At 70.4% G+C, this 56254-nt stretch carries 48 protein-coding genes (1 of these 48 cut by a window edge); 27 read left to right on the forward strand and 21 right to left on the reverse strand.

Annotation, left to right across the window (positions count from 1 at the left end; translation table 11 throughout):
- The first annotated feature begins 160 nt into the window (after positions 1-160).
- Positions 161-670, forward strand: a complete 510-nt coding sequence (locus tag K8625_RS21615; protein ID WP_223750897.1) for a metal-dependent hydrolase — start codon at positions 161-163, stop codon at positions 668-670.
- Positions 671-677: 7 nt separating this feature from the next.
- On the opposite strand, the gene K8625_RS21620 is transcribed toward K8625_RS21615, so the two are convergent.
- Positions 678-1265: a GAF domain-containing protein gene (locus tag K8625_RS21620; RefSeq protein WP_223783755.1), complete on the reverse strand. Its 588-nt coding sequence runs from the start codon at positions 1263-1265 to the stop codon at positions 678-680.
- Positions 1266-1525: 260 nt separating this feature from the next.
- On the opposite strand from K8625_RS21620, the gene K8625_RS21625 reads away from it, so the two are divergent.
- Both K8625_RS21625 and K8625_RS21630 read left to right on the forward strand, forming a co-directional pair.
- Positions 1526-2218 carry a DUF2490 domain-containing protein gene (locus tag K8625_RS21625; RefSeq protein WP_223783756.1) on the forward strand — a complete coding sequence of 231 codons (693 nt, stop codon included), beginning with the start codon at positions 1526-1528 and terminating at the stop codon, positions 2216-2218.
- Between the two features lie 158 nt (positions 2219-2376).
- The gene (locus K8625_RS21630) at positions 2377-4557 is read left to right on the forward strand and encodes a M4 family metallopeptidase (protein ID WP_223783757.1); all 2181 of its coding nucleotides are present in this window, start codon (positions 2377-2379) and stop codon (positions 4555-4557) included.
- A 238-nt stretch (positions 4558-4795) separates the two neighbouring features.
- On the opposite strand, the gene K8625_RS21635 is transcribed toward K8625_RS21630, so the two are convergent.
- Both K8625_RS21635 and K8625_RS21640 read right to left on the reverse strand, forming a co-directional pair.
- On the reverse strand, positions 4796-5065 hold the full coding sequence (locus K8625_RS21635; RefSeq protein WP_223783758.1) for a hypothetical protein: 270 nt from the start codon (positions 5063-5065) through the stop codon (positions 4796-4798).
- A 154-nt stretch (positions 5066-5219) separates the two neighbouring features.
- Positions 5220-6806: a hypothetical protein gene (locus tag K8625_RS21640; RefSeq protein WP_223783759.1), complete on the reverse strand. Its 1587-nt coding sequence runs from the start codon at positions 6804-6806 to the stop codon at positions 5220-5222.
- A gap of 533 nt (positions 6807-7339) precedes the next feature.
- On the opposite strand from K8625_RS21640, the gene K8625_RS21645 reads away from it, so the two are divergent.
- From K8625_RS21645 to K8625_RS21660, 4 genes are all read left to right on the forward strand, one after another.
- The gene (locus K8625_RS21645; RefSeq protein ID WP_223750902.1) at positions 7340-8512 is read left to right on the forward strand and encodes an FAD-binding oxidoreductase; all 1173 of its coding nucleotides are present in this window, start codon (positions 7340-7342) and stop codon (positions 8510-8512) included.
- A complete protein-coding gene (locus K8625_RS21650; RefSeq protein WP_223750903.1) occupies positions 8502-9128 on the forward strand; it encodes a hypothetical protein in 627 nt (208 codons plus the stop codon). The genes K8625_RS21645 and K8625_RS21650 overlap by 11 nt, the downstream gene beginning before the upstream one ends.
- Positions 9125-9886 (forward strand): aldo/keto reductase, encoded by a 762-nt coding sequence (locus K8625_RS21655; RefSeq protein WP_223750904.1) that lies wholly within the window; start codon positions 9125-9127, stop codon positions 9884-9886. The genes K8625_RS21650 and K8625_RS21655 overlap by 4 nt, the downstream gene beginning before the upstream one ends.
- A 215-nt stretch (positions 9887-10101) precedes the next feature.
- On the forward strand, positions 10102-10986 hold the full coding sequence (locus tag K8625_RS21660; protein WP_074959133.1) for a DMT family transporter: 885 nt from the start codon (positions 10102-10104) through the stop codon (positions 10984-10986).
- On the opposite strand, the gene K8625_RS21665 is transcribed toward K8625_RS21660, so the two are convergent.
- Entirely contained in the window at positions 10970-12325 is a 1356-nt protein-coding gene (locus tag K8625_RS21665; RefSeq protein ID WP_223783760.1) for a lysine 2,3-aminomutase, read from the reverse strand. The genes K8625_RS21660 and K8625_RS21665 overlap by 17 nt on opposite strands.
- A 394-nt stretch (positions 12326-12719) precedes the next feature.
- On the opposite strand from K8625_RS21665, the gene K8625_RS21670 reads away from it, so the two are divergent.
- The 3 genes from K8625_RS21670 to K8625_RS21680 all read left to right on the forward strand — a co-directional run bounded on the left by K8625_RS21670 (position 12720) and on the right by K8625_RS21680 (position 16282).
- The gene (locus K8625_RS21670) at positions 12720-13337 is read left to right on the forward strand and encodes a hypothetical protein (protein ID WP_223750906.1); all 618 of its coding nucleotides are present in this window, start codon (positions 12720-12722) and stop codon (positions 13335-13337) included.
- A gap of 93 nt (positions 13338-13430) precedes the next feature.
- Positions 13431-14861: a pitrilysin family protein gene (locus K8625_RS21675; protein WP_223783761.1), complete on the forward strand. Its 1431-nt coding sequence runs from the start codon at positions 13431-13433 to the stop codon at positions 14859-14861.
- 11 nt (positions 14862-14872) lie between these two features.
- A complete protein-coding gene (locus tag K8625_RS21680) occupies positions 14873-16282 on the forward strand; it encodes a pitrilysin family protein (protein WP_223783762.1) in 1410 nt (469 codons plus the stop codon).
- Between the two features lie 67 nt (positions 16283-16349).
- Here K8625_RS21680 and K8625_RS21685 read toward each other — a convergent pair whose 3' ends face one another.
- The 3 genes from K8625_RS21685 to K8625_RS21695 all read right to left on the reverse strand — a co-directional run bounded on the left by K8625_RS21685 (position 16350) and on the right by K8625_RS21695 (position 20276).
- A complete protein-coding gene (locus K8625_RS21685; RefSeq protein WP_223783763.1) occupies positions 16350-17102 on the reverse strand; it encodes a DUF5953 family protein in 753 nt (250 codons plus the stop codon).
- Positions 17099-18010: a DUF6310 domain-containing protein gene (locus tag K8625_RS21690; RefSeq protein WP_223783764.1), complete on the reverse strand. Its 912-nt coding sequence runs from the start codon at positions 18008-18010 to the stop codon at positions 17099-17101. The genes K8625_RS21685 and K8625_RS21690 overlap by 4 nt, the downstream gene beginning before the upstream one ends.
- A 76-nt stretch (positions 18011-18086) precedes the next feature.
- Complete coding sequence (locus K8625_RS21695; protein ID WP_223783765.1) at positions 18087-20276, reverse strand: DPP IV N-terminal domain-containing protein; 2190 nt, start codon at positions 20274-20276, stop codon at positions 18087-18089.
- 179 nt (positions 20277-20455) lie between these two features.
- Here K8625_RS21695 and K8625_RS21700 point away from each other — a divergent pair, with 179 nt between their 5' ends.
- Together K8625_RS21700 and K8625_RS21705 are read left to right on the forward strand one after the other, a co-directional pair.
- Positions 20456-20989, forward strand: coding sequence for an ureidoglycolate lyase (locus K8625_RS21700; RefSeq protein ID WP_223783766.1), 534 nt, complete (start codon positions 20456-20458; stop codon positions 20987-20989).
- 76 nt (positions 20990-21065) lie between these two features.
- Complete coding sequence (locus K8625_RS21705) at positions 21066-22721, forward strand: FAD-binding dehydrogenase (protein WP_223750505.1); 1656 nt, start codon at positions 21066-21068, stop codon at positions 22719-22721.
- 12 nt (positions 22722-22733) lie between these two features.
- Here the strand turns inward: K8625_RS21705 and K8625_RS21710 are convergent, their stop codons facing one another.
- From K8625_RS21710 to K8625_RS21725, 4 genes are all read right to left on the reverse strand, one after another.
- Positions 22734-23075, reverse strand: coding sequence for a DUF2845 domain-containing protein (locus K8625_RS21710; RefSeq protein ID WP_223750504.1), 342 nt, complete (start codon positions 23073-23075; stop codon positions 22734-22736).
- A 75-nt stretch (positions 23076-23150) separates the two neighbouring features.
- On the reverse strand, positions 23151-23543 hold the full coding sequence (locus tag K8625_RS21715; protein ID WP_223783767.1) for a hypothetical protein: 393 nt from the start codon (positions 23541-23543) through the stop codon (positions 23151-23153).
- A complete protein-coding gene (locus K8625_RS21720) occupies positions 23540-24526 on the reverse strand; it encodes a C2 family cysteine protease (protein ID WP_223750502.1) in 987 nt (328 codons plus the stop codon). Before K8625_RS21720 ends, K8625_RS21715 begins: the two co-directional genes overlap by 4 nt.
- A gap of 132 nt (positions 24527-24658) precedes the next feature.
- Positions 24659-24949: a hypothetical protein gene (locus K8625_RS21725; protein ID WP_046717013.1), complete on the reverse strand. Its 291-nt coding sequence runs from the start codon at positions 24947-24949 to the stop codon at positions 24659-24661.
- 287 nt (positions 24950-25236) lie between these two features.
- On the opposite strand from K8625_RS21725, the gene K8625_RS21730 reads away from it, so the two are divergent.
- Positions 25237-26259, forward strand: coding sequence for an ABC transporter ATP-binding protein (locus K8625_RS21730; RefSeq protein WP_223783768.1), 1023 nt, complete (start codon positions 25237-25239; stop codon positions 26257-26259).
- On the opposite strand, the gene K8625_RS21735 is transcribed toward K8625_RS21730, so the two are convergent.
- Together K8625_RS21735 and K8625_RS21740 are read right to left on the reverse strand one after the other, a co-directional pair.
- A complete protein-coding gene (locus K8625_RS21735) occupies positions 26253-26774 on the reverse strand; it encodes an aminoacyl-tRNA deacylase (RefSeq protein ID WP_223750498.1) in 522 nt (173 codons plus the stop codon). The two genes, K8625_RS21730 and K8625_RS21735, sit on opposite strands and share 7 nt — an antisense overlap.
- A 113-nt stretch (positions 26775-26887) precedes the next feature.
- Entirely contained in the window at positions 26888-27085 is a 198-nt protein-coding gene (locus tag K8625_RS21740; RefSeq protein WP_223750497.1) for a hypothetical protein, read from the reverse strand.
- A gap of 363 nt (positions 27086-27448) precedes the next feature.
- On the opposite strand from K8625_RS21740, the gene K8625_RS21745 reads away from it, so the two are divergent.
- The 4 genes from K8625_RS21745 to K8625_RS21760 all read left to right on the forward strand — a co-directional run bounded on the left by K8625_RS21745 (position 27449) and on the right by K8625_RS21760 (position 31160).
- Complete coding sequence (locus tag K8625_RS21745) at positions 27449-27775, forward strand: DUF2171 domain-containing protein (protein WP_141332421.1); 327 nt, start codon at positions 27449-27451, stop codon at positions 27773-27775.
- A 147-nt stretch (positions 27776-27922) separates the two neighbouring features.
- On the forward strand, positions 27923-29173 hold the full coding sequence (locus tag K8625_RS21750; RefSeq protein ID WP_223783769.1) for a kelch repeat-containing protein: 1251 nt from the start codon (positions 27923-27925) through the stop codon (positions 29171-29173).
- A gap of 84 nt (positions 29174-29257) precedes the next feature.
- Positions 29258-29641: a hypothetical protein gene (locus tag K8625_RS21755; protein ID WP_223783770.1), complete on the forward strand. Its 384-nt coding sequence runs from the start codon at positions 29258-29260 to the stop codon at positions 29639-29641.
- Positions 29642-29756: 115 nt separating this feature from the next.
- Positions 29757-31160 (forward strand): M24 family metallopeptidase, encoded by a 1404-nt coding sequence (locus K8625_RS21760; RefSeq protein WP_370640418.1) that lies wholly within the window; start codon positions 29757-29759, stop codon positions 31158-31160.
- A 61-nt stretch (positions 31161-31221) separates the two neighbouring features.
- Here the strand turns inward: K8625_RS21760 and K8625_RS21765 are convergent, their stop codons facing one another.
- On the reverse strand, positions 31222-32406 hold the full coding sequence (locus K8625_RS21765) for a cytochrome-c peroxidase (RefSeq protein WP_223783771.1): 1185 nt from the start codon (positions 32404-32406) through the stop codon (positions 31222-31224).
- A gap of 177 nt (positions 32407-32583) precedes the next feature.
- A complete protein-coding gene (locus K8625_RS21770; RefSeq protein ID WP_223750493.1) occupies positions 32584-32997 on the reverse strand; it encodes a hypothetical protein in 414 nt (137 codons plus the stop codon).
- 413 nt (positions 32998-33410) lie between these two features.
- Here K8625_RS21770 and K8625_RS21775 point away from each other — a divergent pair, with 413 nt between their 5' ends.
- The gene (locus K8625_RS21775; RefSeq protein ID WP_223750492.1) at positions 33411-33866 is read left to right on the forward strand and encodes a DUF2267 domain-containing protein; all 456 of its coding nucleotides are present in this window, start codon (positions 33411-33413) and stop codon (positions 33864-33866) included.
- 78 nt (positions 33867-33944) lie between these two features.
- On the opposite strand, the gene K8625_RS21780 is transcribed toward K8625_RS21775, so the two are convergent.
- Both K8625_RS21780 and K8625_RS21785 read right to left on the reverse strand, forming a co-directional pair.
- A complete protein-coding gene (locus K8625_RS21780) occupies positions 33945-34637 on the reverse strand; it encodes a hypothetical protein (protein WP_223750491.1) in 693 nt (230 codons plus the stop codon).
- A gap of 147 nt (positions 34638-34784) precedes the next feature.
- Entirely contained in the window at positions 34785-36515 is a 1731-nt protein-coding gene (locus K8625_RS21785) for a S8 family serine peptidase (protein WP_223750490.1), read from the reverse strand.
- A 468-nt stretch (positions 36516-36983) separates the two neighbouring features.
- On the opposite strand from K8625_RS21785, the gene K8625_RS44205 reads away from it, so the two are divergent.
- Positions 36984-39464, forward strand: a complete 2481-nt coding sequence (locus K8625_RS44205; protein WP_305070700.1) for a serine/threonine-protein kinase — start codon at positions 36984-36986, stop codon at positions 39462-39464.
- Between the two features lie 13 nt (positions 39465-39477).
- On the opposite strand, the gene K8625_RS21800 is transcribed toward K8625_RS44205, so the two are convergent.
- On the reverse strand, positions 39478-40152 hold the full coding sequence (locus tag K8625_RS21800; protein WP_223750489.1) for a hypothetical protein: 675 nt from the start codon (positions 40150-40152) through the stop codon (positions 39478-39480).
- A 494-nt stretch (positions 40153-40646) separates the two neighbouring features.
- Between K8625_RS21800 and K8625_RS21805 the strand changes: the two genes are divergently transcribed.
- Positions 40647-45266 (forward strand): two-component regulator propeller domain-containing protein, encoded by a 4620-nt coding sequence (locus K8625_RS21805; protein ID WP_370641939.1) that lies wholly within the window; start codon positions 40647-40649, stop codon positions 45264-45266.
- 9 nt (positions 45267-45275) lie between these two features.
- On the opposite strand, the gene K8625_RS21810 is transcribed toward K8625_RS21805, so the two are convergent.
- A complete protein-coding gene (locus tag K8625_RS21810) occupies positions 45276-46259 on the reverse strand; it encodes a PDR/VanB family oxidoreductase (RefSeq protein ID WP_223783773.1) in 984 nt (327 codons plus the stop codon).
- A 427-nt stretch (positions 46260-46686) separates the two neighbouring features.
- Between K8625_RS21810 and K8625_RS21815 the strand changes: the two genes are divergently transcribed.
- From K8625_RS21815 to K8625_RS21835, 5 genes are all read left to right on the forward strand, one after another.
- Positions 46687-47331 carry a hemerythrin domain-containing protein gene (locus K8625_RS21815; RefSeq protein ID WP_223750486.1) on the forward strand — a complete coding sequence of 215 codons (645 nt, stop codon included), beginning with the start codon at positions 46687-46689 and terminating at the stop codon, positions 47329-47331.
- 154 nt (positions 47332-47485) lie between these two features.
- A complete protein-coding gene (locus K8625_RS21820) occupies positions 47486-48244 on the forward strand; it encodes an SIMPL domain-containing protein (protein ID WP_223783774.1) in 759 nt (252 codons plus the stop codon).
- A 193-nt stretch (positions 48245-48437) separates the two neighbouring features.
- Positions 48438-48800, forward strand: a complete 363-nt coding sequence (locus K8625_RS21825; RefSeq protein ID WP_223783775.1) for a helix-turn-helix transcriptional regulator — start codon at positions 48438-48440, stop codon at positions 48798-48800.
- Positions 48801-48831: 31 nt separating this feature from the next.
- Positions 48832-49953, forward strand: coding sequence for an ACR3 family arsenite efflux transporter (arsB, locus tag K8625_RS21830; protein WP_223783776.1), 1122 nt, complete (start codon positions 48832-48834; stop codon positions 49951-49953).
- Positions 49950-50393, forward strand: coding sequence for an arsenate reductase ArsC (locus K8625_RS21835; RefSeq protein ID WP_223783777.1), 444 nt, complete (start codon positions 49950-49952; stop codon positions 50391-50393). The genes arsB and K8625_RS21835 overlap by 4 nt, the downstream gene beginning before the upstream one ends.
- Before the next feature lies 1 nt (position 50394).
- Here the strand turns inward: K8625_RS21835 and K8625_RS21840 are convergent, their stop codons facing one another.
- A complete protein-coding gene (locus tag K8625_RS21840) occupies positions 50395-51012 on the reverse strand; it encodes a TetR/AcrR family transcriptional regulator (protein ID WP_223783778.1) in 618 nt (205 codons plus the stop codon).
- A gap of 127 nt (positions 51013-51139) precedes the next feature.
- On the opposite strand from K8625_RS21840, the gene K8625_RS21845 reads away from it, so the two are divergent.
- The gene (locus tag K8625_RS21845) at positions 51140-52144 is read left to right on the forward strand and encodes an NADP-dependent oxidoreductase (RefSeq protein WP_223783779.1); all 1005 of its coding nucleotides are present in this window, start codon (positions 51140-51142) and stop codon (positions 52142-52144) included.
- A gap of 153 nt (positions 52145-52297) precedes the next feature.
- Here K8625_RS21845 and K8625_RS21850 read toward each other — a convergent pair whose 3' ends face one another.
- Complete coding sequence (locus K8625_RS21850) at positions 52298-54166, reverse strand: PAS domain-containing protein (protein ID WP_223783780.1); 1869 nt, start codon at positions 54164-54166, stop codon at positions 52298-52300.
- Between the two features lie 1134 nt (positions 54167-55300).
- Between K8625_RS21850 and K8625_RS21855 the strand changes: the two genes are divergently transcribed.
- Positions 55301-56254, forward strand: the 5' portion of a protein-coding gene (locus tag K8625_RS21855) for a hypothetical protein (protein WP_223750475.1). It continues 885 nt past the right edge of the window; only the first 954 of its 1839 coding nucleotides appear in the window; its start codon is at positions 55301-55303; its stop codon lies beyond the right edge, outside the window.

A 56254-nucleotide genomic window follows, 5' to 3' on the forward strand; every position in this document is an offset into this window, starting at 1 on the left:
AAAACCGCACGTACGGTTTGAAAGGAGGCGGGTGGAAACGGGCCGCTGACCGGTACCGCGCCACCCATCTACCAATGGCCTCGTGGCTCCTGCTGGTCGGCTTCGGCGTCCCCATCGGCGTGGTGGTGCTGCTCGACTTCCTCGCGCGGCGAGGACGCTGATGTACCTGGGCCACGTGGGGCTCGCGCTCGCCGCGCGTCGCGTCCCCTCGGGGGCTCCGCTCGCCGCGTTATGCGGGGCCGCCGTGTTCCTCGATGTCGTGGATGTGCTCGTCGACGTCGCTGGCCTCGACAACACCCACACCGCCTGGAGTCACACGCTCCTGTCGGCGAGCGGGTGGTCCGTGCTCGTGGGCCTGCTGGGGTGGCGCTGGCGAGGTGTCACCGCGGGCCTCGTCCTGGCCTCGCTGGTGCTCTCCCATCTGCTCACGGACTGGCTCACCAGCCACCTGTGGCTATGGCCCGGAGGCCCTCGCGTGGGCTTGCGTCTCTATGACGACCGCGTGTTGGACTTCACCGTCGAGGCCGCCGTCATCCTCGCGGGAATCTGGCTGTACCGGGGCTCACTGCCGGACGGGGCCCGGAGGGGCCCCTATCCGTGGCTCATCGCCGGCGTGCTGCTCGTGCTGCAGGCGGTCTTCGACGGGCTCGGCCTCGCCCGGACGGACTGACGGCGTCTCAGGACGCGGTGGAGGCGCAGCGCTCGATGATGGAGCGCAACTGCGTCTGCACGCTGTGGAGCGTGTTGCGCAGGCGCGCGTGGCGCAGCGAGCCCGCCAGCGCGTTGGACAGGGCCTGGAGCACGTGGCTCTCCTCGCCCGGCCAGGTGCGCTCGGTGCGACAGTCATCGAAGCCCACGAAGCCCCACCACTCGCCGCCCAGCACGATGGGACAGACGAGCAGCGAGCGGATGTCCTGGCTCTCCAACAGCTCCCTCGCGGGCGAGGGGAAGTCGCGCGGCGCGCCCTTGAGCACCCGCCCCGAGGACAGGGGCTCCACCCACGACGGCATCACCGCGTCATAGGGCACGTTCTGCAACTCGGGGTTGTCCTGCTGCGCGGAGGCGCTCGCCGCGGTCCACTCGTAGCGCTGGCTGCACAACAGCTTCCCGTCGGGCGCGCTGCTGTTCTCGAAGATGTAGACCCGGTCCACATCCAACGCCGCGCCCACCTGGCCGAGCGCGGACGTGACGTTGCCGGGCTCGAAGCCCTTCTCCAACAGCAGCTGCGAGACATTCATGAGGGCTGAGAAAGCACTCGTGGCCATGAGGGGGACTCCAGGAGGGGGACGGGCCAGACGCGCGTGGGGGGACGACGCGAGCAACCCGAAGCGTCGCACGCCTCCGCGCCCTCGGGTCAAGCCACGCGCCCCGCGCGTCCGCCCCTCACACGCACGGAGTTGCTTTCGCCCGGGCCCGGGCCTCTTTGAGAGGCCTGACACCCCCCGCGTCCGCCCTTCGTTGTCCGGGCCACGTTCGCTGGCACGGACGGATTGAGCGGGTGCTGTTCATGCTCTAGGCACACACCATGCGTTCGCACCTCCCCCGCCTCCTCGTCCTCCTGCTCTGCGTCGTCGCTTCCCCGGCCGCCCTCGCCCGACCCATCAGCTCCGAGGCGCAGTTCTGGTACACCGTCAGCGCGCAGGGCCCCATCGCCGAGCCGTTCCTCTATTACCTGGAGGCCCAGCCCCGCTTCGGCGAGGACGACGCCCGCGCCATCCTCCGCGCCGCCAGCGGCACCCGTGTCACCCAGGACCTCTCCCTGTGGCTGGGCTACGGCTGGATTCCCGTCTGGGTCTGGGATGGAGACCCCGCCCTCCGCCAGAACGAGAGCCGCCTGTACCAGCAACTCCTGTTCACTCCGAGGCTGGGCGAGGTGCGGACGGTGGTGCGGGCGCGCCTGGAGCAGCGGTTCCTGCCGGGCACCACGGAGGTGTCCCATCGCGCCCGCGTGATGCTGCGCGGCGCGCTGCCCGTGGCCGCCGAGGGGCGGCTGTCGCTCATCGTCTGGGACGAGGCCTTCGTCCACCTCAACTCCGTGGACAGCGGCCCCCGCCGGGGCTTCGACATGAACCGCGCCTTCGTGGGCGTCGGCTGGAAGCTGGGCGACCACTCCGCCGTGGAGGTCGGCTACCTCAACGTCTTCACCCGCCGCCCCACCGCCGAGACGGACCAGCTCATCCACACACTCTCCGTCTCCACGCCCTTCAACTTCATGTGAGCTGAAGCGCGCCCGAGGCGGCTTCTCGAAAAGCAAGAAGGCTCGTGCGCACCGGCGGCTCCCGGTGCGTGCGGGCCTTCGTTTCGCGATGAGCGCAACTTCTTGATACATTCTCGCGATAACTCTTCAGCCACCTCGTATGGAGTCCTGAGACCCCCATGAGCATTCGCCGCACTGAAGGTTCGAAGCCGACGGTCCTCCCCACCATCTCCTCCGAGGCTCGGCCCAAGAGCGCGGCGAAGACCCCGACGGCCGCGAACGTCATCAAGGACGGGTTCGGCCCGGCCGCGAAGACGTCCGACCTGGCCCGCGCGGAGAGCACGCTCAAGCCGCTGCCGCCCCCCGTTGGCCGCCTGGCGCTGGACAGCAAGGAGGCGCAGAGCGCCATCCAGACCGCGCTGCAGCACCTGGACGTGGGCACCAAGCTCCCCTCGCAGGGCCTGCGCGGCGGCATCCAGTACCCCTCCTTCGTCCCCAAGAACGTGGAGCGGGACGAGCTGGGCATGACGCACGTGCGCCTGGACCGGCAGCACGAGGGCGTGAAGGTCTACGGCGAGCAGGTCGTCGCGCACCTGGCCAAGGACGGCAAGGTCGACAGCGTCACGGGTGACCAGTCCAAGATTCCCTCGGGCCTGGGCACGCAGAAGCCCGCGCTGTCCAACGCGCAGGTGCTGGACATCGCGCTCAAGGAGTTCAACGGCACGCCGGACCGCCAGCCGCACTCCGAGCGCATCATCTACAAGGACCCCTCGGGCGAGTACCGCTCCGCGTACCGCGTGGAGGTCGCCGACACCACGGCCACCGAGAACCCGCGCAAGATGAACTACTTCATCGACGCGAACAGCGGGAAGGTCTACGAGAAGTTCAACACCATCGACGGCTTCAAGAACTGCCCCTGCGCCACGCACGGCACGGGTGACGCGGCCGCCACCAAGGGCGCCGCCGGGACGAAGGGCGCTGCCGCGGCCCCCTCGGACGTGAAGGTCTCCACGACGCCCAACGCGCAGATCAAGGACAAGGGCTCGGTCACCTCCAAGGTGACGGTCGCCGACGACGTCACGGTGGACAAGCTCAAGCTGTCCCTGGACATCACCCACTCGTACAAGGGGGACCTGAAGGTCACGCTGACCAGCCCCTCGGGCAAGACGTTCGACGTGCACAACCGCACGGGCGGCAGCGCGGACAACATCAAGCAGGACTTCGACCTGAGCGCCTTCGCGGGCGAGTCCGCCAAGGGCGAGTGGACGCTGAAGGTGAGCGACCACGCCGCGGGCGACAAGGGCAAGCTGGTCAAGTGGGGCCTGTCCATCACCCCCAAGGCGACGCAGCAGCCGCCCACGGACCCGACCACCCCCACGACCCCTGGCGCCGCGGACGACACGTCCATCTACAGCGGCAAGGTGGCCCTGGAGACGAAGAAGCAGGCGGACGGCACGTACACGCTCGAGGACGGCACGCGCGGCAAGGGCGTGGCCACGTACGACGCGCGCAACCAGGAAGAGGCCAGCGGCCAGACGCAGATCAAGGACGACAACAACGTCTGGGGCGAGGCCACGGACCCGGAGCGCAACCGCGCCGCCGTCGACGCGCACTACGGCGCGGCGATGACGTACGACTTCCTGAAGAACATCCTCGGCCGCGACTCCATCGACGGCAAGGGTGAGAAGCTCGTCTCCTACGTCCACGTCAGCGAGAACTTCGTCAACGCGTACTGGGACGGCGAGAAGATGAGCTACGGCGACGGCGACGGCGTGGACTCCGGTCCGCTCACCGCGCTGGACATCGCGGGCCACGAAATCGCCCACGGCCTGACGGAGCGCACCGCCGGCCTCATCTACCGCGGCGAGTCGGGCGGCCTGAACGAGGCCTTCAGCGACATCATGGGCGCGGGCGTGGAGTGGTACGCGTCCACGCAGAACCCGGCCGTGAAGTTCAACTGGACCATCGGCGAGACGGCGTGGACGCCGACCAACGGCGATGACACGGACGGCCTGCGGTACATGGACGACCCGAAGAAGGACAACTACTCCATCGACAACTACAAGGACTACCCGAAGCAGACGGAGGTCCACGGCTCCAGCGGCATCGCGAACAACGCGTTCTACCTGCTGGCCAACGGTGGCACCAACCGCACGTCCAAGATCGAGGTGAAGGACGGCATCGGGATGGAGAAGGGCCTGAAGATCTACTACCGCGCCCTGGCCCACTACATGACGCCCAGCACCACGTTCGCCCAGGCGCGCACGGCCACCATCAAGGCGGCCACGGACCTGTACGGCGCGGACTCGGCCGAGGTGGCGAAGGTGAAGGAGAGCTGGACCGCCGTCGGCGTGAACTAGCTCGCGACTGTCGTTGCAGGACCCGGGCACGTCGAAGGTGCCCGGGGGCTCGACGTGACGGGGTGGCCTTCGCCCGTCGGGCCCTGTGATTCGGGACGCTCCGGGAGCCTCAGCGGGTTCCTGAGCGGGAAGGGGGGGCGTTCCGAGTCCTTCACCGCGCGGCGGCTGTCACTCCCGGGAGTCCTCCCGAGGTGACGGCTGACCGCGCGGTTGTTTTTTGGGGCGGTGCGCGCGTCGCTCAGGACTCGGGCGGCGGGCAGGTGATGGGGCAGGTCTGGCTGGTGGGCAGGCACAGGCCGCCGCAGCAGCCGGCGTTCCACGAGCACCCGGCCTCCATCCGGCACGCCGTCTGGGTGGTGCTGGTGCAGGAGGCCAGGGCGGACTCGGAGGACGTCGCCTCGGAGGCGGGGTCAGCGCTGACGGTGGCCTCGTCGGGCCCGGAACAGCCCGTGAGCAGCGAGGCGATGGCGGCACATGCGAGGAACAGCGCTCGACCGGGGAGAGTCATTGCAGGCTCCGATGGGACGGCGAGGTGTGCCCGCAATCATGTCATCGACAGACGGCGCCCGGAATCTGGATTGTCTTCCAGGCCCATATGTCAGGCTTTGTTCCAGCGCCACGGCAGGAGTGTGTTGGCGCTGATGTGATTGGCCCCTGCGCGCCTACAGCCGGCTCGGGTCGTCCACGCGGTAGTGGCCCAGCCAGTAGTCGTCGTCGAAGCCGGGCAGGTCGATGTTGATCTTCTGCATGTGTATCTGGCCGCGCGCGCCCATGCGCGGGTCCGCGTCCAAATCCCAGAGGTCCAGGCCCTCGAACTCGTCGGTGGAGCCGTAGGGGACGTAGTAGTAGCCCTGCACGTACCCGTTGACGACGTCCACCATGTAGATGCCGGACGTCTGGCCTCCGCCGCCCACGCTCACGTAGAGGTTGCCACGCGCGGAGATCTTGCCGCCTTGAATCCAGGTGCCCTGCGGGATGTTGCTGGAGAAGGACAGCGTGCGCTTGTGCGTGATGGACACCGTCGTGCCGGACAGCGTGATTTGATAGCCGCGCAGCACCGTGTAGCCCGGGTGGTTCGTCACCGCGTAGAACAGGCCGTCACGCGGGTTGTGCGCGATGAAGGCCACGCCGCCCTCCCACTGCGGCAGGGACGCATAGCCGATGTACTGCATGCTCGTGTTGAACACGCCCACCGCGCCGCTGCGCCCCGGACCGTCCATGGCGATGTAGAGGTAGCCGTTGACGTGCACCAGGTCGCCGTAGTGCCGGAAGCCCGCGTTGTACCAGGGCGAGGGCATGCGGTAGGTGCCGCCGGGGTTGTTGTTCAGCCCCGCCATCGGCCACCAGGCGATGAGTCCCTCGGTGGACTCGTCCTTCCAGAAGTTCGTCGCGTTGCGCGTCTGGTACCAGTAGTGGGCGTCGTGGGTGAGGCCCTGGAGGTTGTCGGAGAAGCCCGTGTAGCTGCGGTCGCTCGGGAAGTCCGACAGGTTGGCGACGATGTTGGGGATGGCGTAGCGGTAGCGCTCGACGTAGAGCGCGTTCGCGGTGGCGTCGATGCCGGAGCGGTACTGCGCCGCGCCCACCGCCCACGTGCACGTCCACCACCACCTGGGCAGGCTGGCCGTCTGCAGGCGCTGCCACGCGCCGCTGCCCCAGCGCTCCAGCCACAGCGTGCCCGTGGCCTCACCCGTGGTGGCGCAGGCCTGGTAGTACTTCTGCACCGGGCCCCAGCCGGAGTGCGCCCAGCTGTACACGTTCGTCGGGCACCAGATGGCGTCGTATTCCTGGTTGAGCCCCTGGCAGAAGTTGGCTGACCACCACGCGGTGTCCGGCAGGGCCTGCTGGCTGACGCCGCCGGGCCCCACGTCGGCGGAGCTGCGGGCCGGCCCCTCGGGCGCCAGGGCCTCGCGGGTGGGCGTCAGGTGCAGCATGGACGGCGCGCGGCTGGCGGCCTCCACCAGCTTCGCGGGCGGCTCCTGCCCGCCGGACAGCTTGCGGTAGACCTCCGTGATGGGCATCCCGTCGAACGCCGCCGCGTCCGGCATGGGCGTGCCGCGCGGGCCCTTCACCACGGTGACGATGCCGTAGTCGGGCACCTCGTGGAACGAGATGGACTGGCCCTCGGGGAGCGTCACGCTCGCCAGCCGCGTGCCCGGGTCGTCGCCGGCCTCCAGCGCCTCGTCCGTCTCCGGACCGCCACACGCCACCAGCATCGCCGCACAGCCAGCCCACTTGAACAGACCTCGCACGCGCTCACGCCTCCTGAAGGATTTCAAGGTGAACGCAGCCGGTGTGTTTGCTTCGGTCCGCCTGGGGCTCGTCGCGCCGTGCGCGCTCCCGTCAGGCGTGTGGGGGACTTGTGGGCAAGCGCCGCGTGAGCGCGGCGGCGCTGGTCGTTCGGGCGCGGCGTGGCCCTCTTCGCCCGCTCGGGCGTGGAACCTCGGATGTCCGAGCGCCGTTGCTTGGCGTTCCCACGGACGCGGGTGGACCCCTCCCGTCACGGAGGGCGTGCGCCACGGGGCTTCGGGAGGGCTCCTGGCGGCGATGCCAGCGGCGCCGTCGCGCGGAGCGTGACAGCCCGTTGTCTCCGGGCTGCCTCGCGCCACCGACTCCGGACGATGTCTGACATGAGGCCGGACGCCGCACCCGGCGCGTCCTTCCGAAGTCAGACGCGAACCGTCAATAGTTGCAAATCAAGTTAATCGTGCAAGTCACGATTATGAAAACTCTCCGTCATGAACACTGTCTGACGGGGGGCCGCGAGCCTTTTGGGGAGACCTCCGTGACGCGAAACCTGCAGCGATATGACGTGGTGTTGGTGGGGGGCGGGGTGACGGGATTGATGGCGAGCCACAAGCTGGCGCGGCTCGGCCTGCGGTTGTTGTTGTTGGAGAAGCAGCCGACGTTGGCGAGCGGGCCGTCCACGCGCAACGAGGGCTGGCTGCACCGGGGCAGCTATCACGCGGGCTCGGTGAAGGACCGGCAGGCGGCGGTGCAGGTGGCGCGGCGCTGCATCTACGGCCACGAGCAGATTCGCGCGTTCGCGCCGGAGGCGGTGGAGGACGCGGACCGTCCGCCGATGGTGCTGGTGCGGGACGCGGACCGGCTCCAGGAGCTGGTGTCGCGTTGGGACGAAGCGGGCGTGTCCTATCGGCCGCTGACGAAGGCGCAGGCCTCCGCGCGCTTCCCGTCGGCGGACCTGACGCGGGCCTCGGAGGTGTTCGAGGTGGCGGACGTGAGCATCAACACGCGGATGCTGTACCGCAAGCTGCTCACCTCCGCGCAGCAGGGCGGCGCCGAGGTGCTCACCGGCGCCCGGCTGGAGCACGTGCGCGGCTCGGAGGCCACCGTCGTCATGGCGGACGGCTCGACGCTGCAGCTGGAGTCGCGGCTGTTCGTCTACTCGACGGGCTTCGGCGCGCGGGACTTGTTCCGCCAGTTCTTCGAGCTGGAGCTGCCCATCCGCTACTGGAAGAGCCACCTGGTGGTGGTGCCTCGGCTGGGCGGCCACGGGCTGTTCTACGTGGACCCGCACGAGGCGGCGATGATGCATCACGGGGACTACAGCGTCGTGGGGCTCAACGAGGACGCGCTCCTGTGCGCGAACCCCGACTACCTCGTCGTGCCCGAGCGCGCCGACAACCTCCACCGCGCGCTGGAGCGCCTGGTGCCGGGCTGGAAGAACGCGGGCACGTACAGCGACGTCGCCTGCACCAAGGTGGACTTCGCGCCGGATGCCACGTCCGCGCGCTCGCTCAACATCGCCATCCACGAGCCGGTGCCGGGCCACATCTGCATCCTGCCGGGGAAGATGACCGAGGCGCCGTTCCTCACCGACGTGCTCACGGCGCGGCTCTACGAGCGGCTGGAGGACGGGCTCATCGCGAAGCGGCCGTGTGACGTGCTCCACGCCAGCCTCGCCTCCGTCGCGCGGGAGGCCCACCATGCGGCTTGAGCTGCTCGCGGCCCTGGACGCGCCCCGGCGCTCGGCGGGCTTGCTGACGGTGACGGAGGTGCTCGCGCTCGCGGACACCGGCAACGTCATCTACGACCCGTTCTCCGTCCTCATCTCGCGGCACCTGAAGCTGGGCGAGGGCAACGTCCTCTACCCGTGTGTCACGCTCACCTGCGCGCCCACGGCGGAGCTGCGGCTGGGGAATCGCAATGTGTTGCACACCGGCACGCTGCTGGCCGCGGAGACGGGCGCCATCCTCGTGGGCGATGGGAACCAGTTCGGCGAGGGCGGATTCACCGCGAAGGCCAACCGTCCCGGCGCGTGCATCCGCATCGGCGATGGGGGCCGCTATCTCGGCGGGGCGTCGGTGTTCGGCGAGTGCTCGCTCGGCTCTGGCACACAGCTGCTCGGGGCCATCACGGTGGACAGCTGCAAGCTGGCGGCGGGCGCGCCCTTCAGTGACGCGGACCCGGACGCGCGCGCGGCGGTACTGAAGGGCTCGGGGACGGCGCGGGGGCTCGTGCTCGAGGTGGGGCAGGTCATCCTGGGCAACGGCGTGTTCCGCGCCGAGGACGTGAAGCCGCAGGCCTTCTATCACCCGAAGGTGAAGTCATGAGCGCGGTGGGACTGGGGCTCGGGCTGCTCTCGCTCGGGCGCGCGTGGGGCTATCGCTCCGAGCCACCTCCGACCGAGGCGGATGGACAACACCTGCTCGACACCGCGTTCGAGCTGGGGGTGCGCTGCTACGACACCGCGCCCGCGTATGGGTCGAGCGAGCAGCGCTTCGGCGCCTTCCTGTCGCGGCTCGGCGCCGAGCGCAGCTCCGTCTTCGTCGCCACCAAGCTGGGGGAGCACTGGGACGCGGGGAAGCAGGCGTCGTTCACGGACCACTCGTACGACGCGCTTCGCAGGAGCCTGGACGAGAGCGTGCGGCTGCTCGGGCGCATCGACCTGCTCCAGGTGCACAAGGCCACGGCGGCCAACGTGAGCTCGCCCGAGGTGCTGCGCGTGCTCGAGTACGCGGGGACGCTCGGGGTGCGTCACGTGGGCGTCAGCGTGAGCGACGTGGCCGCGGCCGAGGCCGCGTGTGACGTGGGCGTGTATTCGTTCCTCCAGTTCCCGTTCAACGCGCTGAACACCACGCTCGCGCCCGCGTTCGAGCTGGCCGCGCGCCACGGGCTGCAGGTCCTGGTCAACCGTCCCTTCGCCATGGGGCAGCTCGTCCAGGAGGAGGGGCGGGAGCCCACGCGGTCCGCGAGGGAGTCGCTCCAGCACATCCTCCGGCAGCGCTTCTCCGGCTACGTGCTCACGGGCACCAAGTCCGCGAAGCACCTGCTCGAAACCCACGCCGTCTTCCGCTCACTCCAGGGCTGACGGCGCGGCTCGAACCGCGCTGGCGGGGCGCCGGAAGGGCTCCCTGCTGTCGCACCCGACAGCGCGCGTCGCTCGCGAGACCCACGCTGGCCTCCGCTCGCTCCAGGGCTGACGGCGCATCCCCTGTTCGCTGGCGGCCGGAAGGCCGCGGCCAGCACCCCACCCGGGCGACGTGAGCGCCCGGGCGGCCCACTCTTGTCTCGGAAAGCCCCACCATGTGGATTGCGTATGGCCTGGGCGCGGGCGTGATGCTCGGCCTGTATGACGTCTGGACGAAGAAGGCGATGACGGGCAACAGCGTCATCCCCGTCGTCATGTGGTCCTCCCTCTTCGGCGCGCTGTGCTGGGTGCCCGCGCTGATTCCGGGCGCGCTGCCCGTGCCCATCGACCCCTTCGGCCTGACGTGGCGCGAGCAGGCGTGGCTGCTCCCCAAGGGCGTGGCGATGACGGCCTCTTGGATTCTCGCGTACTACGCCGTGCGCGAGCTGCCCATCTCCATCGCGGGAGCGGTGCGAGCGTCCGGCCCGCTGTGGACGCTCGCGGGCGGGTTCCTGATGTTCCGCGAGCTGCTCACGCCCCTCCAGTTCCTCGGGCTGATGCTCACCGTCTGCTCGTACTACGTGCTGTCCATCGTGGGCCGGAAGGAGGGCCTCGCGCTGTCGAAGAGCCGCTCCTTCTGGTGGATGCTCGCCGCCACCGCGCTGTCGGCGGCGACCACCGTCTACGACAAGTTCCTCGTCGCGCGGCTGGCGCTGCCGGTGCTGGAGCTGCAGGCCAGCTCCGCGTTCCAGCGCTGCCTGCTGTCCGCGCTCGTCTTCGTGCCGTACATGTGGCGACGGGGCGCGTGGGGCCTGGGGCTCACGTGGAGCTGGGGCATCCCCCTGGTGGGGTGCTCTTGGGTGGCGGCTGAGCTCATCTACTTCGTCGCCATCTCCGAGCCCCAGGCGCTCGTCACGCACCTGTCCGTGCTGCGCAGGACGAGCCTCATCGTCGGCTTCGTGCTGTCGGCGCTCTTCTTCCGCGAGGCCAACATCGCGCTGAAGTCCGGGATGATTGCCGTGCTCATCCTGGGCATGGCCATCCTCATCCTGGGAGGTTAGCGGCCTCCCCCAGGGACAGGTCCGCTTCCCACGGGAAGCGCGAGGCACCCAGCGCGGGCTTCAAGTCATGCAGCCACGTGGCGTGCTCGTCGTAGCGCGCGAAGAAGGGCTTGCCCACCAGCGCCGCGTCGCGCGCCTGGATGAAGTGCAGCAGGAACACCTTCTCACCGCCCAGCTCCATCACGCCGTCCACGCACACCTTGCCCGGCGTGGCGGACATGGAGGGCCCGCGCACCGTGCGCGCCAGCCCCGACACGCGGCGGTACGCCTGCTGGAAGATGTCGTACGCGGACGCGAGCGGCACGGCGAAGTAGTCCTGCGGCCCCGTGTCCCGCTCGACGAACATGTAATACGGCACCATGCCGTGGCGCAGGTGCGTGCGCCACATGCGCTCCCACGTGGCCGCGTCGTCGTTGATGCCGCGGATGAGCGGCGCCTGGGTGCGGATGACCGCGCCGGTGGAGCGGATGCGGCGCACCGCCTCCTGGACGATGTCCGGCTCCATCTCCCGCGGATGGGAGAAGTGCGCCATGAAGGCCAGGCTCTTGCCGGAGGCCACCACCTTCTCGAACAGGCGCAGCGTGTCGTCCGCGTCCGGGTCCGTCACGAAGCGCTGCGGCCAGTACGCCAGCGACTTGGTGCCGATGCGGATGGCCTCCAGGTGCTCGATGCCCAGGAGCGGCTCGATGTAGCGCGACAGCACCGCCTCGCCCATCACCATGGGGTCGCCCCCGGTGAAGAGCACGTTGGTGACCTCCTCGTGCTCGCGCACGTAGTCCACCATGGGCGCGATGTCCTTCGACGCGAACTTCAGGTCCGCGTCCCCCACGAACTGCGCCCAGCGGAAGCAGTACGTGCAGTAGGCGTGACACGTCTGCCCTTGCTTCGGGAAGAACAGCACCGTCTCCTGGTACTTGTGCTGGAGCCCCGGGATGGCCTCCTCGTTCGCCTGCCGGGGCACGTTCAGCTCCATCTGCCCCGCCGGATGCGGATTGAGCCGCGCGCGCACCTCGCGCACGTACGCCGCCAGCTCCAGGCTGCCCGTGCCCTCGCGCATCAGGTCGACCAGGCGCGACACGTCCTCGGCCGGCAGCATGTCCGCCTGCGGGAACACCAGCCGGTAGAGGGGGTCGTCCGGCGCGGCCGACCAGTCGATGAGCTCCTCGACGACGTAGCTGTTGACCCGGAAGGGCAGCACCTGGGCCACCGCCTGCACGGCCAGCCGCTCTTCCACGGAGAGCCCCGCCCGGGTGGTCAGCTCGTCCAGGTTCCTGTGGGTGAAGGCACGGTACCGCTGTCCCACGGACAGAGACCGCACCGCGTTGGATGAAGCGCTCACGCGGTTCCTCGCTTTGCATGACAGGGTCCTCCGCGAGGCTCCGCGGAAACGGCCCTGGGATGAGAGGTGAGTCGATGGTCAGACGTGCCTTTTGACCACCAACGAGGTGGAGGTTCCGGTTACCATGGGCTCCTGGATGTGTCACCCCTCCGAGGCTGAAATCCGCTCGGAAAATGACGGGGTGGGCGTGGACCCTCGGGCGGATTGATACTTCCCGTCCGTGCGGGCCGAGCGCATGGCGTGTGACGCCGCGCGCAACGCGGTTGCACGTCTGTCATTGAATGCGGGCAGGGTGGAGAGGGGGCCTGGGCGGGCGCGGAATTTCCGTGCGCCAGGGGAGGCGGCGCGGACCCTAGGATGGCGGCCCTGGTCTTCCGCTGGACTCCGAGACGCCATGACTGCTCCGCGCCGTTCCGATGATGCCCCGCCGTCCCCCGCACCTGCGCTCCACCTGGTGGTGCACCCTCGTCCCGAGGGCCTCGCCGATGGGCTCAAGAAGCTCCTGGGAGGGGTGGGGGTGGTGGTGGGGGCGCCGCTCGTCGTGTTCGGGCTGTTGATGGGCGTGGTGGGGGTATCGGGGATTTTTTCTCCGGGTGAGGGGAAGAAGGCCTTGGACGGCGTGTTGCTGCTGCTGGTGTCGGGCGTGTTCGTCGGGGTGGGGCGCTTCGCGTGGAAGAAGGGCATGGTGCCGTTCCGCGACGCACGGCGCAGGGAGCTGCTGTTTGGATTCGTCCGAGCACAGATGCGCATCCGCGAAAGCGACGTGGCCGGGCTCCTCAAGGTGTCGGAGCCCGAGGCGCGGGAGCTGCTCTCGAGGAGCATCGCCCGGCAGGAGGTGGATCTGGTCTACCTGTCTGAGTCGCGCGAGTACGTGCACCGGAGCGTCTTCGCCCACTCGCAGAGCGTGGCGCGCAGGTGCCCCGCGTGCGACGCGCCCGTGGGCGCCACGGGCGTGCTGCCGGGGGACAAGGTGGTGTGCTCCTACTGTCAGTCCCCGTTCGTGGTGGCCTGAGCGGGTCGTTTCACCTGCCGGGGCAATCACGTCCCGCGCAGGCTCGTAGTGGCCTCGTCGTTTCGACAGATGGCCAGGTTCCAGGGAGGGTCGATGAAGAGAGTCCTCGGAGCGGTTACCGCCGCCGCGTTCCTCGGGTGCGCGGCGTCACGAGAAGTAGCGCAGCCCACGCCGCCGCCGCCCACGCCCGAGGCGGCGAAGGTGGAGGCCGCCCCCCAGGCGCCGAAGCTCCAGGTGCCGGTGGAGTACTACAAGCTCGACAACGGCCTGCGGGTGGTGCTCTCGCGCGACACGACCGTGCCCAAGGCGGTGGTCGGCGTCTATTACAACATCGGCTTCCGCATCGAGCCGAGGAACCGCACGGGCTTCGCCCACCTGTTCGAGCACATGATGTTCCAGGGCTCGACGAACCTGGGGAAGATGGAGCTGGCGCGCCTCATCCAGAAGAACGGCGGCATGTTCAACGGCTCCACCCGGTTCGACTTCACGAACTACTTCGAAATCGTCCCGTCCAACACGCTGGAGACCATGCTGTGGGCCGAGGCCGACCGCATGCGCGGCCTGGAGGTGACGGAGGAGAACCTCAAGAACCAGCAGGGCGTGGTGGCCAACGAGGTGAAGGTCAACGTCCTCAACCGGCCGTATGGCGGCTTCCCGTGGCTGGACCTGCCGCAGGTGGCGAACACCAACTGGTACAACGCGCACAACTTCTACGGCGACCTGAAGGACCTGGAGGCCGCCACGCTCGAGGACGTGCGGGCGTTCTTCAAGACGTACTACGCGCCGAGCAACGCGGCGCTGGTGGTGGTGGGTGACTTCGAGCCCGAGCAGGTGAAGGGCTGGGTGCGGCAGTACTTCGGTCCCTTGCCCAAGGCGCCGGTGCCGCAGTTGCCGGACATCTCCGAGCCCCGCCAGGAGAAGGAGAAGCGGCACGACAAGAAGGACGCGCGCATCACCCGGCCGGCGTTCGCGGCGGGCTATCACATGCCGGCGGTGGGCACGCCGGAGTTCTACGCGATGGCGCTCATCGACGAAATCCTGCTGCAGGGCAGCGACAGCGCGCTCTACCAGCAGCTGGTGCAGAAGAAGGGCATCGCCGGCGAGCTGAGCGGCGGGGTGAACGAGCTGGGCAACCAGTGGAACTACAACGGGCCCATGCTGTGGACCGTGTACCTGTTCCACGACACGGTCATCTCGCCGGAGACGATTGCCGGGGAGATCGACGGGGTGGTGGCGAAGCTGGTGGAGAAGCCGGTGGACGCCGAGACGCTGGCGCGGGCGCGGGTGAAGGCGCGCTCCCGGTTGTACGCGCACGTGGAGGGCATGCTCGGCTTCGGCCGCGCGGACCTGCTGGCCTCGTCCGCGCTGTTCTTCGACGACCCGGCGCGCATCAACCGGCTCGAGGACGAGCTGATGAAGGTGACGCCCGAGGTGATTCAGCGCACGGCCCGCGAGTACCTGCGTCCGACGAACCGCACGGTGCTCACGGTGTCGGCTTCCCCCCAGACGCTCCTGGCTGACTGAGGAACGCGAACATGACCTTCCATTCCATTCGCAACCGTCTCGTCGCGTCCTCGCTGTTGGTGTTCGGGCTGGTGGCGGCGCCGGTGCTGGCCGCGCCCGCCGCGAAGGAGGCTCCGCCGGCGCCGGCGGCGCCCAAGCCCTTCGATGTGCCCCAGCGCACGTCCTTCAAGCTCGACAACGGGCTGGAGGTCTCGTTGTTGCCGTATGGCGACATGCCGAAGGTGGCCATCCAGCTGGTGGTGGACACGGGCAACATCCATGAGACGGCGGACGAGACCTGGCTGTTCGACCTGGCGGGCAAGCTGCTCAAGGAGGGCACGACGACGCGCTCCGCGGCGCAGGTGGCCCAGACGGCGGCCGAGCTGGGCGGGGAGCTGGACGTCGGCACGGAGCAGGACCAGTCCTACGTGGGCCTCGAGGTGCTCTCCGAGTTCGCGCCGAAGGCGGTGACGCTGGTGGCGGACGTGGTCCAGAACCCGGCCTTCCCCGAGTCGGAGGTGGAGCGGCTGAAGGGGGGCCTGATTCGCGAGCTGGCGGTGTTCCGCACGATGCCGCAGGTGCTGGCCAACGAGGTGATGGCGAAGGCCCTCTACGGGGACCATCCGTACGGGCGCCGGCTGGCGACGGAGGCGCAGCTCAAGCGGTACACGCGGGAGCAGGTGGTCAAGCACTACGAGGCCAACGTGGGCGCGGCGCGCTCGCGGCTGTACGTGGTGGGGCGCTTCGAGCCCGCGGAGGTGGAGAAGGTGGTGCGCGAGGCGTTCGGTGGCTGGCGCGCGGGCCCGGCGCGGGTGAAGAACGTGCCGAAGCAGCAGGTGGCGAAGTCGGTGCAGTTCCTGGACCGGCCGGGCTCGGTGCAGTCCACGGTGCGGGTGGCGACGAGGGCGTTGCCGCCGACGAGCGAGGACGCCATCACGCAGGATGTGCTGAACACGATGCTGGGTGGGTACTTCAGCTCGCGCGTCACGTCGAACATCCGTGAGAAGAAGGGCTATGCGTACTCGCCGTACAGCGCGGTCTCCGAGCACGTGGAGGACGCGTACTGGGTGCAGAACGCGGACGTGACGACGGCGAACACGGGGGATTCGCTGAAGGAGATCCTCAAGGAGGTGGACACGCTGAGGAAGACGCCGCCGCCCGCGGAGGAGCTGCGCGACGTGCAGAACTACCTGGCGGGGGCGTTCCTGCTGGAGAACTCGTCGCGCACGGGGCTCATCTACAAGCTGCGCTACGTGGACCTGCACGGCCTGCCGGAGACGTACCTGAAGGACTACGTGAGCCGGGTGATGGCGGTGACGCCGGACCAGGTGCGCGCCGTGGCGGCGAAGGTGCTCGCGCAGGACGCGATGACCATCGTCATCGTCGGCGACATGAAGGTGGTCAAGCCGCAGCTGAAGGTGCTGCCGCCGAAGCTGCGCTGATTTGAAGCGCCCGGGGGCGGAAGGCCATCGTGGGTCTTCCGCTTCCGGAATTGCCGACCGGCGCGACTCACGCCGTGCGCCGACCTATCGCGGGAAGGCGCTCATAGGCTCGCTGAAGCGCGTCCAGGTGGGAGGGGTTGTCGTAGTCGAGCGGCGCGTCCGTGAGCTGCACAACCCACCCGCCCGAGGCCGTGCGCCGTGCTCGTGAGAGCAGTCCGGTGTCGTGGGTAGGGGCAGGGAAGCCGATGAGCTTGGCGGCGGCGCTGGACCAGTGGTTCAGCCACCCGAGGAAGCAGGGTGTCTCTGGCGCGGAGAGTTTCTCCGGGAGGTCGAGCATGGGAAGCCCGCGAGGAGAGCGCTCGGGGGCCTGGGGGGAGCGGCGAAACTGTCGCGCAACCTCTGCGCCGTAGCTGTCCGGGGACGCATGGCCCCAGAACGCGCGCGCGCCCTCTGCCATGCCCTCGAGCAGGGCCGACGCCGCGGTGATTCCGCCTTCATCCAGTGGCAGTCGCGCATGGACTTCGACCTGGTCCTGACCGCCTGGGCTGAAGAGCCCGGACCGGTCCCTCCCCGAAACCGTGATGGGGTAGCTCTCGTCGCCGTTGCACAGGAGGGGGAAGGCCCCGTCCAAGGTGTTCTCCGTGAGCCACGCATCACGGTCGGGCAATGCGATGGGGCGGCCGCCCCCGGCGAGCTTCCATTGCAGGCGCAAGCCAGGGAGCGACTGTTCCATGCCATGGACGATGGCGAGCGCGCGGTCATCGTGCCTCGCGAGCGCTGGGGCGTAGGCGATGACGATGAGGGTTCTGCTCTTGTTCATCGTGAGCACCCCGTGACGACGATATCGAGCGTGGGGTCCTGTGCTTCCAGCATGTCCCGATGGGCCGTGGTGCTCACTCCGATGACGAAGCCATAGCCGCAGGCCGTGGCTGCTCTGCGCTCCCTGCCGAGTTGCTCCATCTCCTTCTCTATCTCCTGACTCTGGATGAAGCCGTTATAGGTATCGAAGCGGTGGGTCTTGATCTCCCAGAGCACTCGCGCGCCAACTTGCAGCGCATCGAAGCGAACCCCGTTCACGAGGACGTCCATGCCTGGATACCGGTTGGGTGGAAACCTGTCGGCGCACGCATTGTGCGGCGCGTCCTCTCCTGCGTGAGGAACCGGGATGGGTCTGCACTCCGGGCGGCGCTCGTGTTCGCGAGGCCCTGTTGGCACAGGAGGAAACGCGTCCTGTGCCGATGGGTCTGGAGTGGGCTTTCGATTCGCCGAGGTGTCTCGCGGAGCCGACTTCGTTCGGGGAGTGGCCTCGTCCTCGTTCGGACGATTCCCGCTCAGCGCATACGCATCCAACGCTTCCTTGATGGCGACACCCACCACCACTGCGCCCAGGACGATCACCGCGCCCACGACGATTTCGGGCGCAGCGAGGACGCAGAGGCCGACGCCCAGCGCCGCCGCAGCCGTAGAAGCGACAGCACATCGTCCCGTCCGGTCATTCAGCCGGACCCGGTCATGGTCGAGCACCGCGAAGCACCGCTCCGCGAGCACGGGCCAGGGGTGGGCGGCCTCGCGAACGACGCACCGTCCTCCGTCAGTCCACGGTAGCGTCGCGGCCCGTTGGAGGTTGGCCAGTTGCTGGCTCCGGGACGTACGCGCTCCTGGGTTTGGTGTCGACGTGGCACAGGCGGAGCTGAAGAGCAGGAGTGCGGCGCAAGCGCGGAGTCGCATGGTTTCGTTCTGGTCGATGTGGTGCGCCGTGGGGGAGAAGCTGGCTGCTCGTGGAGTATGCCAGCAGTCCCGACGGCTACAGGTGCTGGTGGAAGTAGCGCGCCGTCTCCTCCCACAGGCGTTCGGCGAGCACGGGGTCGAACACCATGTGCCCCATGCCGCTCAGGGGCAGCAGTTCATGGGGCTGGCCCGCGCGGAACAGCGCGTCCGACAGCTTGAGCGCCTGGAAGAAGAGGACGTTGTCGTCCGCCGTGCCGTGGACCACCAGCAGCTTGCCCATGGGCTTGTCCGCCTTCACGTGCGTGAGCAGCGAGGCCTGCTCGTAGGCCTGCGGCTGCTCGTCGGGCAGGCCGAAGAAGCGCTCCGTCAAATGTGAGTCGTAGTCGCGCCAGTCCGTCACCGAGGACACGGCCACCGCGGCCTTGAAGACATCCGGGCGCGTGAGCACCGCCAGCGCGGACATGTAGCCGCCGTTGCTCGCGCCCGTGATTCCCACGCGACCCAGGTCCATCTCCGGCACCTCGGCCGCGAGCGCGCGCAGCGCGGCCACCTGCTCGTCGAGCACCAGGCGAGGCCAGTCGTACTTCGGCTTTCGCAGCTTCGCGTCCGCCGTGGGCGCCACGCCGCGCCCGTCGAGCTTCACCACGATGAACCCCTGGTCCGCCAGCCACTGGTCCGTGAGGTGCTGCATCATGCTCTGGTACACCATCGCCATGCCGGGCCCGCCGTAGATGTCCACGATGACCGGCAGCTTCACCCCGGGCTTCGCGTCGCGAGGCCGCACCAGCGACGTGGGATAGCGCTCCTTGCCCACGTGCCGCACCTCGATGCGCGGCTGCAGCGCCGGCACCTTCGCCAGCGAGGGCAGCTCTCCCACCCGCGTGCCATCCGCCTTCAGCACCGTGGTGTTCTTCATCCGCCGCGGCCCCTCGGCGCTCAATGCCAGGAACCCGCCCCGCTTGGAGAGCTTCGCCTGCTCCAGCGCGGGGCGCTCGCTCGTGACCCGCGTCGGCTTGCCTCCCGGGCTCAGCCGCCACACGTAGCGCTCCTCCGACGCGGTGCCGCCGGAGAAGTACACCGTGCCGTCCTGCTCCACGTAGCCCACCAGGTCGTAGAAGCCCGCGTCGGGCGGCACGAGCGAGCGCACGAGCTTGCCCGTGACATCGCGCAGCTCCAGCTCACCCGCCCCGTTGCGCTCGGTGTACCAGAGAAACCCGCTCCCATCCGCGAGCCAGTGGGGGAACGTCTGATGCAACGTGAGCCAGGCGTCGTCCTTCTCCACCAGCAGCGTGCGCGTGCTCCCCGTCCTCGGGTCCACCGCGAGCAGCAGCTCCTCCGTCTGCGCGCGGTTCTGCACCAGCACCGTCAGCTCCCCCTTCGCCGGCCAGCGCACCGTGGCGAGATAGGGATACTTCTGGTCATCCCACTGCACCCACGTCGTCTTGCCACCCGTGACGGGGAGGATGCCCAGCCGCACCCGCGCGTTGGGCTTGCCCGCGCGTGGATAGGCGAGCCGCTGTCCCTCCCGCTCGGGATTCAGCGCGTCCGGGACGACGAGCTTCTCCACCCCGCTCGAGTCGGACTCCGTATAGGCCAGGGACTTGCCGTCCGGGCTCCACCAGTAGCCGGAGAAGCGCATCATCTCCGCGGTGGCGATGAACTCCGGCGTCCCGTGGCTCTTGTCCTCCGTGCCTCCCTTCGTCACCGCCCGCTCGGTGTTGGTCGCGAGGTCCAGGCGATACACGTCGTGGCCCCGCACGTAGGCCACCTGCGTCGCATCCGGCGAGAAGCGCACGTCCATCGCGCCCGCACCCAGCTTCAGCTCCGTCACCTTCCCGGAGGCGCGCGCGACGACGTACTGCTTGCCCGACATCCCCACGAGCAGCTTCTCGCCGTCCTCGGACAGCGCATAGGAGCCCAGGCCTCGCGGTGAGGCGCGCACGGGCTCCAGCTTCGCCTTCGCCTGGGCGGTGAGGCTCTCCCGCGCGCGCTGGAGGAGGCTCTCCGCGGTGAGGTACTCCCGCGTCTGTCCCGTGTCGGTGTCGAAGGCGTGGAGCGCGGTGGCTCGCGAGCCCTCCGCGGTGCGCAGGAAGAGGAGCGTCTGCTCGTCCGGCGTGAAGCTCGTGGCCGTGGGCCGGCCGCTGTTGAAGTAGCGCGTCTCCACGAGCTGGCGGATGAAGCTGTCCGTCTTCGGCGCCGACGCGGGGGGAGGCTGGGCGAGAGCGGGCGTGCTCAGCAGGACCAGTGCGGTGAGGAGGATTCGCATGGGGGTGTGGTCGGAGTCATCGGGATGATGGCTCACGAGGTGAAGAGACCATGTCATGGCGAGGTCGAGGCAGCCGGAAGTGCTCCTCGGTGCGACAGACAACGTGATGCATCGGGCGGCGCCCGTTGACCATGACCGTTCCATGGCAATGCGTGCGACGCGGCCTGTATGCTCATTCCATGCGTGAGCATCCAGACGTGCCCCGGGTCCTGGTCGCGCGGCCGCTGACCCCCGAGGGCTTCGCTCCCTACGGTGACGTGGTCAGCGCGGGGCTCGGACCCGGCGCGCTCGCGAACCAGGGCACCGCGGTGCGCTTCGACTGGTCCGCGCGACTGGAGAACGCTCGCGAGTCCGCGAAACCGAACCTCGCGGTGTTCCGCTCGGTGGCGCGCTCCCTGCCGTTCACCGTGAAGCTGCTGGAGCACCATCCGTACTCGAGCCAGGTGTTCCTGCCCATGCGCTGCGAGCGCTACCTGGTGTGCGTCGCGCCGACGGCGTCCTCGGGGGGGCCGGACCTGGAGCGCCTGGAGGCGTTCATCTGCGGCGCCGGTGCGGGTGTGAACTATCACCGGGGCGTGTGGCATCACCCCATCGTCGCGCTCGATGCGCCCGCGGAGCTGGCCATGCTGGCGTGGGAAGACGGGAGCGAGGGCGACTGTGTGGTGCTGCACTTCGAGCCGTCCGCGCACGTCCAGGTGCGATTCGACGGCTGAGTCCTGACGTCGACGCGGACGGACGCCCGCGCTTCCCCTATCATCCGGGGCCTTCCTCGTGGGTTGGAGGCTCCGGATGGGACAGCAAGCGGACGTCATCGTCGTGGGCGCGGGGCTGGCGGGGCTCGTCGCCGCGACGGAGCTCGCCGACGCGGGCAAGCGCGTCATCGTCGTGGACCAGGAGGGCGAGCAGAACCTGGGAGGACAGGCGTTCTGGTCCTTCGGCGGTCTGTTCCTGGTGGACTCGCCCGAGCAGCGGCGCATGGGCATCCATGACTCGCACGCGCTCGCGCTCGAGGACTGGCTGGGCACCGCGGGCTTCGACCGCGAGGAGGACCACTGGCCCCGCAAGTGGGCCGAGGCCTTCGTCGACTTCGCCGCCGGCGAGATGCGCCCGTGGCTCTACAACCAGGGTCTGCGCTGGTTCCCCGTCGTCGGCTGGGCCGAGCGCGGTGGCTACGGCGCCGTGGGCCACGGCAACTCCGTGCCGCGCTTCCACGTCACGTGGGGCACCGGGCCCGGCGTGCTCGCGCCCTTCGTGCGGCGCGCCGAGGAGGCGCGCAAGAAGGGGACGCTCACGTTCCTGTTCCGCCACCGCGTGGACGAGCTGCTCACCGAAGGCGGCGCCGTCGTCGGCGTGCGGGGCATGACGTTGGTGCCCTCGGACGTGGAGCGCGGCGTGAAGAGCTCGCGCGACACGGTGGGCGACTTCGAGGTGCGCGCGTCGGCCGTCGTCGTCACCTCGGGCGGCATCGGCGGCAACCACGAGCTGGTGCGCAAGAGCTGGCCGTCGCGCCTGGGCCCCGCGCCCGCGTTCATGGTGCAGGGCGTGCCCGACCATGTGGACGGACGGATGATTGCCATCACCGAGTCCGCGGGCGGCCGGGTCATCAACCGCGACCGCATGTGGCACTACACGGAGGGCTTGCGCAACTGGAACCCCATCTGGCCGCGCCACGGCATCCGCATCCTGCCGGGGCCCAGCTCGCTGTGGCTGGACGCCACGGGCAAGCGCCTGCCGCCGCCGCTGTACCCGGGCTTCGACACGCTGGGGACGCTGGAGCACATCCTGAAGACGGGGCACGACTACTCGTGGTTCGTGCTGAACCAGTCCATCTTGAAGAAGGAGTTCGCGCTCTCCGGCTCCGAGCAGAACCCGGACCTCACGGGCAAGGACTGGAAGGGCGTGCTCAACCGCGCCGTGGGCAAGAAGGCCATGGGCCCGGTGGAGGCGTTCAAGGAGCACGGCGCGGACTTCGTCGTCGCCGAGGACCTGCGCACGCTGGTGGCGAAGATGAACGAGAAGACCGACACGAAGCTGCTCGACTTCGCCACGGTGGAGCGCGAGGTGCTCGCGAGGGACAGGCAGCTGGACAATCCGTTCGGCAAGGACCTGCAGATCGCCGCGATTCGCCAGGCGCGCAACTACCGGGGAGACCAGCTGGTGCGCACCGCGAAGCTGCACCGACTCCTGGACCCGAAGGCCGCGCCGCTCATCGGCGTGAAGCTGAACATCCTCACGCGCAAGACGCTGGGCGGCTTCGAGACGGACCTGTCCAGCCGCGTGTTCGGCGCCGAGGGCAAGCTGGTCCCCGGTCTCTACGCGGCGGGCGAGGTGGCCGGGTTCGGCGGCGGCGGCGTGCACGGCTACCGCGCGCTCGAGGGCACCTTCCTGGGCGGGTGCATCTTCTCGGGACGCGCGGCGGGCAGGGCGCTGGCGGCGACGGTGTAGCGCGAGGGTCTGCTACTTACCGTAGACCGTGCTGCGCACGTCGGTCAGCTTGCCGTCGGTGAAGGTCACCACCTGCATGAGGCGGTTGGGGCCGAAGTTGTAGGTCCACTCCTCGACCTCGACCGTGACGGTCTTCGAGGTCGAGGACTCCTCCTTGCCCTCGCGCACCCGCTCCTTGGTGGAGGTGGACTCGGTGCGGCGCTGCTTGGACAGGGGCTCGCCGCACTTGATGACGGCGTCGGTGGTGGTGGCCCCATCGGAGATGAGGTTGTTGCCACAGCGCAGCGTGGCGGCGTCCGCGTGCAGGGGCAGCAGCAGACCAGCGAGGGCGAGCGGGGCGAGGACCAGACGCATGAGGGCTCCACGGGGGAATGAAGGTGGGCGTCCGACGCGCGGGCCCCCGGGTTATTCACGCTGTCTCCGGAAGACTCAGGGCGCGCGGAGCTTGAGCCGCAGGCGCTGGTCGTCTCCCCGGTCGATGACCTCGGAGATTTCCAGCACCGAGCCCGCGGCCTCCACCGTCTGCCCCGCGCGCACGCGCACGTGCTGCTGCGAGGGGGGCTGGAGGTTCGCGTCGAAGATGAACAGCGCGGCGGTGGGCTCGCGGGTGCCCGCGTCGCTGTCCTCGGGCCAGAAGTTGCCCGTGGCCAGGCTCAGGCGGGGCGTGACCTGGAGGGGCCCGTGGTTCTTCGTCAGGGTGATGACGCCGGGCGCCGCCTCGGAGGACGGCGCCACGGCGGGCGTCTCGCGGGCGCACCCGGTCAGCACCAGCCCGAGGGCCAGCGCCAGACCGGTGTAGCCGCGCGACGCCCGGGGACTCACTTGGTGGGGTTGCTGTTGGCGTACTGGAAGGACTCCTGGAACTCCTTCTCGGTCAGCACGATGTCCGGCGTGCCGGCGCCCCAGGGGTTGCGCAGCGTGACGGTGCCGGCCTTGGTGTCCACGCCGGTGATGAAGTACTCGTGGTCCGCCACCAGCGTGCCGTCCTTGTAGCGCGCGCCGTCGGTGCCGTCCGGCAGGTCGATGCCGAGGAACTTGATGTCGTCGTGCGTGCCCGCGGTGAGGGCCTCGCCGGCCTTGAGGCGCGCGTCCAGGTCGGCCAGCGTGGTGCTGTCGACGTCCAGGCTGCTGCTCTTCTTGCCGGTGATGGCCTCCATCGCCTTGGCGCTGTTGCCGTGGACGATTTCGGGATAGCCGCCCTTCCACTGGGCATAGGCCTTCTCGACCAGGGCCGGCCACAGCTCCGCCTTGCCGTTCTCCTGCGGGGTGCCGGCGTAGGCCGGGTCACCGCTGGCGTTGAGGGGCAGGTCGGGGGTGACGGTGATGTTCACCGGCTTGCCCTTGTCCTGGAAGGTGACGGTGTAGTTGCCGGACGCGTCCGGGCCCTTGACCATGTTCTCGATGAGGGCCGGGTTGGCGCGGGCGATGGCGCCCATGGAGGTCATCAGGTAGCAGTCGCCAATCTGGCCCTGCTGCACGTCGTTCCAGTGGGCCTTGGTGCCGTCGGTGCCGGCCTCGAAGACGCTGCCGTTCTTGACCTGACCGTAGGTGACGTTCGTGTCGAGCGCCTTGGGGTCCTTGGTCTTCGGCGTCTCGGCGCCGCTGGCCTGGAAGGTCTGTCCGAGCGCGGCGGCGAACTGCTCGCGGCGGCTGGGAGGCAGCATCCCGTCCTGGCTGCGTCCGCTGGCCCACTCGGGCTTCGTCTCGCGGACCTCCTGCTTCTTCACCTCCGGACGCACCGCCTCGGTTTCCTTGCGGGTGGTCTGGGTGACGCGGGACCCTTCATTCCCAATCTTGAAGCTCATGAACGTACTCCCCCTCGATGCGACTGACTTTGAACTTGGGACCGCCGTCCCCCAAGGACGGTGGTGGATGTCTGGATTATCTCAACGGCACTGCCCCGAGTTGCGTGGGGCCCGCACTTGCGGTGCGGGGTGCTAGCGGACCTTGAGGTGGATGGCGGCTTCCTGGCCGTTCTCGCCACGGACCTCGAGGATCTCCAGCTTCGCTCCGTCGACCTCGACGACCTGGGAGGCGTGGACGCGCACGTGGTCCTGTTTGGAGGGGGAGGTGCGGGTGTCGATGATGAAGAGGCCCGCGGTGAGCTGCTTCTCGCGGCCGTCCACTTCCTCGGGCCAGAAGTTGCCGCTGGCCAGGCGCAGGTGCGGCTTCTGCGGGAGCACGAGGGGCCCCTGGCCCTTGATGAGTGTGATGGTGTCGGATGACATGCCTGTTTCCCCCAAGCGTCAGGACGTGCGGGCCCATGGAACGGGCCTCGCGTCAGATGTTCCCGGACGCTAGCACGGGGGCCTGTCCCTGGCGGGAGAGGCTTTGACTGGGAGTGTGGGATGGGGTGGGCGGGTGGAGGCGGGCTGTCAGCAGGTGCACGGCGCCGTGACATCGCGCTTGCCGTGCGGGGTGTCGTGGCGATGCTCCGGGGCCATGCACCCTCGGACGACAGCTTCGACTTGGACGACATGGGGCCGGGCTCCGGGCCTCGGGGAGGCCTAGCCGCGTGGCGACGGTGTCCCTGGAGGATGTGCGCAAGGTGTACCGGGGCGGCGTCGCCGCCGTGAAGGGTGTGACGCTCCACATCGCCGACGGCGAGTTCGTGTCACTCGTCGGCCCGTCCGGCTGCGGAAAGTCCACCACCCTCAACCTCATCGCCGGGCTGGAGGAGCTGTCCTCCGGAACGCTGCGCATCGATGGCACTGTCGTGAACGGCATGTCCCCCAAGGAGCGGGACATCGCCATGGTCTTCCAGAGCTACGCCCTCTATCCCCACCTGGATGTGGCCCGGAACCTCGCCTTCCCGCTGGAGGTCGCCGGCCTTCCTCGCTCGGACATCGATGCTCGCGTGCGCGAGGTCGCCTCGGTGCTCGGCCTGGAGGCCCTGCTCTCGCGTCGCCCGAAGGAGCTGTCCGGTGGACAGCGCCAACGCGTGGCCCTGGGTCGCGCCCTCGTGCGCCGCCCCAAGGTGTTCCTGTTCGACGAGCCCCTCTCCAACCTCGACGCCGCCCTGCGCACCCAGATGCGCGGCGAAATCAAGAAGCTGCACGAGCGACTCCAGGCCACCTTCATCTACGTCACCCATGACCAGGCCGAGGCCATGACGCTCTCCGACCGCGTCGTCGTGATGAGCCAGGGCGAGGTGCAGCAGGTGGCTCCACCGCGCGAGCTGTATGACGCCCCCGCGAACCTCTTCGTCGCGGGCTTCTTCGGCTCGCCTCGCATCAACCAGCTCAAGCCCCGGACCCTGGGACTCGCCGGAGAGGAGGAGGTGGTGCTGGGCCTGCGCCCGGAACACCTGGAAGTGATGGCGTCCCCATCGACGGACAGCGCGCTGACGGGCCGCGTGTACCTGGTGGAACCCATGGGCGCCGAGAGCTGGGTGACCGTGGACGTGGGCGGTGCGCACCTGGTGGCCCGTGCACCCGGTGACTTCCGCGCGGCGTCAGGCGCGGAGGTCGCGCTGCGCTTCGATGCGTCCAGGCTGCGCCGCTTCGATGCGCGCACGGGCCGCGCGCTCGCTCAATAGTCGGGCTGGAGCGCTTCTCTGTCGAACGGGAGCCTCCGAGCCTCTCCCGGGCGGTCATGGACGATGGCGCCGAGGTACGGCGCCTCCACGCCCACGAAGTCCGCGAAGCGCAGCTCCAGCGCTTCATCGTGCGAGCCCGCGCGGAACAGCAGCGTCTCCGCCTCGCCCAGGTGCCCGTCCACCACCACCGGCAACCCATACCGCCTGCCGAACGGTGGCTCCGCGCCCACCTCGCAGTCGGGGAAGAGGTGGGCGAACTCCGACTCGTCCGCGAGCCGCAAGCCCTTCGCGCCCGTCACCTCCGCGACGCGGTCCACGTCCACCGTGTCCGGTGCTCCCACGACACAAATCCAGAACGAGTCCTCCGAGCGGAGGATGACCGACTTGGCCACCTGGAAGCCGCTGACGTGCAGCGACTGTGCGAGCGCCTGCGCGGTGATGGCTCGCAGGTGCGGTCTTCGCTCGAAGGGAATCTGGTGACGCTCCAGGTACTGGAGGATGTTCTGCGGAATCATGGCGCGGCCTCCCTCGGTCCTTCCCAAGGAAGGTGCGCCCCTCCGCGCACGACGACCAATCGCTGTCACTCGCGCGCATGGCCCGCGAGCCGCCGCCCTGGCGCTCCACTCGCTCAGGCGTAGACGGGATTGCCCTCCAACGACATCTCCAACCGACGGTTCAACTGCTCCAGCCGGTCATGCCGCTCGCGCAGCATGTCGCGGTAGGCCCGCTGGTCCGTCCGGGAAATCTCGTCGAGCAGCTCACGCAACGCCGTGTCCAATGCCTGCTTCAGCTCGCGTCCCTCTACCTCGGAGAGCTCCAGTAACATGCCGCACCTCCCGTGACGGAAAGTAGGCACCTGCGCTTCATGCGGGCAGGGCCCGCCCGCCCGCCGCGGACCCCGGCGACCTCTCGGCCGCTGTCCTTCCTCCCGACATGACCCCGGGCAGGGCAGACCGCGGGGAGGGGCTCCTGCGCTCCTGGCCGCCCCTTGAAATGTCCGAGGCGCGCGCTCGCCCTTCCGTGCTCGAAGCAGCCCGAGGCCCTGGGCTGACGTGGGGCGCCTCGCCGCTCCTCGGTCCGTGAGCCCTGGCGCGAGCGCCTCCTCGCCTGCTCCCTCGGACTGTCATCGGCCACCCGGTGCCCGCAGGTTCTCCCTGACGAGGGCACGGTGTGGCCGCGAGGAGGTCCGATGATTCAGTCCGGCGAAGTGCGTGAGGGAATGACGGTGAGGACCGCGGATGGGCGCAAGCTGGGGCGCGTCGCCGCGGTCGGTGACATCCACTTCGAGCTCGAGCAGGGCCTGGTGCCCGTGCCTCGCCGCGACTACCTCGTGGAGTTCCGCGACGTGGACTACGTCAGCGCCGACGACGTGTACCTCGCCAACGCGGACCATCCGCTGTTGAAGCTCGAGGTGGATGACGACGGCGGCGCGCTCCCACCCCGAAGCTCCCGCGGCATGGACGCCGAGCCGGTGAACACGCCAGCCCTCGGGGACGACGACTCCGTGCGCCACTGAGCGGCTCGCGGGACCTCCTCCGCGATGGTCTGACGCCCGACCCTTCAGGCGGGTCAAGCGTCCGGAATCACTCAGGTTGGACATCCCTGGAATGTCAGACCGTCAGGCTACACGGGCTCTCTTCGACCTGCGAGGCGAGTGGGCTCCATGCGACGTGTTCCGACATCCTTCCTGGGCGTGGCGCTGTGCGCGCTGGTGTTCTCGTGCGGCGCCGCTCCGCGTCCGGACGAGGGCGCTCGGGACGCCGTCGCCGTGCCGCTGCGTCTGCTGACGCCGCGCAAGCTGTTGCCGTTCGTCACGCTGGCGGATGGCCGCGTGCTGGCCGCGGGTGGGCATGATGGTCAGCGCACGCTCGCGAGCTGCGAGGTGTTCGAGCCGGAGACGGGGCTGTGGCGCGCGACGGGCGCGCTGAACAGGTCGCGTCGCAACCACGCGGCGGTGCGCCTGTTGGATGGTCGGGTGCTGGTGGTGGGCGGTGCCCAGGTCGCCGCGCCGAGCGCGCTGGCGGACGCGGAGGTGTACGAGCCGACCACGGGACAGTGGACGGTGGTGGCGCCGATGTCCGAGCCGCGCAATGACCCGACCGTGGTGCTGCTGCCGGATGGCCGCGTGCTGGTCGCGGGCGGCACGGACGCGGACCGTCGGCCGCTGCGCTCGGCGGAGTTGTTCCAGCCGGAGACGGGCACGTGGGTGCCCGCGACGCCCCCGGGCTTCGTGCGAGGAGGCGCGGGGACGGCGGTGGTGCTCGGGCAGGGCAAGGTGCTCTTCGCGAGCGGGCTCCAGGCGGAGCTCTACGACGTGGCCACGGGGCGCTGGGAGAAGGCGGGCCTGACGGGAGGCGCGGCGGGGACCCATCGCGTGGGGCACTCCGTGACGGCGCTGCCGGATGGACGGGTGCTCGTGGTCGGCGGCGCCACGGCGCGCGCCTCGAGCACGGCGGAGCTGTATGACCCGATGACGGGCCTGTGGACGCTGGTGGCCGCGCCGTCCGTGCCTCGCGAGCACCACGCGGCGGTGGTGACGAAGGAGGGGATGGTGCTGGTGCTCGGCGGCGAGCACTTCACCACGGGCGCGCTCACGTCCGTGGAGCGCTTCAACCCGATGACGGGCCAGTGGTCCTCGGCGCCGGCGCTCGATGAGCCTCGGAGGTTCTCGCACGCGCTGCTGCTGTCGGACGGCGCCGTGTTGCTCGTGGGGGGCGCGAACGAGATGACGGGCATGCTCGGCTCGGGCGAGCGATATCTGCCCGGGGGCTGCGTGCCGGTGACGTGTGAGGCGCGCGTGGGCGCGTGTGGCGCGGTGCCGGATGGCTGCGGTGGGGAGCTGCAGTGCGCGCCTTGCTTCGTGGACCGCTGTGACGCGCCTCCGTGTCACGCGGAGGGCCTCACGCGGCGGTGACGGACGGTGGCACGGACGTGTCCCGCGTGCTCACGGGGCGAGCGCAGATGACAGCCGTGGACGATTCTGACTGGAATGCGCCGCATGCGCGGGTGGCTCGTCGGAATCGTCGTGGGACTGGGACTGCTCGGCTGCGGTGGTGACGGCGTCCCCACGCTCACCTACGACGAGTGGGCCGAACGTTCGGCCACCGCGCAGTGCTCCCACGCGCGCACCTGCGCGGGCTCCACGCTGGAGCAGGAGCCCTGTGTCGCCCAGGTCCTCGACAGCTACCAGCAAGTGGAGCCCACGCTGGAGGGCGCCGAGGGCGCCAGGTCCGGCTGCGTCCAGTGCATGCGCATCCGCACCGAGGAGCTCACCGCCGCGCTCGACAGCGACTGTCAGCGCCCGCCCGACGCCGCGCGCATCGACGCGGCCTGTGGCGCCGAGCGTCAAGCCTGCCTCGGTGCGCCATCGCTCACACCCTGAGCCGTGCCCACGTGCGACTGCGTGAGCACTCCCGCACGGAAAGCCTCGCAACCCACGAAGCCCCGGACGCACCGACGCGAGACGGCCCCTGCCGTGCGTGCCACACTGCGCGCCCATGCGAACCCGCCTCCGCCTCCTCGCACCGCTCATGCTCTCCACCGCATGCGCCTCCGTCTCCTCTCAGTCCCCGGATGCCCCCGCCGCGACGGTGAAGCCCTCCACGCCCGAGCGCCCCTTCGGCACGCTGCGCGAGCAGGCCGAGCGGCAACAGGCCTGGCTGCGCGAGCGCATGGACACGGCCCTGCCCCAGCTCATGCGCAAGTACGGCGTCGAGATGTGGGTCGTCCCCATGCGCGAGTACAACGAGGACCCCGTCTTCAAGGCGCTCGTGTCCCCCACGACGTTCGCCGCCCGCCGCCGCACCATCTACGTGTTCCATGACCGCGGCCCCGAGAAGGGCGTGGAGCGCCTGGCGCTCGGCGGTGGACCCCAGGGCGGTGTCTACGTGCCGCGCCGCGCGCAGCAGCAGGTCAGCCACGGCGGCCAGGGCCTGCGCCAGGCGGAGCTGTGGGGCCCCGACCAGTGGCTCGTCCTCAAGCAGGTGCTCGAGGAGCGGCAACCCAAGAGCATCGCGCTCGACATCTCGCGCACCTTCGCCTTCGCGGACGGCCTCTCCCATGGCGAGTACGAGGGCATGGCCGAGGCGCTCGGCCCCGACTGGGTCCAGCGCTTCAAGCCCGCCGGCGGCCTGCCCGTGGACCTGCTCGCATGGCGCATCCCCGACGAGGCGCGCTTCTACGAGGACCAGACGAAGCTCGCCTGGAACATCATCGAGACCGCCTTCTCCAACCAGGTCATCACCCCCGGCACCACCCGCGTGAAGGACGTGGAGTGGTGGATGCGCCAGCGCCTGGCCGACCTGGGCCTGGAGACCTGGTTCCAGCCCTCCGTGGACGTGCAGCGCCAGGGCGTCACCGACGAGCAGTTGGGCGACGACCCCGTCATCCAGCGCGGCGACGTGCTCCACTGTGACTACGGCGTCACCGCCCTGCGCCTCAACACCGACACCCAGCACATGGGCTACGTGCTGCGCGAGGGCGAGACGGACGTGCCCCAGGGCCTCAAGGCCGCGCTCAAGACGTCCAACCGCCTGCAGGACATCGTCTTCGAGGAGCTGGTCCCCGGTCGCACCGGCAACGAGGTCCTCCAGCGCGCCCGGCAGCGCATGACGAGCGAGGGCATCGACGGCACCATCTACTCGCACCCCATCGGTCTGCACGGCCACGGCGCCGGCGCGATGGTGGGCCTGTGGGACCGTCAGGAGGGCGTGCCCGGCAACGGTGACCACAAGGTCATGCCGAACATGTGGTACTCCATCGAGCTGCAGGCCACGAGCGCCGTCCCCGAGTGGAACGGCCAGCGCGTGCGCTCCGCCCAGGAAGAGGACATCACCATCGACGCCGAGGGCCGCGTGCACTGGGCCTGGAAGCGTCAGACGGACTTCCACCTGGTGCGCTGAAGGCCCGCGTCACCCGCGGCGGGCTCTCGTGCGAACCGCGCGCGCGAGAGCCCTGGCTTCTTCAGCGCGGCGTGCCGGTCAGCGACTTGAGCAGCTCCACCAGCGCGCGCTTCTCCGCGTCCGTCAGGTCCAGCGCGACGATGGACACCGTGCGCTTGCCCGTGAAGGTGCCGTCCGGGTCGCCGCCCTCGTTGTAGAAGTCGACGACCTCCTCCAGCGTGGCCTGCGCGCCGGTGTGCATGTACGGCGCCGTCAGCGCCACGTTGCGCAGCGACGGCGTGCGGAACGCGCCCTCCAGCTCCTCCTGCTTCGCCTGCGTGCGCAGCGTGGTGAGCCGCCGCGCGTCCGCGCCGCTGCGGTCATCGCTGTAGCGCCCCGCCGCGTTGAACTCCCAGTCCAGCAGCGACTGCAGCACCGCCCACTGTCCCCCCGCGCCCGGCCCCTTGTCCTGAAGGCCCACGTTGTGGAACAGCTCGTCCGTCAGTGACGGGCCCTTGTGGCACACGATGCACTGGCCCTTGCGCACGAAGGTCTTCAGGCCCAGGTACGCCGGGTCGCTCTGCGCCGTGCCCGCGTCCACCGCCGCCAGGAAGCGCCGCACGTCCACGTCGAAGGGCGCCTCCACCCGCATCAGGTCCCGCTCGTACGCCGCCAGCACCTTGCCCACGTTGGCCAGCAGCTCCGGGCCGGGCTCCGCGCCCGGGTCCGCGCCGAACAGCTCCACGTAGCGCGAGCGGTACGAGTCCTGGGCCTGCAGCCGGGCGCGCACCACCTCCGCGTCCGAGTCCATCTCCACCGGGTTCGTCAGCGGCAGAATCGCCTGCGACCAGAGCGAGTCCGCCCGGCCGTCCCACATGAACCAGCGGTTGTGCCGCACGTTCAGCACGGTGGGCGGGTTTCGCTCCGTGCGCTGGCCGCCGCAGCCCTCCGCCGTCGGCGTCTCCACCGTGCGGCCCTCGCCGGTGTGACAGCTCTCGCACGACACCGAGCCGCAGCGCGACAGCCCCGGGTCCCGGAACAGCTCGTTGCCCAGCGTGCGCGCCGCCTCCAGCCCGTCCACGCGGTTGGTGGCGTCCAGGCGCGGGTGGCTCGACAGCGAGTGCAGGCTGCGCAGCTGGTCCAGCTCGTCCAGCGTGGGGAAGGGTTCCTCGGACTCACACGCCAGCCCCATCCCACCCAGGCTCAGGGCGAGCAGGGCGGTGCGCCAGCTTCTCGAAATCATCACCGGGTCGTCCTTCTTCACCATCCGTCGCGGCCCGGCCTGGTCCGGTACCTCGCGCCGCTCCACGGGCGGTCTGCCGGAAGCTTCGCGCCCCTCGGTGCGCGAATCAATCCGGAATTCCTGGACGACCTGGAGCCTACCTGCCCGCTCCGCTCCCGACACCGGGGCGGAGAGGGCAGGGGACGGCGAACGACGGTGAGCTCAGGAGCCGCAGCTCACGGTGAAGTCGCGCGTGCCGGTGGCGTAGTTGCTCAGCTTCAGCCCGGACGGCTCCGGGGAGATGCTGGGCGCGGAGCCGTTGTCGCACTTCAGGCCCGACTCGGCCACCGCGCTGATCTGCAGCTCGGTGTTGCTGGGGATGCCGGACACCGTGAAGGAGCAGCGGTTTCCGCGGCTGGACTTCACCATGCCGTGACCCAGGCCGTCGGTGGGCGTGCTCGCGTGAGCGACCACCACGCGCAGCTGGTCACACGGGTTGCCCGCCTGGGCCAGCCCGGTCTCCGGCAGCTTGATGACCCCGGCGACGTTGGCGTTGCCCTCGCGGCTCCCGCCGCCTCCCGTGGTGGCACAACCAGTGGCGGCGAGCATCAAGGCGGCAACGGCGATGCGATACATTTTTTCCTCAATTCATGGGGGAAGGAGAAGGCGGCTCGGTCGCCGCACAGACGACCTACGTCGCGCGCCCATTACAATTGCGACGACATTTCATTCCATCCATTTCGCTCGCACGCGAGGTGCCGGGTTTTCTCCAAATCGCGCGGAAGTCCGTGCGGTTCTGGACGCGGCGTCGACGGGCGGTGCGACCGGGCGTGCGGTTCGATGAGTCTTCTTCATCGCTCGAATCAAAGACAGACATGGTGCCCGTCCCTGGGGTGGTTGGACGTCCCAGGAGCGGACAGGATTCCCATGTTTGGGAATGCACGAACGCTCGTGCCCCGCGCGGAGCGTGCGGCCGGGACGCAGTCCCTTTGTCTGCTGCCGGACAGCGCTCGCGCCCCCACGGTGAAGGCGCGAGAGAGGAGACGCGCATGTCGATGCAGAAGCAGGAGACGACGCAGTCGTGGTCGGGGCTGGGCGTGGGGACGGACCGGAAGTCCTTCCTGGCGGCGGTGTCCGCGCAGCTGCCGGACTTCGAGGCCGAGCGCGCGGCGGAGGCGGTGTTCTGTGGCCTGTCGGAGCTCTTGTCCGACGGGCTGATGCGGCAGCTGCGCGAGCAGCTCCCGGAGGACGTGCGGGGAATGCTGGATGCGTGCCCGCGTCATGCGCGGGAGGGCGGCAAGGTGGACCGGGATGACTTCTACCTGCAGGTGGCCAACCACCTGAACGCCGAGCCGGAGAACGTGAGGCTGGTGCTGCACGGCGTCTTCGCGGCGCTGCGGGCCCAGCTCACCGAGCAGGAGGCGGGCAAGGTCGAGGGCCAGCTCCCCCGGTGGCTCCAGGGCACGTGGGCCGCGGCGAAGCTGGGCATCGACCGGCCCTCGTGAGCGAGGGCTGACGGGGCGGGGCTCGCGCTCCCCCGAGGCGTCCGGACCCTCGCGGCCCGGACGCCTCGCGCGCGTCCCCTAATAGGTGCCGCCAATCTGCAGCGTCCCCATGTAGCGGCCGTCCAGGGCGTTGGGCGTCGCGGAGGTGGGGGCGAAGCCCTGGTCGAAGAGGAAGTTGTAGCTGACGCGCGCGTCGGCGGTGATGAGCTTGTTGACCTGGTAGCGCAGGCCCAGGCCCGCGGGCACGTAGCCGCTGGTGTCGTCCTCGAAGCCGAAGAGGCGGCCCTGTGCGTCGTGGCGGATGTTGTAGTCGTCGATGCCCAGGCCCGTCACCGCGTAGGGCTGCAGCCGGGTTTCGGTGAAGTTGCCGACGACGAGCGCCTGGCCTCCGCTGCGCACCACGTCCGGGCCGCTGCCCAGGCTGCCGCCGCGGCCGTTGCCGTCGATGTCCACGTCATTGACGCTGCCGTTGTAGCCGAGCTCCACCGCCATGAAGGGAATGGGCCGGTAGCCCACCGCGGCCCCGTAGGCGAACCCCGCCTCCATGCGGGGCGCCAGCTGCCCGGTGTAGCCCTCCGCGCCGCCGCCCAGCTGCGCGTACAGCCCGGTGTCGGCGCGCCGGGACTCCTTCTGCCGGCGCGGCTCGTCCTCCCGCGAAGGCTCCACATAGCCCTGGGCCCGCTCCGCGCTGGGGCGGAAGTCCTCCTGGGCCGCCACGGCGCATCCCCACAGCGCCCCCACACATCCCGCGATACGCACGAAGGTCTTCATGTCGGACTCCTTTCCAAGCGTCCGGAAGGCAACGTGACGTCCTCATTCCTCCCCGGCATGGTCCCGTGGGGAGGCGCGGGCGGAGGGCGGGCGCGTCGGCCGTCCCCGCGTCCCACCCGGGCGGGCGGGGCGGGCGGGCTCGTCGCCTCAGGGCATGGCGCCGATGAGCGCCTCCATCGCGCCGCGCGCCTGCACCAGGCCGTGGCCGTGCTCCGTGTCATACCCCGGCGCGCCCAGGTCCTTCGCGCTGGACTGGAGCGCGGCGCGCACCTGGGCGGGCGTCGCGCCGGGGCGGGCGCTGAACAGCAGCGCGGCGATGCCGCTGACGTACGGCGTGGCCATGGAGGTGCCGGACATGTACGCGTAGTCCACCGGGCGCAGCGTCAGCCGCGTGGTGGCGCCCAGCTGCCGGCCCATCACCGTGCTCGCCGCCTGGGTGATGGTGACGGCGGGCACCCACGCGCCGTGCTGCGGGACGGAGAGTATCTCCGCCCCGCCCTCCGCCAGCTCGCTGGCGAAGATGACCGCGCGCGCGCCCTGCTTCATCACGTTGACCATGGCCCGCTCCGGCCTCACGTAGGGGTGCGGGTGCAAATAGGCGATGAAGCCGTCACAGCTGCTGTCCTCGCCGCACGAGTCCAGCGTCCCGCCGTGCCCGCAGTCCACCAGCGCGCCCCAGGTGTTCCCGGTGGGTGCGTACAAGAGGGAGCGCGACGCGGGCCGGGCCCGTCCCAGCTCCAGCTGCGCGAACGAGCCCAGGCCCCGGGGGAAGGTGGACAGCACGTCCACGCCCGGCGCCATCAGCGCCAGCCGCTCGCCATGGGAGGAGAAGTACACGCGCCGGTCCAGGTCATCCACCGCGCCCACCGCGAGCACGGACGGGTCCGACGCCGGATAGGACACCAGGAACTGGCCCTCGTTGCCCGCCGCCGCCACCACCAGCATCCCGCCGTCGAGCGCGGCCTTGAAGATGTCCTCGGACGTGAAGGTGGCCAGGCCTCCGGCCAGCGACAGCGAGGCGACCCGGGCGCCCTGGCTCATGCACCACTCGACGGCCTCGAGCACCACGCTCATGTTCGTGCGGCCGTTCAGGTCCAGCACCCGCGCCACGAGCAGCTGGGCCCCCGGCGCCACGCCCATCAGCCCGCTCTCGGTGAGCACCGGTCCACCCTGGCCCCCCATGCCCGCCCGGGCCGCGATGATGCCCGCCACGTGCGTGCCGTGGCCGGTGCCCCAGCGGGCCTCCTCGCCGTCCGTCGCGTCGTCGTCACCGTCCAGGAAGTCCCGCGCCGCCACCACCGCGTCGCGCAGCTCCGGGTGGTTCATGTCCATGCCGCTGTCGATGACGCACACGCGCACGCCCGCGCCCGTCACCGCGCCCGGGTCCGGTACCCCGTCCCCGTCCCGGTCCCACACCTCGAGCGCCTGCACCCGCTGCAGCTTCCCGGTGTAGTCGCCGGTGCCGCTCGCGCCGAGCCCGACGCGCGTCAACGCCCCCAGCGGCAGCGCGCCGAGCCCCGTCGCGCGCAGCTCCGCGTCCGGCTCGATGCTCTCCACCGACGGGTCCAAAGCCAGCGCCAGCCGCTCCTCGGGCGTCACGCGCGCGGCCAGCGCGGGCGCGTGGCGGAAGCTCGCCGTCACCCGGCCTCCCAACTGGTGCACCCGCGCCGCCGTCACGCTCCGGGCCTGGCGGTAGCGGATGATGACCGGCTCCCGCCCGTCGTCCTCCGAGGCGACCTTCTGGGTCGTCCGGGGCTCCTGGGGCAGCGCTCCGGCATTGATGCCGGGGCAGACATTGCGCAGGGCGTCCCGCTGCTCCGAGTCGTCCGGCATGCACCCCGCCAGCACCATCAGCCCGATGAATCCCCAGCGCTTCATGAGCCACTTCCTTCCGTCGCCATCCCAGGCGACCTCGCGGGGCCCGGCCGGAGGGCTTCCAGCCGGACGACCCCACCAGCCCCCAGGGAGTGCATCCCTCCCCCGGGCGGCAACGGCGCTCGAAGCCCGCCGCCGACGGGAGGTGCGTGGGTTCACATCCGGACCGCGCCGCGTGTCTCAAACTGGCGTCCGACCCCGACCGCCCCTGGGAGCGGCTGTCCCGAAACCCGCCCTCCTTGCCCACCTCCACGCGGAGGGGAGGACCCCCGTGGCGCCGGGCGGACGCGAGCTCCGGGGCGGGGCGGGGGCAGAGGGCGCCGTCACGCTCCTTTCTGCCCCACCGGTCTGACACCCGGAGGGGGAGCGGCCGGCTTTCTGTTTCGGGCCCGTGCGGTGTCCGACAGAGGCGAGGGAGCCCCCGGAGCTTGCTTCCGTGTGTGTCCGGGTGCTTCGCTGCCACGAGAAGCCATGAGCACCGAACCTACAGAGTCCTCCCGTTTCCTCGGGCGCTACGAGCTCGTCCACCCCCTGGGCCAGGGCGGCATGGGCGAGGTGTTCCTGGCGAAGATCAGCGGCGCGGCGGGCTTCGAGAAGCCGTGCATCGTGAAGACCATCCTCCCGGCGCTGCTGAAGGACCGGCAGTTCCTGGACCGCTTCCACCATGAGGCCAAGGTGCTGGTGCACCTGGTGCACTCGTCCATCGCCCAGGTCTACGACATGGGGGAGACGGACGGGACGTACTACATGGCGCTGGAGTACGTGGCCGGCGTGGACCTGGCGTACCTCCTGGAGCAGGCGCGGGTGCAGGGCGCGCAGGTGCCCGTGCCGGTGGCGCTGTTCCTGGGGCAGCGCATGGCGGAGGGCCTGGGCTACGCGCACCGCAAGGTGGGGCCGGACGGGGTGCCGCTGGGCATCGTCCACCGCGACGTGTCGCCCCACAACGTCATGGTGTCGTACGAGGGCGAGGTCAAGGTCATCGACTTCGGCCTGGCCAAGTCCGCCGCGCGCAGCAAGTACACGCTGCCCGCCACGGTGATGGGCAAGCTGGGCTACATGTCGCCGGAGCAGGTGCGCGCCGAGGCGCTGGACCACCGCAGCGACATCTACTCCTGCGGCGTGGTGCTCTGGGAGATGCTCGCCGGCCGCTCGCTCATCCCCCACGGGACGGTGGGGGAGATGATGGCGGCCATGTCCCATCCCACGGTGCCGCCGCTGACGGGGCTGCGCGGGGACGTGGACGAGGCGCTGGACGCGGTGGTGCGCCGCGCGCTGGCGACGAAGCCGGATGAGCGCTACTCGCGCTCGGACGAGCTGGCGCGCGCGCTCAACGGCGAGCTGGTGCGCTCCGGCGCGGCGGTGGGCGCGGAGGAGGTGGGCCACTTCGTCCGCGCGCTGTGCCCGGAGGCCTTCGCGGCGCAGCGGCAGCTCATCTCCAAGGTGACCTCGTCCTCCAGCCACCGCCGAACCCCCGCGCCCATCCCCCTGGTCGCCGGCGGCACGGGCGCGTACGGCACGGGGCCTCAGGAGGTGGAGCCCGCGGGCTTCGAGCCGACCCTGATGCGCAAGCAGGACGCGCCGTCGGGGGAGAAGCAGGTGGCCGGCATGGCCCGCCCGGACGTGCCCGGTCACGGCGAGTCGATGGCCACCGACGCCACCACCCTGCGCTCCGGCTCGGACCCCGGCGCCGCCACGGCGAGGACGGCCGTCTTCGACGGGGCGACGGGGAGCACGCCGCGCCCTGCCGGCGCCGAGGCGTCGGCCTCTGGTCCCCGGGCCGAGAAGGCGTCCGGCTCCGGCCCCCGCTTCTCGGGCAACACCTCGGTGCTCCCGCCCCAGGCCGAGAGTGCCTCGGGCTCGGGGCCCCGCGCCGCGGCTCCGCGGGAGCAGGCCCCGGCGCGCCCGGTGTCTTCGTCACGGGAGCACGCGCCCGTGCCCGCGCGCAGCGACGAAGGGCGTGGTCGCAAGGGCCTGTTCGCGTTGGTCGCCGGCCTGGTCGTGCTGCTGATGGTGGGCACCGCGGTGACCACGGCGCACTTCATGCGGCCCCAGGGCCCGCCGCCCGTGGACGCCCCGCCGCCGCCTCCTCCGGGGGGGCTGGCCGGGAGGGACGCAAGGCCCCCGCCGCCGGGGCAGCCCCCTCCCCGGGAGCCGCCGCCCACCACGGCCCCGGTCATCGAGCAGACGCCACCGCCCGCCACCGCCCAGGCGCCGGCCCAGCCCGAGCCGACGCCCGTCCCCAAGAAGCCGACGCCCAAGCCGGACAAGGTCGTCACGGCGCCGCCCAAGCGCCCCACCCCTGCGCCCAAGCCGGTTCCGGAGCCGGACAAGGCGCCGCCGGTGGAGCCCGTCGTGGCCGCCAACACCCCCGCCTTCGGCTACTTCGCGCAGGTGCTGCCGCTGACCGCCGATGACGGTACCTTCCTGGTGAAGGGGGCCCGCGCCAGGGCCTTCCAGACGGGCATGGACGTGAAGGTGGTGGGCGACGCGACGTCCGACGGACAGCGTCCCGTGCTCGGCACCGCCCGGGTCGTCGCCACCGACAGGCGGCAGGCGCGCCTGAAGCTGGCCAAGGACGTCAAGTCCGCCCCGAAGCTCTACGCCGCCGTCCCCGCGGAGGACCCCTACTTCGGAGAACCCACCGAGCGGGGCGTGGAGCCCGCGTCCGCCACCGCCCCGCCCCCGAAGTCCGGCGCGTTGACGGGACACATCTCGAAGCGCGACCCCCTGATTGGCGCCACCTCCTACACGGTGAACAACGCCGACGAGTTCGAGTGGACCGACTGCGTCCTCGTCATCGAGACGCGCCAGCGCGCGACCCTGGGAGAGGTGCCCGCCTACTCGAAGCGAGAGGTGAAGCGCTTCAGCAAGCCCCAGACGCAGCAGGTGCCCCCCGCGGGCAAGGCGGGCGTGTACTGCAAGGAGGGGACGCTCTTCTCGACGGTGAAGTGACGCCTTCCGGGCGCTACGGCCCGCCCGAACGCTCCGCGGCCACCGGACAGTCCGCCACCACCTCGCGCACGTCCTCGCGCCCTCCGCGCGCCTCGCGCACGGCCCGGCTCAGCGACGTCTTGCACTCCCACGTCACGTCCCGCGTGCCGTGGCAGCAGTGCCAGCCCGTCAGCGTCCGCCCCAGGTACTTGAGCATCTCCGCCCGCGTGGGCGTGACGAGCAGCCACACCGCGCCCGCGATGAGCCCCAGCCAGGGCAGCTGCGCGCCCAGCCCCTTGAGCCGCGCCGAGGCGCCCGCCGTCACCGGCTCCGCGTGCACGCCGAGCCAGGTGTCCAGGGGACGGCGTTGCAGCACCGGGGTGATGAGCAGGTCCACCGGCGTGGTGAGCGCCCGGGCCAGGGCGCGCGGCACCCCGGGCGCGCGGCCCATGTGCACCAGCCGCACCCCGAGCAGCTGCCGCCACAGCGTCCTGCCCCAGATTCCGCCCACCGCCGACACCGCCAGCCAGGCCAGCAGGATGGCGACGAGCATCGCCACCGGGGTCCGCTCGTGCTCCAGCGCCCGCAGCGCGGCCCAGCCCACCAGGGCCGCCGTCGCCAGGTCCAGCACGTCCGCCACCCACAGGTGCCACTGGTACCGCGCCTCGGTGGTCACCTTGTCCGTCGAGAACAACGCCCCGTCGCTCATCCGCCCACGCTCCTCGGGGCGCCGAGCATAGACCTTCGCCCGGCCCCGCGGGGGACTGACGCGCCTGCCTTCCTCGCGCGGGTCCCCGTCCGGAAACAGTCGTCCGCGTGCGTGACGCCGGGCGGGAGAGCGGGCGCCCACGGGCCGCCCTGGGGCGACCGGGGGACGTGACTCCTGTCTGTTTCCCGCAGTGGCGCCCCGGGCCCCTGGCTCCCATCTTGGGTTCAGCGCGATGCGGCGAGGCCCCCGCCACCACCGGGGCCTCGATGCGCGGCGCGGACGCCACGTCCCCGGTCCTCCGGGGCGCGTGGCTCCTCAGGTGCCGACAGGTGGTGGCGTACGAGGCGACAGCGGCGGGGGGAAGTTTGGGAGTCGTGGGGGGGCAGGTGGTCCCCCGCCGCTGTCGCCGAGGCCGTTGGCGGCCAACGTTCCACTCCGGGTGAACGCCCGAGGTTTGGCCTCGGGGGCGATTCTGCCGGACACTGTGGCCCGTCATGGGCATTCCAGGGCATCGGCTCCGCGCGGCGTCGCGCGGGCTCGGGGGGTTCGTCTTGCTGGCTGGGCTCGTCCTGGCGTGGCCGGGCCTTGCCTTGGACCCGCAGCGCTGGGTCTCCCAGTACAGCCAGGACTCGTGGCGCAGCGACGACGGGCTGCCGCAGAACAGCCTGCTGTCGATGGCGCAGACGCGTGACGGCTACGTGTGGCTGGGCACGTGGGAAGGCCTGGTGCGCTTCGACGGCTCGCGCTTCGTCGTCTTCGACAAGCGCAACACGCCGGAGCTGCGCAACCACACCATCAAGGCGCTCGCGGAGGACGCGTCCGGCGTGCTGTGGGTGGGCACGGACCAGGGCCTCGTCTCATACGTGGACGGCCGCTTCGAGCGGGCCCCGGGCGCCTCGGCCCCGCTGGAGGGCTTCCGCGTGGAGCACCTCATCGTGGGCGAGGGCTCCCTGTGGGCGGGCACCTCGGGCGGGCTGTGGCAGGTGCCGCTGGGCGAGGGCGTGGCGCGGCAGTACACGGAAGCCGATGGCATGCCGGGCATGTCCATCACCGCGCTGGCGCGGGGCGGCGGGGACAACCGGCTGTGGGTGGGCACCAAGACGGGCCTGGCGCTGCTGGAGGGCGGCCAGGTGCGGGGCCTGCCCTTCCCGATACCCGGCGGGGACGTGCGCTCGGAGGTGACGTCGCTCTTCCAGGACGTCACCGGCACGCTGTGGATGGGCACCGAGGCGGGGCTGGTGTCGTGGAACGGCACGCTGGCCCGGCGCTTCAGCACGTCGGACGGGCTGCCGGCCGTCGTCACCGCGCTGCTCGCGGACAGCCAGGGCAACCTCTGGGTGGGCACGCGGCGGGGCGGACTGCTGCGGCGCGAGGCCGCGGGCTTCAGCGCGCCGCTGCATGGCGCGGGGCTGGTGGACGCGGAGGTGCTGTCGCTGCTCGAGGACCGGGACGGCTCGCTGTGGGTGGGCACCTATTCGGGCCTGTTCCGCCTGCGCGACGGCCCGTTCGCGACGTTCGGCGCGCCGGAGGGCCTGAGCAACGAGACGGTGAGCACGGTGCTGGAGGACAAGCACGGCACGGTGTGGCTGGGCACGGTGGGCGGCGGCCTGTTCTTCCTGCGCGACGGGCGCATCCACCGCATGGACGACTTCGAGGGCGGCACGGACCCGGTCATCACCGCGCTGCACGAGGCGCCGGACGGGACGCTGTGGGCGGGCTCGAAGGCGGGCGCGTTCCGGTACGACGGGCACCGCTTCGCGAAGTCCTCGCGGGTGCAGGGGCTGCCGGACGACGTGGTGACGTCCATCCTGGTGGACTCGCGGGGCACGCAGTGGTTCGGCACGCGCAAGGGCCTGGCGCGGGTGCGCGGCGGCGACGTGACGGTGTTCGGTCCGAAGCAGGGGCTCTCCTCGCCCATCATCGTCATGGCCGAGGACGCGTCCGGGGCGCTGTGGCTGGGCGCGGACAGCGGGCTGTGGCGCTACGAGGAGGGCAAGGGCCTGCGCCGCTTCACGGCGAAGGACGGCGCGCCGGGCGAGGTGGTGCTGGCGCTCCTGGCGGACCCCGACGGCACGGTGTGGGTGGGGACGGAGACGGGGCTGGGCCGGTGGAGGGACGGCACGTGGTTCCGCTACACGGTGTCGCAGCACGGCCTCTACGACGACGCGGTGTTCAGCATCGTCTCGGATGGGGACGAGCACCTGTGGATGAGCAGCAACAAGGGCGTGTCCCGGGTGTCGCGGCGCGAGCTGGAGGATGTGGCGGAGGGCAAGCGCACGCGGCTGGCGGTGATGGGGTTCGACCAGACGGACGGCATGCGCACCGCGGAGTGCAACGGGAACACGCAGCCGTCGGGGTGGCGGGGCCGGGACGGGCGGCTGTGGTTCACCACCATCCAGGGCGCCATCGTGGTGGACCCGGTGCGCGTGCGCGCGACGCGGCAGCCTCCCGAGGTGCGCATCGAGGAGGTGCGGGTCAACGGGAAGCTGGTGTCGGCGCCAGGCCCGGTGGAGCTGCGGCCGGACGACTCGCGGCTGGACATCCGCTTCACGGCCTTCACGCCGGGGGACGCGGTGCGCGTGCCCTTCCGCTACCGGCTGGTGGGCCATGACGACGGCTGGGTGCGCGCGGAGATTCGCCGGGCCACGTACACGGGCCTGCGCCCCGGGCGCTACCTGTTCCAGGTGCAGGCGGAGCTGCGCGACGGCGGGTGGACGGAGCCCGTGTCGCTGGACGTGGTGCTGGAGCCGAGCCTGTGGCAGCGCACGGAGTTCTGGGCGCTGTTCGTGCTGGGCCTGGGGATGCTGGGCGTCAGCGTGTATCTGCTGCGCGTGGGGCAGTTGAAGGCGCGCGAGCGGTGGCTGGAGGCGCGCGTGCAGGAGCGCACGCGGGAGCTGGCGCGCGCGAACGAGGAGCTGGAGGCCAACGTGCGCACGCTGCGGCAGACGCAGGCGCAGCTGGTCCAGGCGGGGAGGATGGCGGCGGTGGGCCAGCTCGCGGCGGGCGTGGGGCACGAAATCAACAACCCGCTGGCGTACATCGTGTCCAACCTGGAGCACGCGAGCGAGGAGTCGGACATGCTCGCCCGCGAGCTCGGCGAGACGCGCGCGGCGGGGACGCGGCTGCGCGAGGTGGGGCAGGCCCTGCGCGAGGCCCTGCACGGCGCGGACCGGGTGCGGCGCATCGTGCGTGACTTGAAGACCTTCTCCCGGCCGGACGACGAGAAGCAGGGGCCGGTGGAGCTGGGGGCGGTGCTCGACTCGGCGGTGAAGATCGCCATGGGCGAGCTGCGGCCGCGCGCGAAGCTGGTGCGCGACTACGGGGACGTCACGTGGGTGGAGGGGAACGAGGCGCGCCTGGCGCAGGTGTTCCTCAACCTGCTCATCAACGCGGCGCAGGCGCTGCCGGAGGGCCGCGCGGAGCAGAACGAGGTGCGCCTGGTGACGCGCGGGGGCGCGGACGGCTGGGTGGTGGCGGAGGTGCGCGACACGGGGAGCGGGATTTCGCCGGAGTCGCTCGGGCGCATCTTCGACCCGTTCTACACGACGAAGCCGGTGGGCGTGGGCACGGGGCTGGGGCTGTCGTTGTGCCACGCGTACGTGACGGCGATGGGCGGCACCATCTCCGTGGAGAGCGAGCTGGGCAAGGGCTCGGTGTTCCGCGTGTCCCTGCGGCGCGCGAGGGCCCCGGGCGCGGGCGTGGCCGTGGATGCGCGGCGGGGCGGCGGCTGGTCCGCGCGTGGGCCGGGTGAGCGCGCGTCGTCGCCCACGGGCTATCCGACGGTGACCGACTCGCGGCGGTCCACGACGGAGCCTCCGGCCTCGACGGTGGCGCACGAGGTGTCGAAGCCCGCGGGGGACCCGCCGGCCAGCATGGCCAATCACACCTTCGTGGACGCGAGGGCCGTCTCCGAGCGTGCGTCCGCGCCGAGGTTCTCCGAGTCGTCTCCGGGCGACAGGGCCAGCACGGGGCACACGCCCGCGCCGAGGTTCTCCGAGTCGTCCCCGGACGACAGGGCCAGCACGGGGCACACGCCCGCGCCGAGGTTCTCCGAGTCGTCCCCGGGCGACAGGGCCAGCACGGGGCACACGCCGGCGCCGGTTCGCGAATCCTCCACGGAGGACCGTGTCGCCGTGTCGGGCCTCGCTCCGTCCTCGGCGCCAGGCCTCCGGCCATCGACGGAGCGCTCCTTCGCGCCGTCGGACGTCAGCGCCATCGCGCACCGTGCCTCGGAGGTCGCGGGCGCGACGACGGGACGCACGTTCGTGACGGGACACCTCCCGGCCGTCGAGCCCTCCTCGGGCATGCGGTCCGCGTCGGAGCCCGCGTCACCCTCGAGGTCCGTCTCGGGCTCGAGTCCGCTCGCGGAGGCGAGCTCGTCCCCAACCCGCGCGTCGGTGGAGCCCACGTCGCCCGCGAAGCCCTCCTCGGGTTCAGGTCCGCTCGTGGAGGCGAGCCCGTCTGCGGCGCGCACGTCGGCCGAGCCCGCGTCACCTGTCGTGAGCCCGTCCTCCACGCTGGCCTCCAGCGCGGTGGGCCCCGCGTCTCCACCCACCACACCGGTGGCCTCCGCCAGCGCCATGGACTCCTCCTCTTCACGCCCCGCCCCAGGCGGCACCGAGGTGTCCATGTCGAGCCCGCCTCCAGGCCCCACCCAGGACGCCCCTCCGGGCGCGCGGCCCGCCGAGTCCGAGCCCGTCGTGCCTCAGGCCCGAGGCCGTGTGCTGGTCGTGGACGACGACGCGCTGGTGAGCGGGGCCATCCGCCGCACGCTCTCGCGCGAGAACGACGTGGACGTGGTGGTGAGCGCCCGGCAGGCGCTGGAGCGGCTCAGCGGACCGGAGCCCCGCCACTACGACGTGGTGCTGTGTGACCTGATGATGCCGGAGATGACGGGGATGGACCTCCACGAGGCGCTGGGGCGCGCGGCGCCGGCCGTCGCGGAGCGGATGGTGTTCATCACCGGCGGCGCCTTCACGCCCACCGCGCGCACCTTCCTGGAGCGGGTGGAGAACCCGCGCGTGGAGAAGCCGTTCGACCCGGAGTCCCTGCGCGCGCTGGTCCGCTCGGAGGTGGCCCGGGCGCGACGCGAGGCCGCGGGCCGGGCCGCCTGAGCCGTCCGTCTACAGGTCCAGCACCAGCCGCTTCGAGCGGGCCCGCGACACGCAGATGAGCATGCGCTGATTGCCCGCGGGCTCCTGCTGGAAGAAGGTGTCGCGGTGCTCGGGCTCTCCCTCGCAGACGCGGGTGACGCACGTCCCGCAGGAGCCCGCCTCGCAGTCGCTCGTCACGCGCAGCCCGTTGCGGCGCAGCACGTTGAGCACCGACTGGCCCTTGGGCACGCTGAGCACCTGCCCCGTGCTGCGGATGGTCACCTCGAAGTCGGTGTCCTCCCGGGTGGCGAGCGCGCCCACGCCGTCGGCGCCGAACGACTCGAAGTGGACCTTCTCCCACGGCCAGCGGTGCCTCGCGGACGCGTCGCGCACCGCCTTCATCAGCCCCGCGGGGCCACAGCAGTACAGCCGCGTGCCTGGCGCGCGCGTGGACAACAGCCCGGACACATCCAGGCCCTTGTCCGGGTCACCCCCATCGAAGTGGAAGCGAACGTGGTCCGCGAAGGGCGGCATGGACAGCAGCTCACGGAACGCCGCGCGCTCCGGGGCGCGCGCGCAGTAGTACATCGTGTAGGGCAGCCCGGTCCGCTGGAGCTGCCGCGCCATGGACAGCAGCGGCGTGACGCCGATGCCGCCGGCCACCAGCACATAGCCGCGCGCGAACAGCAGCGGGAAGTCGTTGCGCGGAGGGCTCACCACCAGCACGTCCCCCTCGTGCACGCGCTCGTGCATGGCGCGCGAGCCGCCGCGGCCCCTCGCGTCCCGCTGCACGGCGATGACGTAGCGGTGCGTCTCCTCCGGGTCGTTGCAGAGCGAGTACGAGCGCAGCGTGGACTCCTTGCCGGGGATGCGCACGTCCAGGTGGGCTCCGGCCTCGAAGGCCGCGAGCGTGCCGCCGTCTTCCGCGACCAGCTCGTACGACAGGATGTCCTCGGCTTCGCGGGCGATGCGGGCGACGCGCACGCGCAGCGCTTCATTCATCACGGTGTTCACCAACTTCCCCTCTCCCTTCCCGCGGACGACGCGGGCCCAACCCTCCGTTCCGACGGACACGACATTGAGCAGAGGTGGTCCAGCGTGGGATTGCCCCCGGGGGCGGTCGGCGCGTCGCCTCCTCCACGCTCTTCGTGACGACGGGTGGACACCCCGGCGCCCGCGTTGCCCGACATGGGAACGACGCTTCCCTCCCGGGGTGCCCGCTCCACGTGGATGAGCGCGGGTGTGCCGCGCTTGAGGCCTGGGAGCGCCCGACATGGCAAGCGCGTCGCCCGGTCGCCGAGCACACGGGAGAGCAGGCCATCCGCGCGTCGCTCCGGCATCGCGCGCAGGTCATCCCCACCATCCAGGACATGCCGCGTCATGGACCGTGCACGCCACGGAGGGGATGCGCGGCCCCCGGAGCCCCAGGGAGGCAAACGACATGGATGCCATCGCGTTGCTGAAGGCGGACCACAAGACGGTGGAGCAGCTGTTCCGCCGGTTCGAGAAGGCGGGCCCCAATGCCCACAAGCTCAAGCGCAAGCTGGTGGAGCAGATGGTGCTCGAGCTGTCCGTGCACTCCTCCATCGAGGAGCAGGTCTTCTACCCGGCGGTGCGCCAGCGCTCGGCGTCCTTGCGCGACGAGGTGCTCCGCTCGCTGGAGGAGCACCACGTGGTGAAGTGGGTGTTGTCGGAGCTGGACGGGCTACCCTCGGAGGCCGAGCGCTTCGACGCGAAGGTCTCCGTGCTGATGGAGAACGTGCGCGCGCACGTGCTCGAGGAGGAGACCACGCTCTTCCCCGAGGTGAAGAAGGCGTTCCGTCCGAACGAGCTGCGGGAGCTGGGCCAGGTGCTGGAGGCGGCGAAGCAGGCGGCCCCCACGCGCCCGCATCCGATGGCGCCGGACACGCCGCCGGGCAACCTGGTCGCGGGCGCCGTGTCGGCGGTGATGGACATCGGCCGGGACGCGCTCCGGGCCGCGCGTCGCAAGGCCACGACCAAGGTGCGCGAGGTGACGGGGCGCGGCCCGAAGTCGCGCGCTCCCTCTGCCCCCGAGTACGAGGCCGGCGAGTCCGCCAGTCCGTGAGCGCGTGCTCCCCGAGTGAGCGGGCCCGGCTCTCCGTATGGTGGGCCGGGCCCTTTCTCGTGGGCGTGAATGTCCTCGTGGAGGGGCCGTCCCAGGGAGTAAGGCAGCGGCAACACGACCCCGCCGTACCGCCCATCCGCCCCAAGGAGGCGCCATGCTTCACGCCCGTCCCGTTCGTTCCTGGCTGCTCACCGCTGTCCTGCTCGCCACGATGGGCGCTTCCGCCCAGCCCCAGCCCGTGTCCCAGGCCCGCCCCGCGGTGGACCCTTCCACGCGCACCCTGCGCGTCGAGGGCACCGGCGAGGTGAAGGCGCAGCCCGACGAGGCCTTCATCGACCTGGCCGTGGAGACGCTGGAGAAGACGGCGAAGGCCGCGGGCGAGCAGAACGCGAAGAAGATGGAGAAGGTCATCGCCGCGCTGACGTCCGCGGGCATCCCCCGCAAGGAAATCCAGACGCGCAACTACTCGGTGTACCCGGACTACGGGCCGCCGGCGCCCAACGAGACGGAGCCCAAGCTGCGCGGCTACCGCGTCAGCAACGTGGTGAGCGTGCACCTGACGGAGCTGTCGCGCGTGGGCAGCGTGCTGGACCAGGCGCTGGCGGCGGGCGCCAACCGGGTGGACCAGGTGCGCTTCGGCCTGGCGCGCCAGGACGCGGTGCAGGGTGAGGCGCTGCGGCAGGCGGTGGCGCGGGCCCGCAAGTCGGCCGAGGTGCTGGCCGCAGCCCTCAACGTGAAGCTGGGCGCGGTGGTGGACGCGAGCACCGTGACGGAGCCGCCGCAGCTCTACCCGGCCCGCTTCGCCATGGCGGAGATGGCGTCCGACGCGCGCGTCGCCACGCCCATCCAGCCGGAGGAGCAGACGGTGCAGGCCAAGGTGACGCTCATCTACGTCATCGAGTCCGCGCGCTAGTCCGTCGTCCAGCGGCGGCAAGGGCTTGCTGGGGTGCGCCATGCCGGTGATTCGGGCAGGCGCCCCCCAGTGTGCCCCTCGCGGGGGCCTGCCCCCGGTCCCCGGGTTCTCGCCGAATCGACCCCTTGCCCCCGGAGCGAGCCTCGCGACGGGGGTTGTCGGGATGAGGACATGCGGATATGTTCATGTCGATATGTCTTCTGGCCCCTCCCTCGACGTGCGCCCGCTGACCCGGGTGCTCAAGGCCCTGGGCGACGAGACGCGCCTGCGCATCGTGTCCCTGCTTTCGCACTCGGAGTTGTGCGTCTGCCATCTGGAGAGCGCCCTCGCCATTCCTCAGTCCAACACCTCCCGGCACCTGTCCGTCCTCAAGGCGGCTGGGCTCGTGGAGGCACGTCGGGAGGGCAGCTGGGTCTACTACCGGCTGGCGCCGCAGACGGATGCGCTGTGCGCTTCCCAGGTGCAGGCCCTTGTCTCTGCCTTCGCGACGCGCGCGACGCTCCAACGCGAAGTGGCGCGCGTCCTGAAGTCCTGCGGCCCTGAGGCCTGCAAGTAGCGCCTTCCTCTTTCCTGGGTTGCTTCCGTCCATGTCCTCGCCGCGTGCCTCCGAAAACATCGTCAAGAAGCTCTCCCTCATCGACCGTTTCCTGCCGGTGTGGATCTTCGCCGCCATGGGCCTGGGCATCGGCCTGGGGCGCGCCTTCCCGGACCTCGGGAGTCGGTTGGACACGGTGAAGCTGGACACGGTCTCGCTGCCCATCGCGTTGGGCCTTTTGTGGATGATGTATCCCGTGCTCGCGAAGGTGCGTTACGGCGAGCTGGGGCGCCTGCGCACGCGAGGGAAGCTCTTCACCACGTCCCTGTTTCTCAACTGGGTGGTGGGGCCGCTGCTCATGTTCGCGCTGGCGTGGCTCTTCCTTCCGGACCTGCCGCACTACCGCAATGGCCTGGTGCTCATCGGCCTTGCCCGCTGCATCGCCATGGTCCTCATCTGGAACATGCTGGCGTGTGGCAGCACCGAGGTCGCCGCCGTGCTCGTGGCCCTCAACTCCCTCTTCCAGATCTTCTTCTATTCGGTGCTCGGCTGGCTCTTGCTCACCGTCGTTCCGGGGTGGCTCGGAGCGGAGGTCGCGGCGTTCGACGTGTCGATGTGGAGCATCGCCCGGAGCGTGCTCATCTTCCTGGGCGTGCCGCTGGTGGCGGGCGCGCTGACACGCGTGGGGCTGACCCGCCTGAAGGGAGAGGCCTGGTACGAGCAGCGCTTCTTGCCGCGGCTGGGGCCTACCGCGCTGCTGGGCCTGCTCTACACCATCGTGCTCATGTTCGCGATGCAGGGCGAGAAGATCACCCGCCTGCCGTTGGATGTGGTGCGCATCAGCATTCCGCTGCTGGTCTACTTCGTCGTCATGTTCGCCAGTGCCTTCTTCCTCTCGCGCAAGCTGGGCTTCGACTACGAGGAGACCGCGTCACTTTCCTTCACGGCGGCGGGCAACAACTTCGAATTGGCCATCGCCGTCGCCGTGGGAGTCTTCGGCGTGTCTTCTGGAGAAGCGCTGGCCGGAGTGGTGGGGCCGCTCATCGAGGTGCCCGCCCTCATCGCCCTGGTCTACCTCTCGTTGTGGCTGCGACGTCGGCTGTTCCCCACGGCGACGAGCGCGGTCCTTCCTCGCCGTTTCAGTGAGAGCCCGTTCGAGGAGTCCCCCCGATGAAGAAGGTCATCTTCGCCTGTGTGCACAACGCGGGCCGCTCCCAGATGGCGGCTGCGTTCTTCAATGCCCTGGCTGACCCAGCGCGGGCGCGGGCCGTGTCCGCTGGCACGCAGCCGGGCACCCATGTCCATCCCGAGGTCCAGGCCGTGATGGCCGAAGTCGGGGTCGACCTGTCGGGAGCCAGGCCCCAGCACCTCACGGACGAGCTCGCCCAGGGCGCCCAGTGGCTCATCACCATGGGCTGCGGGGAGGCGTGCCCCTTCGTGCCTGGCTTGAAGCGGATGGACTGGCCCTTGGAGGACCCCAAGGGCCAGCCCCTGGACCGTGTGCGTGAGATTCGCGAGGAGGTGCGGACGCGCGTCGCGGAGTTGCTCTCTCAAGAGGGCTGGGCGCGCTCGCTGGACGGGCTCCAGGCGCCGGCAGGCGACGCGGTGTCCTGAATCACCGGGTGCGCGTGCTCTTGGGTTCCCCTCGACCGACAGCGGTGCTCCCACCGGAAAAAATCGCCTCAATCGAGGAGCGCACGCGAGTGGCCACCTCCTGCCTTGTCCCCGTGCCGAGCTTCCCGTCGAGGTGAAGGAAGGCAAGCCCGTGGACAAGGGACCAGCCCGCCGTCGACAGCGCGCTCGCGTCGGCTCCCGGGAAGACGCTCGCCAAGGCCGTGGACACGAGGCCTCGGACCTCAGCCGCTGCTCGAACCCGCTCATCGTTCGAGTCGTCACACGCGTTGCCGAACATGAGACAGAAGAGGGCGGGCCGCTTCAGCGCGAACTCCACGTACCTGACGCCCAGCTCGGCGATATCGGACACCGTCCGCGGGATGACGCCCGCCTGGGAAAGCTCGCGTCCCAACTCGCGGAAGCCCTCCGCGGCCAGCGCGGACTCCAGCGCACGCTTGTCGGCGAAGTGACGATAGGGCGCGGCGGACGACACTCCGGCACGCCGGGCGACCTCTCGCAGGGAAAGCTCGCTACCTGTCTCGAGCAGCTCCAGCGCGGCCTTCAGCAGCGCCGCGCGGAGATCTCCGTGATGGTAGCTGTCCTTTCCTGATGTTGACACCGTTAACACCCTCGCCTATGTATGCACCGTAAACTTCGGTCCGGCTCGCGACAAGGCCCCGAGGCAGAGCACCCCGTCGCCCGAGCCCCGGATCGTGCCCTGGTCCTCAGTGAAGGCAAGAGACCTCATGCGTGCATTCGTCCTCACCCGGTATGGCGGCCCCCAGGCCGCCGAGCTTCGCGACATGCCACCGCCCGAGCCGGGGCCTGGCGAGGTGCGCATCGACGTGAAGGCGGCAGGCCTGAATCCCGTCGACTTCAAGACACGCGAAGGCAAACTCCGGGTCATCGACTCCTACGCGCTTCCGGTCGTGTTCGGCTGCGAATTGTCCGGCGTTGTCACGTCGGTCGGTGAAGGCGTGACGCGGTTCCGCCCAGGTGACGAGGTCTTCGCTCGCGTGGCCAGGCATCGGCTCGGCGCCTTCGCTGAGACAGCGTGCGTGGGCGAAGAGCTCGTCGCGAAGAAGCCGGCGTCACTCGATTTCGTTCAGGCCGCCGCGGTGCCGCTCGCGGCGCTCACCGCGCTTCAAGCGCTGCGCGACGAGCTCGCCGTCGCGCCGGGCATGCGCGTCTTCATTCCAGGTGGCGCAGGGGGTGTTGGGACTTTTGCCATCCAGCTCGCCAAGCACCTTGGCGCGACCGTCGCGACGACGGCGTCCGCGCGGGGCAGGAGACTCGTCGAGCGCCTCGGTGCGGATGTCGTCGTCGATTACACCACCCAGGACATCACCACCGAGCTGCGCGAGTACGATGCCGCGCTGGACCTCGTCGGCGGCGACACCCTCACGCAGACCTTCTCGACCGTTCGCCGTGGCGCCAAGGTCGTCAGCATCGCGGGCATCCCCGAGCCCCTGACCGCGACCCAGGACATTGGCCGCGGCCCTGGACTCGCGATGCTCTTCTGGATCGCGAGCGCTGGGGTTCGATTTCGCGCCTGGCGCTCGGGCGTCACCTACCGCTACCTGTTCATGCATCCGAGCGGAAAGGACCTTGAAGCGCTCGCTGCCCTCATCGACGCGAAGAAGCTCGAAGTCGTCATCGACCAGGTCTTCGCCTTCTCCAACATCGCCGACGCGTTCGACCATCTCGAGAAGGGCCACGCCAAGGGCAAGGTCGTCGTCTCGATGGGCTGAACATCGTCCGTTCTGGAGTGACACCTCTTCCTGACGGCGATGCCTGAACGGAGCGGGTCGCCCCGCGAGTCGACCCGTGCCCCTCCAGAAAGGCGTCTCCTGGTGCCTTGGCCAAGGTGACGCTCATCCACGTCATCGGGCCTTCCGCGCCCGCTAGCGCGGCAGGCTCACGGTGAAGGTGGTGCCCCGCTCCGCCGTGGACTCCACCTCGACGTGTCCCTGATGCGCGTCGACGATGGCCTTCACGATGAAGAGCCCCAGCCCCACGCTGCGGCTCGCCAGGTCCACCGCGTCGGTGCCGCGCTGGAGGGGCTGGAAGAGGTCCGGGATTCGTGAGGCGGGGATGGGCGGGCCCTCGTTGTGCACCCGCAGCGTCACCCACGCGCCCTCTCCTCGCGTCTCCACCTGGACGGGCGCTCCGGGGCGCCCGTGCTTCAGCGCGTTCATCAGCAGGTTCTGGACGACCTGCGCCAGCCGCTCCTCGTCCCACGCGCCGTGCCCGTCGCCGCTCGCCGCCACCCGCACGTCCGCGGTGGGGTGAGCCGCCTCCACCTCCTCCACGGCCGCCTGACAGACCTGGTGGAGGTCCGCGGGCGCGCGCTCCAGCCGGATGCCGCCGCCCAGCCGGGCCTGGGTGAAGTCGAGCAACTCCTTCACCAGCTTCACCGCGCGGGTGGCCGACGCCTGGATGCGCTCCACCGGCCTGTGGGCCTCCGGCGGCAGGGACTCCAGGCGCTTGAGCCGCTCGGTTCCCATGAGGATGGCGCCCAGGGGGTTGCGCAAATCATGGCTCACGATGCCGATGAGCAGCTGCTCGAACTCCGCCTGCTGCTGGAGCTGTCGCGCGTGCTGCTCCCGCTCCTGCTCCAGCTTGCGCTGCATCGTGATGTCCTGCAGGAGCGCGACATAGCCGTCCACGGAGCCGCCCGGCGAGTGGTGCGCGATGAAGGACACCCGCACGTCCCGCTTGCCGCCCAACCGGTAGGGCACGTCATGCTGCTCGAAGGAGAAGCTCTCGCCCGCCAGGCCCCGCCGCACGTACGGGCCCAGCACCGCGTAGGCCGCCTCCCCGATGACCTCCCGGACCTTGCGGTTGCGCATCTGGTCGCGCGAAATCCCGAACCACTCCTCGTACGCCTTGTTGACGCGGCCGTAGCGCTCGTCCGCGTTGACGTACGAGACCAGGACGGGAATCGCGTCGAGCAGCAGGGACTGCTCCGCCTCGCTCGCGCGCAGCTGCTCCGTGAGCGCCTCGTTGCGCTGGCTCACCTGCATCTTCTCGGTGACGTCGCGGAAGATGAGCACGGCCCCGGAGGGAGCGCTCGGTCCCGTGCGAATCGGCGCGGCGCTGTCCTCGATGGGGACGTGCGTCCCATCCTTGCGCAGCAGCAGCGCGGGCCCCGTGAGGCGCTGGACCGACTCGGAGCCGAGCGCCCGCTCGACGGGGTTCTCCAACGGCTCCCGGGTGACGGCGTCGACGACGCGGAAGACCTCCGCGACCGGAAGCTGCCACGCCTCGGACGTGCTCCAGCCGGTGAGCCGCTCGGCCACCGGGTTGAGGAAGAGGACGCGTCCGACCGGGTCCGTGGTGATGACCGCGTCGCTGATGGAGGCGAGCGTCGTGGACAGGTGGGCCTCGCGCTCCCTCAGCCGCTCCCCCTGGGCCCGCACGCGCAGGAGGCTGGCCACCCGGGCGAGCATCTCCGCGTCGTCGAAGGGCTTGGCGACGTAGTCGTTGGCGCCCGCCTGCAGGCCCTCCGTGAAGTCCTCGTGGGCTCCCCGCGCGGAGAGCATCAGGATGGGGAGGGTGACTTCATCGTAGCGCTCGCGGACGTAGCGGCACGCGTCCAGCCCCGACACGCCCGGCAACCGCCAGTCCAAGAGGAGCACGTCGGGAGGTGGCCCCGAGGAGAGCCGCTCGAGCGCCTGCTCGGCGTCCTCGAACGTCTCCACCGCGTGGTGCCTGGCCAGCAGCTCCCGGGCCCGCGCGCGCTGGAGCGGACTGTCCTCGACCAGCCACACGCGGGCGGATGGCGCCGTGCGCGAAGCGCGCTCCTTCGAGGCTGGAGGAAGACCCGGGGGCTTGTTCAAGGGCGGGGGACGTCGGTGGTGCGCGGGGGCGCTTGTCCACCCAAGTTAGGCAGGACCCGGCGGGTCCGTCGAGGGCTTCACCCCGAGGCCAAGGTCCCCTCACTCTTCATCCCAGCGCCCGAGCGCACCCGTGCGCGCGCTCGAAAGGCCCGGCCCGCCCGGCCGCCTGGCCCAGGCTGAAGCCACCGGTCGCCACGGGCTCAATCCGATGCATTCCACGACCAGGGGGATGGAATCCCATCCAACCAGGTTGGGATTGGGCCTGTGTGTTCGTCGGCTGACGATGCATGGCGTCATGAGGTTGCGGCTTGACTGACAGACTTTATCTCGTTTCAATGATTACTCCGGGTCCGCCAGTTCTTCTCGTGGCGTGAACCGGTTGTCCGTATCACTCACACAGGAGCAACCCATGAAGATCAAGACGCGCGTTCGTGCGGGCCCCATGTCGGCTGATGACGGTATCGGCGGCGGCGGAGGTCGCGGCTGTGGCGGCGGCATCATCATCGCCACGCCCCTCGACATCTGAGCGGCTTCCCGTCGTAGCGACTCGGCCGTCGGCGGACCGTGCACGGTCCGTCGGCGGTCGTTGTCTTTCCGGCCCCCAGGGCACGGCCCGTCTCGGACACCCAGGTCCCGAGGTGATTTCGGGGCATCTGTTAATTCTTGATATTCAAGTATTGATGTCTTTGTGGCTGGAATTCCAGCACGCAGGACAGTGATTGCGGGGCATCGCGTCACGCGTGTCCGCAACCGGTGCCTGGATGGCTGGTGCAACTTGACCTCAAGATTCGGATTGGTTCTGATTGCGACTCCGGGTCCGCGAGGTTTGTGCTTCGCGTGAAGCGGAAATCACGTCTCACTCACACGAGGAGCAGTCCATGAAGATCAAGACGCGCGTTCGTGCTGGGCCGCAGTCCGGTGGTCGTGGCTGTGGTGGTGGCGTCATCATCGCCGCGCCCCTCGACACGTTCTGAGGTGGTGGCGTTGAGCTGAGCCAGTCGCTGGTGGCCCGTGCACGGGTCGCTGGCGGCTGTTTTTCTTCCAGGACCCGTCAGGAGCATTCGCGTGAGCCAGGACTCGGTGCCGGTGTCGGTGGACCCTCACGAGACGCTGTACGTGCCGCTGAGGCGTCGCTTCATCAAGGAGTACCTGACCTCGCCCGAGGGCGTGCGCGAGCTGCACATCTATTACGGCACCCGGGAGATCTCCATCGAGGAGCAGGACCTGCACTCCTTCGGAGAGCAGCTGTGCCTGGAGGACTCCTTCATGGCGGGCAACGCCACGAAGTGGACGACCGGTGAGCCGTATCCCTGGGAGCGGGTGAAGGAGCTGCTGGAGGCGCTGCTGGAGGAGGGCGTCGTCACGCGCGAGGCCCCGACGCTCGCCTTCGAGAGCGAGTCCCACCGCAAGTACCTGGCGATGGAGGCCAGGCGCGTCGCGCCCACCGAGCCCCTGTGGTGGAACCCGGACGCCCCGGAGGTGATGCGCAGGCTGACGGGCCGGCCCCTGGAGCTGGGGTTCCTGGAGGCGGTGCTGCCGGTGTACCGCATCGCGCACCCCGCGCTCGACACCGAGGGGCGGCACATCGGGGAGAGCAACACCTTCCCCGAGCAGATGCGCATGAAGATGGACACCGAGTTCAAGGCCTGCCACTTCGCCGGCAGCCGCTATCGGAACAACGCGCCCATGAACGTGACGGCGCTCAAGTCGATGATGCGGCACTGGAAGCCGATGATGCACGCGGTGCGCGCGGTGCGGCAGGCGTTCCTGCGCCCCGACACGGTGCTCCCGGACGGGCGCTGGCGGATGGGGGACCTGCACGCGGCGGCGTGCGCGGTGCTCGCGGTGCCCTCGTACATGCTGATGCGCGCCAACGACCCGGTGCCCAACGGGCAGCTGGACCCGGTGCTCTCCAACATCTACCGCGTGACGGACGGCGTGCGGATGGTGGCCGCGTACATGCTCTTCCTGCCGGAGGAGCCGCTCACCTACGACTCGCCCATCTCGTCCGCGGAGCTG

The sequence above is a fragment of the Myxococcus sp. AS-1-15 genome (genome assembly GCF_020037055.1).
Taxonomy (GTDB): Bacteria; Myxococcota; Myxococcia; order Myxococcales; family Myxococcaceae; genus Myxococcus; species Myxococcus fulvus.

What these genes read in the sequence shown, in the direction of transcription:
- K8625_RS21745 (WP_141332421.1), top strand. Translation starts at nt 27,449, where the DNA reads ATGATTCAGTCCGGCGAAGTGCGTGAGGGAATGACGGTGAGGACCGCG.
- K8625_RS21775 (WP_223750492.1), top strand. Translation starts at nt 33,411, where the DNA reads ATGTCGATGCAGAAGCAGGAGACGACGCAGTCGTGGTCGGGGCTGGGC.
- K8625_RS44205 (WP_305070700.1), top strand. Translation starts at nt 36,984, where the DNA reads ATGAGCACCGAACCTACAGAGTCCTCCCGTTTCCTCGGGCGCTACGAG.
- K8625_RS21800 (WP_223750489.1), bottom strand. Translation starts at nt 40,152, where the DNA reads ATGAGCGACGGGGCGTTGTTCTCGACGGACAAGGTGACCACCGAGGCG.
- K8625_RS21835 (WP_223783777.1), top strand. Translation starts at nt 49,950, where the DNA reads ATGAAGAAGGTCATCTTCGCCTGTGTGCACAACGCGGGCCGCTCCCAG.
- K8625_RS21815 (WP_223750486.1), top strand. Translation starts at nt 46,687, where the DNA reads ATGGATGCCATCGCGTTGCTGAAGGCGGACCACAAGACGGTGGAGCAG.
- K8625_RS21735 (WP_223750498.1), bottom strand. Translation starts at nt 26,774, where the DNA reads ATGATTCCGCAGAACATCCTCCAGTACCTGGAGCGTCACCAGATTCCC.
- K8625_RS21620 (WP_223783755.1), bottom strand. Translation starts at nt 1,265, where the DNA reads ATGGCCACGAGTGCTTTCTCAGCCCTCATGAATGTCTCGCAGCTGCTG.
- K8625_RS21695 (WP_223783765.1), bottom strand. Translation starts at nt 20,276, where the DNA reads ATGCGAATCCTCCTCACCGCACTGGTCCTGCTGAGCACGCCCGCTCTC.
- K8625_RS21705 (WP_223750505.1), top strand. Translation starts at nt 21,066, where the DNA reads ATGGGACAGCAAGCGGACGTCATCGTCGTGGGCGCGGGGCTGGCGGGG.
- K8625_RS21690 (WP_223783764.1), bottom strand. Translation starts at nt 18,010, where the DNA reads ATGCGACTCCGCGCTTGCGCCGCACTCCTGCTCTTCAGCTCCGCCTGT.
- K8625_RS21675 (WP_223783761.1), top strand. Translation starts at nt 13,431, where the DNA reads ATGAAGAGAGTCCTCGGAGCGGTTACCGCCGCCGCGTTCCTCGGGTGC.
- arsB (WP_223783776.1), top strand. Translation starts at nt 48,832, where the DNA reads ATGTCCTCGCCGCGTGCCTCCGAAAACATCGTCAAGAAGCTCTCCCTC.
- K8625_RS21615 (WP_223750897.1), top strand. Translation starts at nt 161, where the DNA reads ATGTACCTGGGCCACGTGGGGCTCGCGCTCGCCGCGCGTCGCGTCCCC.
- K8625_RS21825 (WP_223783775.1), top strand. Translation starts at nt 48,438, where the DNA reads ATGTCTTCTGGCCCCTCCCTCGACGTGCGCCCGCTGACCCGGGTGCTC.
- K8625_RS21650 (WP_223750903.1), top strand. Translation starts at nt 8,502, where the DNA reads ATGCGGCTTGAGCTGCTCGCGGCCCTGGACGCGCCCCGGCGCTCGGCG.
- K8625_RS21670 (WP_223750906.1), top strand. Translation starts at nt 12,720, where the DNA reads ATGACTGCTCCGCGCCGTTCCGATGATGCCCCGCCGTCCCCCGCACCT.
- K8625_RS21760 (WP_370640418.1), top strand. Translation starts at nt 29,757, where the DNA reads ATGCGAACCCGCCTCCGCCTCCTCGCACCGCTCATGCTCTCCACCGCA.
- K8625_RS21680 (WP_223783762.1), top strand. Translation starts at nt 14,873, where the DNA reads ATGACCTTCCATTCCATTCGCAACCGTCTCGTCGCGTCCTCGCTGTTG.
- K8625_RS21660 (WP_074959133.1), top strand. Translation starts at nt 10,102, where the DNA reads ATGTGGATTGCGTATGGCCTGGGCGCGGGCGTGATGCTCGGCCTGTAT.
- K8625_RS21750 (WP_223783769.1), top strand. Translation starts at nt 27,923, where the DNA reads ATGCGACGTGTTCCGACATCCTTCCTGGGCGTGGCGCTGTGCGCGCTG.
- K8625_RS21755 (WP_223783770.1), top strand. Translation starts at nt 29,258, where the DNA reads ATGCGCGGGTGGCTCGTCGGAATCGTCGTGGGACTGGGACTGCTCGGC.
- K8625_RS21770 (WP_223750493.1), bottom strand. Translation starts at nt 32,997, where the DNA reads ATGTATCGCATCGCCGTTGCCGCCTTGATGCTCGCCGCCACTGGTTGT.
- K8625_RS21700 (WP_223783766.1), top strand. Translation starts at nt 20,456, where the DNA reads ATGCGTGAGCATCCAGACGTGCCCCGGGTCCTGGTCGCGCGGCCGCTG.
- K8625_RS21685 (WP_223783763.1), bottom strand. Translation starts at nt 17,102, where the DNA reads ATGAACAAGAGCAGAACCCTCATCGTCATCGCCTACGCCCCAGCGCTC.
- K8625_RS21710 (WP_223750504.1), bottom strand. Translation starts at nt 23,075, where the DNA reads ATGCGTCTGGTCCTCGCCCCGCTCGCCCTCGCTGGTCTGCTGCTGCCC.
- K8625_RS21635 (WP_223783758.1), bottom strand. Translation starts at nt 5,065, where the DNA reads ATGACTCTCCCCGGTCGAGCGCTGTTCCTCGCATGTGCCGCCATCGCC.
- K8625_RS21740 (WP_223750497.1), bottom strand. Translation starts at nt 27,085, where the DNA reads ATGTTACTGGAGCTCTCCGAGGTAGAGGGACGCGAGCTGAAGCAGGCA.
- K8625_RS21765 (WP_223783771.1), bottom strand. Translation starts at nt 32,406, where the DNA reads ATGGTGAAGAAGGACGACCCGGTGATGATTTCGAGAAGCTGGCGCACC.
- K8625_RS21845 (WP_223783779.1), top strand. Translation starts at nt 51,140, where the DNA reads ATGCGTGCATTCGTCCTCACCCGGTATGGCGGCCCCCAGGCCGCCGAG.
- K8625_RS21820 (WP_223783774.1), top strand. Translation starts at nt 47,486, where the DNA reads ATGCTTCACGCCCGTCCCGTTCGTTCCTGGCTGCTCACCGCTGTCCTG.
- K8625_RS21785 (WP_223750490.1), bottom strand. Translation starts at nt 36,515, where the DNA reads ATGAAGCGCTGGGGATTCATCGGGCTGATGGTGCTGGCGGGGTGCATG.
- K8625_RS21805 (WP_370641939.1), top strand. Translation starts at nt 40,647, where the DNA reads ATGGGCATTCCAGGGCATCGGCTCCGCGCGGCGTCGCGCGGGCTCGGG.
- K8625_RS21655 (WP_223750904.1), top strand. Translation starts at nt 9,125, where the DNA reads ATGAGCGCGGTGGGACTGGGGCTCGGGCTGCTCTCGCTCGGGCGCGCG.
- K8625_RS21625 (WP_223783756.1), top strand. Translation starts at nt 1,526, where the DNA reads ATGCGTTCGCACCTCCCCCGCCTCCTCGTCCTCCTGCTCTGCGTCGTC.
- K8625_RS21630 (WP_223783757.1), top strand. Translation starts at nt 2,377, where the DNA reads ATGAGCATTCGCCGCACTGAAGGTTCGAAGCCGACGGTCCTCCCCACC.
- K8625_RS21720 (WP_223750502.1), bottom strand. Translation starts at nt 24,526, where the DNA reads ATGAGCTTCAAGATTGGGAATGAAGGGTCCCGCGTCACCCAGACCACC.
- K8625_RS21780 (WP_223750491.1), bottom strand. Translation starts at nt 34,637, where the DNA reads ATGAAGACCTTCGTGCGTATCGCGGGATGTGTGGGGGCGCTGTGGGGA.
- K8625_RS21725 (WP_046717013.1), bottom strand. Translation starts at nt 24,949, where the DNA reads ATGTCATCCGACACCATCACACTCATCAAGGGCCAGGGGCCCCTCGTG.